This window comes from Variovorax sp. GW821-FHT10C12, assembly GCF_059415405.1.
In genome coordinates this window covers 1-54,638 of record NZ_JBWKNE010000002.1, presented here as the reverse complement: position 1 = coordinate 54,638, position 54,638 = coordinate 1, and the positions used below count along the sequence as shown (strand labels likewise).

The 54,638-nt window shown below is 68.9% G+C and carries 57 protein-coding genes (1 of these 57 running past the window's edge); 35 read left to right on the top strand and 22 right to left on the bottom strand.

The window, feature by feature from the left end:
- A protein-coding gene (locus AC07OH_RS13455) for an amidohydrolase (RefSeq protein ID WP_495301019.1) crosses the window boundary here: on the top strand, window positions 1-219 show its end. Its footprint begins 1,119 nt before the window's first position; 219 of the gene's 1,338 nt are visible here — the last part of the coding sequence; its start codon lies beyond the left edge, outside the window; its stop codon occupies window positions 217-219.
- 71 nt (window positions 220-290) lie between these two features.
- Here AC07OH_RS13455 and AC07OH_RS13450 read toward each other — a convergent pair whose 3' ends face one another.
- The 8 genes from AC07OH_RS13450 to AC07OH_RS13415 form a co-directional block, all read right to left on the bottom strand.
- Window positions 291-1,802, bottom strand: coding sequence for a tripartite tricarboxylate transporter permease (locus AC07OH_RS13450; protein ID WP_390346221.1), 1,512 nt, complete (start codon window positions 1,800-1,802; stop codon window positions 291-293).
- Window positions 1,803-1,821: 19 nt separating this feature from the next.
- On the bottom strand, window positions 1,822-2,310 hold the full coding sequence (locus tag AC07OH_RS13445; RefSeq protein WP_495301018.1) for a tripartite tricarboxylate transporter TctB family protein: 489 nt from the start codon (window positions 2,308-2,310) through the stop codon (window positions 1,822-1,824).
- A 217-nt stretch (window positions 2,311-2,527) separates the two neighbouring features.
- Window positions 2,528-4,315 carry a type IV pilus assembly ATPase TfpB gene (gene tfpB, locus AC07OH_RS13440; protein ID WP_495301017.1) on the bottom strand — a complete coding sequence of 596 codons (1,788 nt, stop codon included), beginning with the start codon at window positions 4,313-4,315 and terminating at the stop codon, window positions 2,528-2,530.
- A 10-nt stretch (window positions 4,316-4,325) separates the two neighbouring features.
- Window positions 4,326-5,105, bottom strand: coding sequence for a class I SAM-dependent methyltransferase (locus tag AC07OH_RS13435; RefSeq protein ID WP_495301016.1), 780 nt, complete (start codon window positions 5,103-5,105; stop codon window positions 4,326-4,328).
- A complete protein-coding gene (locus AC07OH_RS13430; protein WP_492677233.1) occupies window positions 5,105-5,638 on the bottom strand; it encodes a DNA-deoxyinosine glycosylase in 534 nt (177 codons plus the stop codon). The genes AC07OH_RS13435 and AC07OH_RS13430 overlap by 1 nt, the downstream gene beginning before the upstream one ends.
- A 39-nt stretch (window positions 5,639-5,677) precedes the next feature.
- A complete protein-coding gene (locus AC07OH_RS13425) occupies window positions 5,678-6,499 on the bottom strand; it encodes a methyltransferase, TIGR04325 family (RefSeq protein WP_495301015.1) in 822 nt (273 codons plus the stop codon).
- A gap of 162 nt (window positions 6,500-6,661) precedes the next feature.
- A complete protein-coding gene (locus AC07OH_RS13420; protein ID WP_495301014.1) occupies window positions 6,662-7,171 on the bottom strand; it encodes a hypothetical protein in 510 nt (169 codons plus the stop codon).
- 130 nt (window positions 7,172-7,301) lie between these two features.
- Window positions 7,302-8,162: a TatD family hydrolase gene (locus tag AC07OH_RS13415; RefSeq protein ID WP_495301013.1), complete on the bottom strand. Its 861-nt coding sequence runs from the start codon at window positions 8,160-8,162 to the stop codon at window positions 7,302-7,304.
- A gap of 88 nt (window positions 8,163-8,250) precedes the next feature.
- Here AC07OH_RS13415 and AC07OH_RS13410 point away from each other — a divergent pair, with 88 nt between their 5' ends.
- The 4 genes from AC07OH_RS13410 to AC07OH_RS13395 are packed head-to-tail and all read left to right on the top strand — an operon-like array spanning window position 8,251 to window position 12,309.
- Window positions 8,251-9,249 (top strand): S1C family serine protease, encoded by a 999-nt coding sequence (locus tag AC07OH_RS13410; RefSeq protein ID WP_495301012.1) that lies wholly within the window; start codon window positions 8,251-8,253, stop codon window positions 9,247-9,249.
- A 24-nt stretch (window positions 9,250-9,273) separates the two neighbouring features.
- The gene (locus AC07OH_RS13405) at window positions 9,274-10,299 is read left to right on the top strand and encodes an AAA family ATPase (protein WP_095949404.1); all 1,026 of its coding nucleotides are present in this window, start codon (window positions 9,274-9,276) and stop codon (window positions 10,297-10,299) included.
- A complete protein-coding gene (locus AC07OH_RS13400) occupies window positions 10,280-11,275 on the top strand; it encodes a DUF58 domain-containing protein (RefSeq protein ID WP_062478616.1) in 996 nt (331 codons plus the stop codon). Before AC07OH_RS13405 ends, AC07OH_RS13400 begins: the two co-directional genes overlap by 20 nt.
- Complete coding sequence (locus AC07OH_RS13395; protein WP_492677228.1) at window positions 11,272-12,309, top strand: VWA domain-containing protein; 1,038 nt, start codon at window positions 11,272-11,274, stop codon at window positions 12,307-12,309. The genes AC07OH_RS13400 and AC07OH_RS13395 overlap by 4 nt, the downstream gene beginning before the upstream one ends.
- Here the strand turns inward: AC07OH_RS13395 and AC07OH_RS13390 are convergent.
- Complete coding sequence (locus AC07OH_RS13390; RefSeq protein ID WP_495301011.1) at window positions 12,293-12,886, bottom strand: TetR/AcrR family transcriptional regulator; 594 nt, start codon at window positions 12,884-12,886, stop codon at window positions 12,293-12,295. The genes AC07OH_RS13395 and AC07OH_RS13390 overlap by 17 nt on opposite strands.
- A 151-nt stretch (window positions 12,887-13,037) precedes the next feature.
- Here AC07OH_RS13390 and AC07OH_RS13385 point away from each other — a divergent pair, with 151 nt between their 5' ends.
- The gene (locus AC07OH_RS13385) at window positions 13,038-13,841 is read left to right on the top strand and encodes an SDR family NAD(P)-dependent oxidoreductase (protein ID WP_495301010.1); all 804 of its coding nucleotides are present in this window, start codon (window positions 13,038-13,040) and stop codon (window positions 13,839-13,841) included.
- Here the strand turns inward: AC07OH_RS13385 and AC07OH_RS13380 are convergent.
- Together AC07OH_RS13380 and AC07OH_RS13375 are read right to left on the bottom strand one after the other, a co-directional pair.
- Window positions 13,823-14,467, bottom strand: coding sequence for a TetR/AcrR family transcriptional regulator (locus AC07OH_RS13380; RefSeq protein WP_495301009.1), 645 nt, complete (start codon window positions 14,465-14,467; stop codon window positions 13,823-13,825). The two genes, AC07OH_RS13385 and AC07OH_RS13380, sit on opposite strands and share 19 nt — an antisense overlap.
- A 71-nt stretch (window positions 14,468-14,538) precedes the next feature.
- Complete coding sequence (locus tag AC07OH_RS13375) at window positions 14,539-15,141, bottom strand: phenylacetic acid degradation protein PaaY (protein ID WP_159278218.1); 603 nt, start codon at window positions 15,139-15,141, stop codon at window positions 14,539-14,541.
- A gap of 149 nt (window positions 15,142-15,290) precedes the next feature.
- Between AC07OH_RS13375 and AC07OH_RS13370 the strand changes: the two genes are divergently transcribed.
- The 20 genes from AC07OH_RS13370 (at window position 15,291) to AC07OH_RS13275 (ending at window position 34,869) form a co-directional block, all read left to right on the top strand.
- On the top strand, window positions 15,291-16,094 hold the full coding sequence (locus tag AC07OH_RS13370; RefSeq protein ID WP_495301008.1) for an enoyl-CoA hydratase-related protein: 804 nt from the start codon (window positions 15,291-15,293) through the stop codon (window positions 16,092-16,094).
- 1 nt (window position 16,095) lies between these two features.
- A complete protein-coding gene (gene paaI / locus AC07OH_RS13365) occupies window positions 16,096-16,542 on the top strand; it encodes a hydroxyphenylacetyl-CoA thioesterase PaaI (protein WP_056578139.1) in 447 nt (148 codons plus the stop codon).
- 14 nt (window positions 16,543-16,556) lie between these two features.
- Window positions 16,557-17,867 (top strand): phenylacetate--CoA ligase PaaK, encoded by a 1,311-nt coding sequence (gene paaK / locus AC07OH_RS13360; protein ID WP_495301007.1) that lies wholly within the window; start codon window positions 16,557-16,559, stop codon window positions 17,865-17,867.
- A 40-nt stretch (window positions 17,868-17,907) separates the two neighbouring features.
- A complete protein-coding gene (paaA, locus tag AC07OH_RS13355; protein WP_495301006.1) occupies window positions 17,908-18,918 on the top strand; it encodes a 1,2-phenylacetyl-CoA epoxidase subunit PaaA in 1,011 nt (336 codons plus the stop codon).
- Window positions 18,915-19,211, top strand: a complete 297-nt coding sequence (gene paaB / locus AC07OH_RS13350) for a 1,2-phenylacetyl-CoA epoxidase subunit PaaB (RefSeq protein ID WP_159275003.1) — start codon at window positions 18,915-18,917, stop codon at window positions 19,209-19,211. The genes paaA and paaB overlap by 4 nt, the downstream gene beginning before the upstream one ends.
- 17 nt (window positions 19,212-19,228) lie before the next feature.
- Window positions 19,229-20,008, top strand: coding sequence for a 1,2-phenylacetyl-CoA epoxidase subunit PaaC (gene paaC, locus AC07OH_RS13345; protein ID WP_095949436.1), 780 nt, complete (start codon window positions 19,229-19,231; stop codon window positions 20,006-20,008).
- Window positions 20,008-20,532: a 1,2-phenylacetyl-CoA epoxidase subunit PaaD gene (gene paaD / locus AC07OH_RS13340; protein ID WP_495301005.1), complete on the top strand. Its 525-nt coding sequence runs from the start codon at window positions 20,008-20,010 to the stop codon at window positions 20,530-20,532. Before paaC ends, paaD begins: the two co-directional genes overlap by 1 nt.
- A 12-nt stretch (window positions 20,533-20,544) precedes the next feature.
- Window positions 20,545-21,639: a 1,2-phenylacetyl-CoA epoxidase subunit PaaE gene (gene paaE, locus AC07OH_RS13335; protein WP_495301004.1), complete on the top strand. Its 1,095-nt coding sequence runs from the start codon at window positions 20,545-20,547 to the stop codon at window positions 21,637-21,639.
- A gap of 53 nt (window positions 21,640-21,692) precedes the next feature.
- Window positions 21,693-22,838, top strand: a complete 1,146-nt coding sequence (locus AC07OH_RS13330) for an ABC transporter substrate-binding protein (protein WP_095743877.1) — start codon at window positions 21,693-21,695, stop codon at window positions 22,836-22,838.
- Between the two features lie 128 nt (window positions 22,839-22,966).
- Entirely contained in the window at window positions 22,967-23,995 is a 1,029-nt protein-coding gene (locus AC07OH_RS13325; RefSeq protein WP_062478648.1) for a branched-chain amino acid ABC transporter permease, read from the top strand.
- On the top strand, window positions 23,992-25,893 hold the full coding sequence (locus AC07OH_RS13320) for a branched-chain amino acid ABC transporter ATP-binding protein/permease (protein WP_495301003.1): 1,902 nt from the start codon (window positions 23,992-23,994) through the stop codon (window positions 25,891-25,893). The genes AC07OH_RS13325 and AC07OH_RS13320 overlap by 4 nt, the downstream gene beginning before the upstream one ends.
- Entirely contained in the window at window positions 25,890-26,621 is a 732-nt protein-coding gene (locus AC07OH_RS13315) for an ABC transporter ATP-binding protein (protein ID WP_495301002.1), read from the top strand. The genes AC07OH_RS13320 and AC07OH_RS13315 overlap by 4 nt, the downstream gene beginning before the upstream one ends.
- 58 nt (window positions 26,622-26,679) lie before the next feature.
- Window positions 26,680-28,740: a phenylacetic acid degradation bifunctional protein PaaZ gene (gene paaZ, locus AC07OH_RS13310; protein WP_495301001.1), complete on the top strand. Its 2,061-nt coding sequence runs from the start codon at window positions 26,680-26,682 to the stop codon at window positions 28,738-28,740.
- Window positions 28,740-29,498: an SDR family NAD(P)-dependent oxidoreductase gene (locus tag AC07OH_RS13305; RefSeq protein WP_495301000.1), complete on the top strand. Its 759-nt coding sequence runs from the start codon at window positions 28,740-28,742 to the stop codon at window positions 29,496-29,498. Before paaZ ends, AC07OH_RS13305 begins: the two co-directional genes overlap by 1 nt.
- Window positions 29,499-29,527: 29 nt before the next feature.
- Entirely contained in the window at window positions 29,528-30,088 is a 561-nt protein-coding gene (locus tag AC07OH_RS13300; RefSeq protein WP_495300999.1) for a methyltransferase family protein, read from the top strand.
- A 118-nt stretch (window positions 30,089-30,206) separates the two neighbouring features.
- Window positions 30,207-30,656, top strand: coding sequence for a hypothetical protein (locus tag AC07OH_RS13295; protein WP_495300998.1), 450 nt, complete (start codon window positions 30,207-30,209; stop codon window positions 30,654-30,656).
- A gap of 152 nt (window positions 30,657-30,808) precedes the next feature.
- On the top strand, window positions 30,809-31,378 hold the full coding sequence (locus AC07OH_RS13290; protein WP_495300997.1) for a phosphatase PAP2 family protein: 570 nt from the start codon (window positions 30,809-30,811) through the stop codon (window positions 31,376-31,378).
- A complete protein-coding gene (locus AC07OH_RS13285) occupies window positions 31,375-32,409 on the top strand; it encodes a glycosyltransferase family 2 protein (protein WP_495300996.1) in 1,035 nt (344 codons plus the stop codon). The genes AC07OH_RS13290 and AC07OH_RS13285 overlap by 4 nt, the downstream gene beginning before the upstream one ends.
- A complete protein-coding gene (locus AC07OH_RS13280) occupies window positions 32,406-33,995 on the top strand; it encodes an ArnT family glycosyltransferase (protein WP_495300995.1) in 1,590 nt (529 codons plus the stop codon). Before AC07OH_RS13285 ends, AC07OH_RS13280 begins: the two co-directional genes overlap by 4 nt.
- A 1-nt stretch (window position 33,996) precedes the next feature.
- Window positions 33,997-34,869, top strand: a complete 873-nt coding sequence (locus tag AC07OH_RS13275; protein WP_495300994.1) for a ChbG/HpnK family deacetylase — start codon at window positions 33,997-33,999, stop codon at window positions 34,867-34,869.
- A 4-nt stretch (window positions 34,870-34,873) separates the two neighbouring features.
- On the opposite strand, the gene AC07OH_RS13270 is transcribed toward AC07OH_RS13275, so the two are convergent.
- The 6 genes from AC07OH_RS13270 to AC07OH_RS13245 all read right to left on the bottom strand — a co-directional run bounded on the left by AC07OH_RS13270 (window position 34,874) and on the right by AC07OH_RS13245 (window position 40,206).
- Window positions 34,874-35,278 (bottom strand): hypothetical protein, encoded by a 405-nt coding sequence (locus AC07OH_RS13270; protein ID WP_495300993.1) that lies wholly within the window; start codon window positions 35,276-35,278, stop codon window positions 34,874-34,876.
- A 5-nt stretch (window positions 35,279-35,283) separates the two neighbouring features.
- The gene (locus tag AC07OH_RS13265; RefSeq protein ID WP_495300992.1) at window positions 35,284-35,892 is read right to left on the bottom strand and encodes a flavin reductase family protein; all 609 of its coding nucleotides are present in this window, start codon (window positions 35,890-35,892) and stop codon (window positions 35,284-35,286) included.
- Between the two features lie 78 nt (window positions 35,893-35,970).
- Entirely contained in the window at window positions 35,971-37,530 is a 1,560-nt protein-coding gene (locus tag AC07OH_RS13260) for a TerC family protein (RefSeq protein WP_495301411.1), read from the bottom strand.
- 235 nt (window positions 37,531-37,765) lie between these two features.
- Window positions 37,766-38,239, bottom strand: coding sequence for a hypothetical protein (locus AC07OH_RS13255; protein ID WP_495300991.1), 474 nt, complete (start codon window positions 38,237-38,239; stop codon window positions 37,766-37,768).
- 47 nt (window positions 38,240-38,286) lie between these two features.
- The gene (locus tag AC07OH_RS13250) at window positions 38,287-39,012 is read right to left on the bottom strand and encodes a hypothetical protein (RefSeq protein WP_495300990.1); all 726 of its coding nucleotides are present in this window, start codon (window positions 39,010-39,012) and stop codon (window positions 38,287-38,289) included.
- 207 nt (window positions 39,013-39,219) lie between these two features.
- Complete coding sequence (locus tag AC07OH_RS13245) at window positions 39,220-40,206, bottom strand: LysR family transcriptional regulator (RefSeq protein WP_495300989.1); 987 nt, start codon at window positions 40,204-40,206, stop codon at window positions 39,220-39,222.
- Between the two features lie 99 nt (window positions 40,207-40,305).
- On the opposite strand from AC07OH_RS13245, the gene AC07OH_RS13240 reads away from it, so the two are divergent.
- The 3 genes from AC07OH_RS13240 to AC07OH_RS13230 all read left to right on the top strand — a co-directional run bounded on the left by AC07OH_RS13240 (window position 40,306) and on the right by AC07OH_RS13230 (window position 43,630).
- A complete protein-coding gene (locus AC07OH_RS13240; protein WP_495300988.1) occupies window positions 40,306-41,220 on the top strand; it encodes a class I SAM-dependent methyltransferase in 915 nt (304 codons plus the stop codon).
- A 101-nt stretch (window positions 41,221-41,321) separates the two neighbouring features.
- Window positions 41,322-41,963 (top strand): ParB-like protein, encoded by a 642-nt coding sequence (locus AC07OH_RS13235; protein ID WP_489059901.1) that lies wholly within the window; start codon window positions 41,322-41,324, stop codon window positions 41,961-41,963.
- A complete protein-coding gene (locus AC07OH_RS13230; RefSeq protein ID WP_495300987.1) occupies window positions 41,960-43,630 on the top strand; it encodes a SulP family inorganic anion transporter in 1,671 nt (556 codons plus the stop codon). The genes AC07OH_RS13235 and AC07OH_RS13230 overlap by 4 nt, the downstream gene beginning before the upstream one ends.
- Here AC07OH_RS13230 and AC07OH_RS13225 read toward each other — a convergent pair.
- On the bottom strand, window positions 43,602-44,561 hold the full coding sequence (locus tag AC07OH_RS13225; protein ID WP_139700034.1) for an AraC-like ligand-binding domain-containing protein: 960 nt from the start codon (window positions 44,559-44,561) through the stop codon (window positions 43,602-43,604). The genes AC07OH_RS13230 and AC07OH_RS13225 overlap by 29 nt on opposite strands.
- Before the next feature lie 212 nt (window positions 44,562-44,773).
- Between AC07OH_RS13225 and AC07OH_RS13220 the strand changes: the two genes are divergently transcribed.
- The 6 genes from AC07OH_RS13220 to AC07OH_RS13195 are packed head-to-tail and all read left to right on the top strand — an operon-like array spanning window position 44,774 to window position 50,720.
- Window positions 44,774-45,964, top strand: a complete 1,191-nt coding sequence (locus AC07OH_RS13220; protein ID WP_495300986.1) for an amino acid ABC transporter substrate-binding protein — start codon at window positions 44,774-44,776, stop codon at window positions 45,962-45,964.
- A gap of 4 nt (window positions 45,965-45,968) precedes the next feature.
- Window positions 45,969-46,847 (top strand): branched-chain amino acid ABC transporter permease, encoded by an 879-nt coding sequence (locus AC07OH_RS13215; RefSeq protein WP_369644538.1) that lies wholly within the window; start codon window positions 45,969-45,971, stop codon window positions 46,845-46,847.
- On the top strand, window positions 46,844-47,776 hold the full coding sequence (locus tag AC07OH_RS13210) for a branched-chain amino acid ABC transporter permease (RefSeq protein WP_062478684.1): 933 nt from the start codon (window positions 46,844-46,846) through the stop codon (window positions 47,774-47,776). Before AC07OH_RS13215 ends, AC07OH_RS13210 begins: the two co-directional genes overlap by 4 nt.
- Complete coding sequence (locus AC07OH_RS13205) at window positions 47,773-48,522, top strand: ABC transporter ATP-binding protein (protein WP_062478687.1); 750 nt, start codon at window positions 47,773-47,775, stop codon at window positions 48,520-48,522. The genes AC07OH_RS13210 and AC07OH_RS13205 overlap by 4 nt, the downstream gene beginning before the upstream one ends.
- Window positions 48,519-49,229, top strand: a complete 711-nt coding sequence (locus tag AC07OH_RS13200; RefSeq protein WP_495300985.1) for an ABC transporter ATP-binding protein — start codon at window positions 48,519-48,521, stop codon at window positions 49,227-49,229. Before AC07OH_RS13205 ends, AC07OH_RS13200 begins: the two co-directional genes overlap by 4 nt.
- A 39-nt stretch (window positions 49,230-49,268) precedes the next feature.
- Window positions 49,269-50,720 carry an aldehyde dehydrogenase gene (locus AC07OH_RS13195; RefSeq protein ID WP_495300984.1) on the top strand — a complete coding sequence of 484 codons (1,452 nt, stop codon included), beginning with the start codon at window positions 49,269-49,271 and terminating at the stop codon, window positions 50,718-50,720.
- A gap of 36 nt (window positions 50,721-50,756) precedes the next feature.
- On the opposite strand, the gene AC07OH_RS13190 is transcribed toward AC07OH_RS13195, so the two are convergent.
- The 4 genes from AC07OH_RS13190 to AC07OH_RS13175 form a co-directional block, all read right to left on the bottom strand.
- Complete coding sequence (locus tag AC07OH_RS13190) at window positions 50,757-52,808, bottom strand: T6SS phospholipase effector Tle1-like catalytic domain-containing protein (RefSeq protein WP_495300983.1); 2,052 nt, start codon at window positions 52,806-52,808, stop codon at window positions 50,757-50,759.
- Entirely contained in the window at window positions 52,805-53,557 is a 753-nt protein-coding gene (locus tag AC07OH_RS13185) for a DUF3304 domain-containing protein (protein ID WP_495300982.1), read from the bottom strand. Before AC07OH_RS13185 ends, AC07OH_RS13190 begins: the two co-directional genes overlap by 4 nt.
- A gap of 22 nt (window positions 53,558-53,579) precedes the next feature.
- Window positions 53,580-54,419, bottom strand: coding sequence for a DUF4123 domain-containing protein (locus tag AC07OH_RS13180; protein ID WP_495300981.1), 840 nt, complete (start codon window positions 54,417-54,419; stop codon window positions 53,580-53,582).
- 6 nt (window positions 54,420-54,425) lie between these two features.
- Window positions 54,426-54,638 (bottom strand): hypothetical protein (locus AC07OH_RS13175; RefSeq protein ID WP_495300980.1); only part of this gene is annotated, 213 nt, incomplete at its 5' end.

Genomic DNA, 54,638 nt, shown 5'->3' with positions numbered 1-54,638 from the left:
GGCAGCGAAGACTTCTCTGCCTTCATCAACGCCGGCGTGCCGTCGATGTACTTCACGGTCGGCGTGCTCGATGCGCGGGACATCGCGGCCTCCGCCCAGCCCGGCGGCAAGCCGCTGGCCCGCAACCATTCGCCCTTCTTCGCGCCGGTGCCCGAGCCGTCGATCAAGACCGGCGTGCACGCGATGACCGTGGCGGTGCTCAGCGCGCTGGGCAGATAGGGACGACGGCATCCCCCAAAGAAAAACGGCGCCCGAGGGCGCCGTTTGTGCGTTCAGAGAAAGCCCGTCGATCAGTCTTCGACGAAGGCCTCTTCGCGCTTCGATTTCACTGCGGGCAGCAGCACGATGATGAGCAGCAGGGCCGCGGCCGCCAGCAGGCTGGCCGAGATCGGACGCGTCACGAACACGCTCCAGTCGCCACGCGACAGCAGCAGCGAACGGCGCAGGTTCTCTTCCATCATCGGGCCCAGGATGAAGCCCAGCAGCAGCGGCGCAGGTTCGCAACCCAGCTTGAAGAAGGTGTAGCCCACCAGACCGAAGATGCCCACCATCCAGATGTCGAAGGTGTTGTTGTTGGTCGAGTACACGCCGATCGCGCAGAACAGCACGATCGCCGGGAACAGGAACTTGTACGGCACCGACAGCAGCTTGATCCACATGCCGATCAGCGGCAGGTTCAGGATGATCAGCATCGCGTTGCCCAGCCACATCGAGGCAATGAGGCCCCAGAACAGCTCGGGGTTGCTGGTCATCACCTGCGGGCCCGGCTGGATATTGTGGATGGTCATCGCGCCCACCATCAGCGCCATCACGGCGTTAGGCGGAATGCCCAGCGTCAAGAGCGGAATGAAGGAGGTCTGCGCGCCGGCGTTGTTGGCCGACTCGGGAGCCGCCACGCCGCGGATGTTGCCCTTGCCGAAGGGCACTTCGCCCGGCTTCAGCTTGGTCTTCTTCTCGATCGTGTAGGCCGCGAAAGCCGCCAGCAGCGCACCGCCGCCGGGCAGGATGCCCAGGGCCGAACCCAGCGCCGTGCCGCGCAGCACGGCAGGCACCATGCGCTTGAAGTCTTCCTTGGTCGGGAACAGGCCCGAGACCTTGGCGGTGAACACTTCGCGCTCGTCATCCGGACGCGAGAGGTTGGCAATGATTTCGCCGTAGCCGAACACGCCCATGGCGATGGCCACGAAGCCGATGCCGTCGGTGAGTTCAGGGATGTCGAAGCTGTAGCGTGCGACACCCGAGTTCACGTCGGTACCGACCAGGCCCATCAGCAGGCCCAGCACGATCATCGCGATCGCCTTGAGCAGCGAACCCGAGGCCAGCACCACGGCGCCGATCAGGCCCAGGATCATCAGCGAGAAGTATTCGGCCGGGCCGAACTTGAAGGCCAGCTCGGTCAGCGGCGGTGCGAAGGCGGCAAGAATCAGCGTGCCGACGCAGCCTGCGAAGAACGAGCCCAGGCCGGCCGCGGCGAGCGCCGGACCTGCACGGCCCTTGCGCGCCATCTGGTAGCCGTCGATCACGGTCACCACCGACGACGATTCGCCCGGCAGGTTCACCAGAATCGCGGTGGTCGAGCCACCGTATTGCGCGCCGTAATAAATACCGGCCAGCATGATCAGCGCCGACACAGGCGGCAGCGCGTACGTGGCGGGCAGCAGCATCGCGATGGTAGCGACCGGGCCGATGCCCGGGAGCACGCCGATCAGCGTGCCCAGAATGCAGCCGACCAGGCAGTACAGCAGGTTCGTGAAGGTAAAGGCAACGCCAAAACCCATCGAGAGGTGTTCAAACAGTTCCATGGTGTGAGCAGCTTTCTTCTCAACCGGTGATGAAGGTCGGCCAGACCTGGATCTGCAGCTTGAGCGCCCAGATGAATGCGACGTAGCTGCCGATGGCCAGGATGGTGGCCAGGATCAGCACGGTCGGCAGCTTGAACTCATGGCCCGCAAGGCTGGCGATGATCACGAGCGCGTAGATCGCGATGATCATGCCCATGGCCGGCACGCCGATGCTCGGCAGGCCGCCGAGCAGCACGCCGAAGGCGAGGTTGGCGCCCAGGATGAACACCACTTGCTTCCAGGCCCACTTGCCGATCTTTTCGCCGTCGGTCGTTTCAACGGTGAGCCCGCTGAACATGATGCCCAGGCCGATCAGCGACATCAGGATGCCCAGCATCAGCGGGAAGTAACCCGGCCCCATGCGGGCGCCGCTGCCCACGCTGTAGGTGGTGGCGCCCCATGCGAACGCCACGCCCACGACGGTGAACATCAGTCCCGAGAAAAAGTCTTTCTGACTTTTGATTTTCACGAACAGTCTCCTCGAACAATTTCGATGCGGGATTGTCGAGTCAGCCTCCGGTCAGGCTGATGTGGATTCCACTAACCGAAGGACTAGGGATAACCCGAAATGACTCATGGGATCCCTTCAAGAAACACCGCGGAACCGGCTTTGCCGGGCCGCTGGTGTTGCCCCCGGCGAGGGGGTTGGCGTAGCGACACGAAGTGCGCGAAGCCTGGGGGAGGACCTATTCCAGCGGAGGCGTTGCGCTGAGCACTTCCTCGATGGTCGTCACACCCTCGGCCACGCGCAGCGCGCCCGCGAGGCGCAGTGGCCGCATGCCGTCGATCACGGCCTGGCGCCGCAGGCCCGTGAGGTTGGGTTCCTTGGTGACCTGGTCCTTGAACGGCTCGGTCACGCTCAGCAGTTCGTACAAACCCATGCGACCCATGTAGCCGGTCATGCGGCAGTCGACGCACCCCACCGGCTTGTAGGCGCGCACCGGGCCGGTGATCTGCCACGGCTTGACGATGGCCTCGAGGCTCTCGCGCGTGACCGCGTCGTCGGGCTGCTTGCAATGCGGACACAGCGTGCGCACCAAACGCTGCGCGAGCACGCCCAGCATCACGGCGGTGATGAGGTACGAGGGCACGCCCAACTCCATCATCCGCGTGATGGCGCTGGGTGCGTCGTTGGTGTGCAGCGTGCTGAACACGAGGTGGCCGGTGAGCGCGGCCTGCACCGCCATCTCGGCGGTGGCGAGGTCGCGGATTTCGCCGACCATGATGATGTCCGGGTCCTGCCGCATCAGCGCGCGCAGGCCTTCGGTGAAACCGAAGTCGAGCTGCGGCTGCACCTGCGTCTGGTTGAACGAGGGCTCGATCATTTCGATCGGGTCTTCGACCGTGCTCACGTTGACCTCCTCGGTCGCCACGCGCTTGAGCGTGGAGTACAGCGTGGTGGTCTTGCCCGAGCCCGTGGGCCCGGTCACCAGGATGATGCCGTTGGGGCGCGTGACCAGCTGTTCCCAGCGCTGCGCGTCGTGCTGCGCGAAGCCGAGCGCGTCGAGGTCTTTCACCGCGGTGTCGGGGTCGAAGATCCGCATCACCATCTTCTCGCCGAAGGCGGTCGGCAAGGTCGACAAACGCATTTCGACTTCGTCGCCGCGCATGTTGCGGGTCTTGATGCGGCCGTCGAGCGGGCGGCGTTTTTCGACCACGTCCATGCGGCCGAGCAGCTTGATGCGCGCGACCATCGCATTCATCACGCCCATGGGCATCTGGTAGGCCGGGTGCAGGATGCCGTCGATGCGGAAACGGATCACGCCCTGCTCGCGGCGCGGCTCCAGGTGGATGTCGCTGGCGCGCTGGTCGAAGGCGTACTGCCACAGCCAGTCGACCACCTGCACCACGCTCTGGTCATTCGCGTCGAGCTGCTTGGTGCTCTTGCCCAGTTCGACCAGCTGCTCGAAGCTCGCGCCGCCGGTGTTGCCGCCGGCCTTCTGCGCGGCGCGCACCGACTTGGCGAGCGCAAAGAACTCGGCCGTGTAGCGCTGGATGTCCGACGGGTTGGCCACCACGCGACGCACGGTGCGCTTGGACTGGCGCTCGACCTCGGCGATCCAGTCGGTGAGAAACGGTTCGGCCGTGGCCACCACCACCTCGTTCGGCAGCACCTGCACCGGCAGCACCTTGTGGCGCTCGGCGTAGCCGGCACTCATGGTGTCGGCCACCTTGCCCACATCGACCTTGAGCGGATCGATGCGCAGATAAGCCAGGCCGGCGCGGCCGGCGAGCCACTGCGTGAGCGCTTCAAGGTCGAGCGGCTTGCCGTCGGCCTCGCGCGTCATGGCGACATTGGCCAGGCGCACCAGCGGCGCCTGCCGGCTCTCGGCCTGGGCGCAGCGCGCGATGGTGCGCTTGGCCTCCATCGGCGAGATCACGCCGTCGGTGGCGAGCCATTCGATCAGGCGACGCAGGTCGAGCGGACCTTCGTGGCGGACAGCAGCAGCGGAGGCGGCGGGTACAGCGCTCATGAACCGGGAATCAGGTGGTGAGGGAAAGCGTCATCGGCTTGAAGACCCGCAGCCATTTCGGCGCGGGCAGGCCCCAGCGAGTCTGGATGGTTTGGGCGCGCTCGGCAAGCACCTCGCGCTTCGGGCGCGACGGCGTGCGCTGGGCCAGCACCACCGTGTTGCCTTCGCGCGTCGGCTTGAAGGCCCAGACCGCGTCGGCACCGAAGGCGGCGGCGATTTTCTCGAGGCTGCGCTCGTAGCTCGACGAGCGGCCGAACAGGTTGACCGTCATGCAGCCGTCTTCGGTGAGCAGCGCGCGGCAGTCGGCATAGAAGTCTTCGCTGTCGAGCACCGGTGCGGCCGCCTCGTGGTCGTACAGGTCGACCTGCAACGCGTCGACCGTGCCCTGCCATTCGGGCTTTCGGATTTCCTCGGCCGCATCAGCGATCACCACGCGCAGCTTCAGGTCGTCGGCCGGCAGCTTGAACCAGCCGCGGCAGGCCGACACCACCTGCGGGTTCAGCTCGATCGCGGTGGTGCGCATGCGCAGCGTCTTGCGGCTGAACTTGGTGAGCGTGGCCGCGCCCAGGCCCAGCTGCATCGCGTGGCGGTTGCCCACGCCCTTGCTGTCGACGAACAGCAGCCAGGCCATCATGCGCTGCACGTACTCGAGCTCGATCTCGAAGGGCGCGTCCAGCTTCATCGAGCCCTGGACCCATTCGGTGCCCAGGTGCAGGTAGCGGATGTCGCCCCAGTCGGAGAAATTGACTTCGGGGAGGACGAGGGTTTTCTTGTTTGCGGAGGAAGCCATCAGAGAAGGTGGTGGGCAACGAAGACCTCGCGCCAGGCCGCGAGCTTGCGCTCGAAGGACCACGACGCGTTGGCGGGACTGGTGGATGGCAGCGAATACACCGGCACGCCGAGGGTGCGCGTGTGGCGTGCGTGCTTGAAGCTCTCGCCGCCGTTGTGCGCAATGGCGGCGAGCTTCGGCAATTGCAGGCCGGCGATGTCGTTCGCCACCGGCGCGCGGATGGCCGAGTCGAGGCTGCCCTCGCGCTCGCAGGATGCGTACACGTCCCACACGCCCAGGCCGCGGTCGAGCAGCCAGCGGCAGCGCTGCGCGTAGCTGTCTACGCCCGACGGCAAGGGGACTTCGGGCCAGACGGCTTGCAAGATCTTCCAGAACTGGTTTTGGGGGTGTGCATAGTACTGCTGCCGCTCGAGCGACCTGACTCCGGGGAAGCTGCCGAGGACGAGCACGACGGTCTGTGGCGAGACGATGGGCGGCAGGCCGGTGAGCAGGGCGGCGGCGGTGGCGGCATCGGGTGCGGCGGAAGGCTTCATGGGCGGTATCGTGCCACCGCCGCCGCCTGCCGGCGCCGCTCAGCGCACGAAGTACAGGCCGCTGAACTGCGGCACACAGCGCTCGGGAAAGCCCGGCAGGTACAGCGAGCGCTCGAGCACCGGCCATTGGTCGCGCAGGACGTAGCCACGCGCCTCGATTTCTTCGACGTACTGCGTGCGGTTGTAGACGTGCACCGGCGAGAAGCAACCGGCTCCGATGTTCTGCGCCGTGACGTAGTCCTGCCCGTCATGCAGCGGAAGCTTGTTCAGCAGGAGATGGCGTGGCCGCACCGCGCAGTGCCGAAGCAATTCGCCGGGACGCGCATTCTCGAAATACTGCAGGGAACCGGCGGCGATCCAGATGTCGTCGCCACCGCCCATGGCATGTTCCAGGTCGCCTGTGAAGCTCAGGCCATCGGCCTCGGCCCCGGGACGCTCGGCCATGTCCCGACCGATCGATGCGATGGCCGGCACTTCGACGACGCGCCACGACAAGCCGCGCGGCATCTCGAGATAGCGGCGGTAGGCGTAGAAGTGCACGCCCACCGAGCCGCCGATGTCGAGCACCCGGGTGGCGCCGTCCCTGAACGCGCGGTCGAGCCACCACATCACGGGATAGTCGTAAGGAAACACCTTCTTCGTGCGCACGTCCACGTACTCGGACGCGAGCGCCGCGTGGTCGAACGCCGGGCTGGCCGGCAGCCAGTCGCGCGCCTGCGCGAAGGAATCGAACACGCCGAAGTAGCTGCCGAAACCGGCTTCGGAAAGAAACTGCTGGCGACGCCAGCGCAGCAGCGCCGGGCGGGTGACCGGCCCCTCGAGGATTTGCCGTACGACTTGCGAGGCGCTGGAGTGAGTCACGTCCTTCTCCATCATTCCGCCGGAAAGCGAAGCCTGTCCAGCGTAGTGTCGTCACCTGACTACGAGCACACCATCCCCCTGCCTGCGGGCAGCCATGAAAAAACCCGCCGAAGCGGGTTCTTTCGCGAAGGCCGGAACAGGTCCGGCATCGGGATGGGTGACTTACTTCTTGGCCGCTTCGTTCTCGGCCGTGCCCGGCACCTTCTCGCCGATCGCCTTGCCGGCACTGCGCATGCCGTCGGCCGTCTTGTGACCGGCGTTCTCGACCGCGTCACCGGTTTTCACGGCGGCGTTCTTGGTGGCGGCGGTCGCCTTCTTGGTGGTGTGCTTGGTGGCCTTCCAGGCCTTCTTGGTGCCGCGCTCGGTGGCGTTGGCTGCCTTCTTGGTGCCGCTCTTGGTGGCATCCCAGGCCTTCTCGGCGCCGCTTTCGGTGGCGTTCACGGCCTTCTTGGTCGTGCTCTTGGTGGCGTCCCAGGCCTTTTCCGTGCCGCGTGCGGTGGCGTCGACGGCGTCCTTGCCGGCTTCCTTCACCTTCTCGACCGTGGAAGGCTGGGCCGTAGCGGGCTGCGCCGTGGCGGGCGCCGCGGCGGTTTGCGCGACGGCCGAGACACCGATGGAGGCCAGCGCCAGTGCGAGCGCGACGGGCAGGGTGCGAACAAAAGATGTGGTCATGAAAGACTCCTTTTTTGAGTGAAGTGCGGAGTGACGACAGTGCCACTGGACAACCAACGTCACTTCGAACTTCAAGGATGACAGCAAAACCGGCCCGATGACCTGCGCTGGCGCAACTCGGGAACTTGGCCTACGCGGCAGGCGGACGCCCCTCCGACACGGCCAGCAGACTTTGGAGCTTCGGCAGGGCGGCCACCGCATTGCGCGTGGTGTTTTCAGCCAGCGACGCGATGTCGATGCCCCGCAGCTGCGCGACCACTTCGGCGATGCGCGGCAGCTCGCCCGGCTCGTTGCGGCCCTGCGCCTGGCCCGCCTCGCGCTGCGCCTGCGTGCGGTAGAGCCAGTGCGGCTGGATGTCGGGCGCGTCGGTTTCCATCACCAGCGCGTCCATCGGCAAGGTGGCCGCGAGGCGGCGCAACTGCAGCGCGCGCTCGAAGGTCACGGCGCCGCCGAAACCCAGCTTGAGCCCGATCTCGATGCAGGCCTGCGCCTGTTGCTCGCTGCCGTTGAACGCATGCGCGATGCCCTGCCACGGCCGCCCGCCCGCCGTCTGGCGCAGGTGCTTGAGCACCTTGTCGACCGAGCGCCGCACATGGATGAGCACGGGCAGTCCGTGCTTGCGCGCCAGTTGCAACTGAGTGTGAAAGAAGCGTTCCTGTTTGTCGGCGTCCAGGCCTTCGACGAAGTAGTCGAGCCCGATCTCGCCGACCGCCACCAGGCGCGGGTCGTCGCGCCGCGCATGCAGTTCGGCATCGAGCGTCTGCAGGTCGGCGTCGCTCGCCTGCCCCGTGCACAGCGGGTGGATGCCCAACGCGTAGGCGTCGCCCTGCGCGTGCGCCAGTTCGCGCACGGTGGCGAAGTTGAAGGCCGCCACCGCCGGAATGACGCACAGCACCACGCCCTGCGCCGCCGCGCGGGCGCGGATGACGGGCATCTCCGCCCCGAATTCGGGCGCATCGAGGTGACAGTGGGTATCGACAAACGCAGCCATCGCGCGATGATGCCCGAAGGGATGCACAGGCGCGGAAAGCGTGCTACTGTGAACTCCTTCTCGCGTCTTATTAGCCGGAGGTTCTCCGATGCGCAGGCCCGCTTTCTACAGCCGCTCGCCCCGCACGCTGCCGCCGGCCGCAGAACCGGCGGCCGGGTCGCCGGCGGATGCCGCGGCTGTGGCCGGGGCCGACGCCGTGCCAGCCCCACCACCGCGCGCACGCTGGCAGCCCGGACGCCGCGCCTTCGCACTGCTCACCGTCGCCTGCATCGCCATCGCCGCCGGCGGCGCCTTCTGGGCACCGCGCCACGGCGCCAAGGCGCTCACGCAGAAAGACATCGACGCCGCCGTGCTGCGCACGTTGCAGACCAACACCCTGCCCTCACCAGCTGCCAAGGCCGCCGACATCGTGCGGCCCTCGGTCGTGCGCGTGGTCGGCTACGGCCCCGAGAAGGCCACGCCCGAAGCCAAGACCCAGAAGCGCGGTCGCAACATGGCCAAGGGCAAGCCCCCCGAAGCGCCCGCCGACGGCGGCACGCCGGGCGAGGTCGAACGCGGCGTGGGCACGGGCGTGGTGATCGTCGACAAGGGCGTGATCCTCACCAACCTGCACGTGGTCGCCGGCGCCGAGAAGATCAAGGTCACCTTCGCCGACGGCCTGGAGGCCATCGCCGTCATCACCGGCGTGCAGCCCGAGAACGACCTCGCGGTGCTGCAGGCGCAGAAGATTCCCGACGACCTGATCCCCGCCGTGATGCGCTCCACCGCCGACCTGCGCCCCGGCGACCAGGTGGCCGCGGTGGGCTTTCCGTTCGGCATCGGGCCCTCGGTGTCGGCCGGCGTGGTGTCGGGCCTGAAGCGCTCCTTTCGCTCGCCCGAGGGCAAGCAGGAACTGGGTAACCTGATCCAGTTCGACGCCGCCGCCAACCCCGGCAACTCGGGCGGACCGCTCATCAACATGGACGGCGAGGTGCTGGGCATCGTCACCGCCATCCTCAACCCGACGCAGCAGCGCACCTTCATCGGCATCGCCTTCGCGGTGCCGATCGAGAACGCCGCCTCGGCAGCAGGCTCGCCGCCTTTCTGATTTCTTCGAAAGAAAGCCCTTCGCATGAGCACAGAAAACCCGACCTCGTCGACCTTTGCAACCGCCCCCGCCACCGCCGAGCTGATGGAGCAGATCCTCTACGAGGTGAAGCGCGTGGTCGTGGGGCAGGACCGTTTTCTCGAGCGCGTGATGGTCGCGATGCTCGCGGGCGGCCACCTGCTGGTCGAGGGCGTGCCGGGTCTGGCCAAGACGCTCACCATCAAGACGCTGGCCGACACCGTGCGCGGCCAGTTCAAGCGCATCCAGTTCACGCCCGACCTAGTGCCGGCCGACCTCGTGGGCACGCGCATCTACAACCAGAAGACGGGCGAGTTCAGCACCTCGCTGGGCCCGGTGTTCGCCAACCTGCTGCTGGCCGACGAAATCAACCGCGCGCCGGCCAAGGTGCAGAGCGCACTGCTCGAGGTGATGCAGGAGCGCCAGGTCACCATCGCCGGCGAGACGCACAAGGTGCCACGCCCCTTTCTCGTGATGGCCACGCAGAACCCGATCGAGACCGAGGGCACCTACCCGCTGCCCGAGGCGCAGGTCGACCGCTTCATGATGAAGGTGATGGTCGACTACCCGAGCGACGAGGAAGAGTTCGTGATCGTGCAGCGCGTGATCGGCCCGGTGGTCACGGCCACGCCGGTCGCCACCACCGAACAGCTGGCCGAGCTGCAGGCCGAGGCGCGGCGCGTGTACGTCGACCCCTCGCTGATCCAGTACGCCGTGAAGCTCGTGTCGGCCACGCGCACGCCCGAGAAGCACGGCCTGAAGGACTTGCGCCGCTTCATCACCTTCGGCGCCAGCCCGCGCGCCAGCATCAGCCTCACCGAAGGCGCGCGCGCCCTGGCGCTGCTGCGCGGTCGCAGCTACGCGCTGCCCGAAGACATGAGCGCGCTGGTGCCCGACGTGCTGCGCCACCGCGTGACGCTCTCCTACGAAGGCCTGTCCGAAGGGCTCACGCCCGACGGGCTGATCGAGAAGATCATGAAGGCCGTCCCTGCTCCTCCGAAGCCCTTGGAACATGAAAAGCTGGTGGCGTAAGGCCCCCGAGGCCGCGAACGACGACCGGCTCGCGATCGAAGCCGGCGGGGCCGAACGCGCGCTGCGCCGGCTCGAATGGACCGTGATCCGCCGCCTCGACGGCCTGCTGCAGGGCGACTACCGCACGCTGATGCGCGGCACCGGCCTGGACCTGGCCGACCTGCGCGAGTACCAGCACCACGACGACGTGCGCCACATCGACTGGAACGTCACCGCGCGGCTGCAGACGCCGCACGTGCGCGTGTTCACCGAAGACCGCGAGATGGCCGCATGGTTCGTGCTCGACCTGAGCCGCTCGGTCGATTTCGGCTCGGGCCTGAAGGCCAAGCGCGAGATCTCGGCCGGCTTCGTGGGCGTGCTCGCCCGGCTGCTCACGCGGCACGGCAACCGCGTCGGCGCGCTGGTCTACGGCCGCGACCTCGAGGCCGTGATCCCGCCGCGCACCGGCCGCCGCCATGTGCTGCACCTGCTGCACGCGATGGAAAAGCGCGCCCACCAGGCCGAGGCCGCGCCTGCGCAGAAAGGCATGACGCGCTTGGCCGACCTGCTGACCTCCGCCGCCGCACTCATGCCGCGCCGCTCCACCGTGTTCGTGGTGTCCGACTTTCTCAGCGAGCCCGGCTGGGAGCGCCCGCTGGGCCAGCTGGTGCAGCGGCACGAAGTGATTGCCGTGCGCCTGTTCGATCCGCTCGAGCTCGAGCTGCCCGACCTCGGCCTGGTGCCGCTGCGCGACGCCGAGACCGGCGAGCAGCTGTGGGTCGACACCCATGACGCGGGGTTCCGCAAACGCTTCGCGCGGCTGGCCGCCGAGCGCGAGACCACCCTGCGCGAGTCGCTGGCCCGGGCCGGCGTCGACGCCCTCGAACTCTCGACCAACGACGATCTGGTCGAAGCCATCGTGCGATTCGCGGACCTGCGCAAGCGCCGGGTCCGCGGCGTCGCAGCGGGTGGCGGGAAGGCGGTGGTGGCGGCATGACATTCCTCTGGCCTCAATTCCTCTGGCTGCTGGCGGCCTTGCCGCTGCTGGTGCTCCTGTATGTCTGGCTGATCCGCCGCAAGAAGAAGATGGCGGTGCGCTACGCCAGCCTGTCGATCGTGCGCGAGGCCATGGGCCCGGGCCAGAGCCTGCGGCGCCACATTCCGCCGCTGCTGTTCCTGGTGGCCATGGCCGCGATGCTCGTGGCGGCGGCGCGGCCGATGGCGGTGGTGGTGCTGCCCTCGAACCAGCAGACCATCATCCTGGCGATGGACGTGTCGGGCAGCATGCGTGCGGCCGACGTGCTGCCCAACCGGCTGGTGGCGGCGCAGGAGGCGGCCAAGAGCTTCATCAAGGACCTGCCGCGCCACGTGAAGGTCGGCATCGTCGCCTTCGCGGGCAGCGCGCAGGTGGCGCAGTTGCCCACCACCAGCCACGACGACCTCGTGACGGCCATCGACAGCTTCCAGCTGCAGCGCGCCACGGCCACGGGCAACGCCATCGTGGTGTCGCTGGCCACGCTGTTCCCCGACGCGGGCATCGACATCTCGCAGTTCAGCGCGCCCAGCCGCCAGCGCGGCATTCCGATCGACCAGAACGAGAAGCAGCTCAAGGAGTTCACGCCCGTGGCGCCCGGCTCGTTCACCTCGGCCGCGATCATCATGCTGACCGACGGCCAGCGCACCACCGGCGTCGACCCGCTCGACGCCGCCAAGGCCGCGGCCGACCGCGGCGTGCGCATCTACACGGTGGGTGTGGGCACGGTCGACGGCGAGACCATCGGCTTCGAAGGCTGGTCGATGCGCGTGCGGCTCGACGAAGAAACCCTCAAGGCCATCGCCAACAAGACCAGCGCCGAGTACTTTTACGCCGGCACCGCGAGCGACCTGAAGAAGGTCTACGAAACGCTGAGCTCCAGGCTCACGGTCGAGAAGAAGGAAACCGAGATCTCCGCGCTGTTCGCGCTGGGCGCGGCGGTGCTCACGCTGCTGTCGGCGGGGCTGTCGCTGCTCTGGTTCAACCGGATTCTTTAGCGCGCGAAGCGCGAGGCTGGGGCGCGGCCTCGAGGCCGGCGAGCACCTCGCGCAGGATTTCTTCCGACAGCGCTTCGTCGTCCACCGCGCGGGCCATCACCACGCCGCCGTACATCGATGCCAGCGTGCGGATCGCATCGCCCCGCGCATTCTTTTTCGCGCGCCATGGAAAGCGGCAGGTGAAGCGGTCGATGACGAGTTTCAGGTACGCCGTCAACGACGCATTCACGCCTTCGCCGTTGCCCGCCTGGCCGGCGAACGCCGCCACCAGGCAGCCCTCGGCACGCGCGTCGCGGTGCTCGTGGCTCAGGTAGGCCTGCACGTAGGCGCGCATGCCTTCGGGCGTTTCTCCGGCCGCGTCGAGGTCGGCGAGCGCGGACACCGCGGAGTGCGTGATGCACTCGGCCATCAGCGCCTCCTTCGAATCGAAGTGGTTGTAGAAGGGCCCGTGCGTGAGGCCGGTGGCTTTCATGACCTCGCTCACGCTCACGCCGAAGCCGCGCTCCTTGAACAGGCGCGACGCTTCCTCGAGGATCTTCTGGTGCTTTTCGGCTGTTTCTGCTGCGGGGTAGCGCATGTGACCTCTTTCTGCTGCGGGGTACTTCGATCCCCCGTTTGACGCTATTCATGATAGCCGTCATGCTTCGATACCTCAAACATGATGGTCATCATGCTTGCAGTGAAAACGGCTTTTCCGACCCACCCCCTACCCTTTGAACGGATTCGAAATGAGCGATCAAGCAACCCCCGGCACCGCCGTCGTCACCGGCGCCTCGGCCGGCCTCGGCAAGATCTATGCGGACCGCCTGGCCCGCCGCGGCCACGACCTGCTGCTGGTGGCGCGGCGCGCCGAGCTGCTCGAAGCAGTCGCGGCCGAGCTGCGCGCCCGGTACGGCGTGAAGGTGCAGACGCTGGCCGCCGACCTGGCCAGCGGCGGCGACCTCGAACGCGTGGCCCAGGCCGTGGCGGCCGACCCGTCGGTCACGCTGCTGGTCAACAACGCCGGGATTTCCACGCTCGCGCCCGTGGCGCAGACCACGCCCGCGCAGCTGCAAAGCATGCTCGACGTGAATATCAACGCGCTCGCGCACCTGAGCCGCGCCGCGCTGACCGCCTTCACCTCGCGCAACCGCGGCACGCTGGTGAACGTCGGCTCGGTGCTGGGCTTCCACACGCTGCCGATCAGCAGCATCTACAGCGGCACCAAGGCCTTCGTGGTCGCGTTCACGCGCGGACTGCAGGACGAAGTGGCGGGCACCGGCGTGAAGGTGCAGCTGGTGCTGCCGGCGGCCACGGCCACCGACATCTGGGAGCTGTCGGGCGTGCCGATGTCGACGCTGGCCGAAGGCACGATCATGGCCGCCGAAGACTGCGTGGATGCCGCACTGGCCGGGCTCGACCTGGGAGAGCCGATCACCCTGCCCTCGGTGAACGAGGCGAAGCTGCTCGCGGCCTTCACCGAGGCAGGCGCCACGCTGTTCAGCGCGTCGCAGACCGGCCAGCCGGCCACGCGCTACCTGGCAGCAGCCTGATCGGCCCCGGCGGGAGTCGCTGCGGGGTCCGGCAGCTTCACCGCCCCCACCCCGCCCAGAAACAGGTCGGCCACGATCGGCGCGATGGCCGCGTGGTCGAGCCGGCCGCCGGGCTTCATCCAGGTGAACATCCAGTTGATCATGCCGAACAGCAGCATGGTCAGCGGCTTGGCGAGCTCGTCGCTCGGCGCACCGGGGTGCAGCGCCGACACGGCGCGCGCAAAGCCGGCGACCACGGCGCGCTCCTGGTCGAGCACGCGCTCGCGGTCTTCGTCCTCGAGAAAGCGCACGTCGTCGGTCAGCACGCGGTGCGCGTCCTGCGCGCCGGCGTACTCCTCGACGATGCGGTAGATGAAGCGGCGCAGGCGCTCCTCGTCGGTGGAGGGCTGGGCCTCTTCCTCGGCCACCAGCGCCGCCAGCTTCGAGACGTGCGTCTCGGCGATGCTGATGAGCAGGCTGCTCTTGTCCTTGTAGTAGTGGTAGAGCGTGGCCTTCGACAGGTTGCAGGCCTCGGCGACCTGGTTCATCGAGGTCGCGGGGTAGCCGCGGCGGGCGAACAGCTGGGCGGCCTGCGCGAGGATCAGTTCGCGCTGGTCGTCGTAGGTGGCGGATCTTCCACGCGGCATCGGGTCTTCTTCCTGGGTTGTCTGTCGGTTGCTGGCGTACAGCAGGCTCGATCTTGCATGAAGCCGCAGGGCTATCCGCGGCGGGTGGCGATCAGGGATTTCACGTCGGTGGCGGGCAGGCGCGGCCGGTCTTTTTCAACCTCGGCGAGCGGCGCCACCTCGTGCAGGCTGGCCAGGCTGCGCACCGTCAGCGCCTGGTAGGTCTGCGTGCCTTCGAGCTTCCAGGCGATCTCTTCGTCGCTGAGTTCGCGCCGCACCTTGGCCGGGATGCCCGCCGCGAGCGAACGCGCGGGCACCTTCATGCCGGCGGGCACGAAGGCGCAGGCCGCGACGATGGCTTTCTCGCCCACCTCGGCCTCGTCCATCACCACCGCGTTCATGCCCACCAGCGCGTCGCGCCGCACGATGCAGCTGTGCAGGATCGCGCCGTGGCCGATGTGGCCGTTGACCTCCACCACCGTGTCGTTGTCGGGAAAGCCGTGGATGCAGCAGTGGTCCTGCACGTTGGAACCCTCCTGCAAGACGATGCGGCCGAAGTCGCCGCGCAGGCTGGCGCAGGGGCCGACGTAGCAGTGGGGGCCGACGATCACGTCGCCGATTAGCACGGCCGTGGGATGCACGTAGGCGCTCGGGTCGACGACAGGAATCACGCCGTCGATGGAATAGCTGGGCATTCGGTCTCCTTGTTTTTTGCGAGTCTCAGGGTTTGCCCTGAATGCACCCCGCTTGTGCCGGAATCGAGGTCGATCCTAAAATCAACCGAACGGTCGGTCAATAGTGTTTGCCTGCCGATACGGCCCCACAAAGGATGAAAGAGACACGCATGACTGAGCCTTTGGTACTCATCAGCGACAGCGGCGCCGTCCGCACGCTGAGCCTGAACCGCCCCGCGGCGCTCAACAGCTTCACGACCGGGCTGCACGCCGAGCTGCTGGCCGCGCTCGAAGCCGCGGCCGCCGACAGCAGCGTGCGCTGCATGGTGCTCACCGGCGCCGGCCGCGCCTTCTGCGCGGGGCAGGACCTGGCCGACCCGTCGGTCGCGCCCGACCCCACGCCGGGCGCCGCGCCCAAGGACCTGGGCCACGTCATCTCTGCTTATTACGGCCCGCTGGTCGCACGCCTGCGTTCGATGCCGGTGCCCGTGGTTGCCGCCGTCAACGGCGTGGCGGCCGGCGCGGGCGCCAACCTCGCGCTGTGCTGCGACCTCGTCGTGGCCGGCCGCTCGGCCAGCTTCATCCAGGCCTTCACCAAGATCGGCCTCGTGCCCGACACCGGCGGCACCTGGCTGCTGCCGCGCCTCGTGGGCCCGGCGCGCGCGCTGGGCATCGCGATGCTGGGCGACAAGCTCCCGGCCGAGGAAGCCGCGCGCATCGGCCTGATCTGGCAGTGCGTGGACGACGCGGCCCTGGCCGACACCGCCGCCGCGCTGGCGGCGCGCCTGGCCGGCATGCCCACGCGCGCGCTGGTCGCCACCCGCGAGGCCATGGCCGCCGCGCAGAACCTCGACCTGGGCGCGGCACTTGCCGAAGAAGCGCGCATCCAACGCGAGATGGGCAATGCCGACGACTACCGCGAAGGTGTCGAGGCTTTCCGCGCCAAGCGCGCCCCGGTGTTCAAGGACCGCTGAGATGACCGACGCTTCCCGCACCCCGCAACAGACCGCCGAGTTCGTGCGCGACGGCATGTTCGCGAACGACAACGCCAGCAAGGGCCTGGGCATGCGTATCGTGGAGGTCGGCCCCGGCCAGGCCACGCTCGAGATGCGCGTGCGCCCCGACATGCTCAACGGCCACGCCATCTGCCACGGCGGCTTCATGGCCACTCTGGCCGATTCCACCTTCGCCTTCGCCTGCAACTCGTACAACGAGCTGACCGTGGCCTCGGGCTTCGCCATCGACTTCCTCGCGCCGGCGCGCGAGGGCGACGTGCTCACCGCGCGCTGCTTCGAAGTCTCCAAGGCCGGGCGCACCGGCGTGTACGACACCGAAATCACCAACCAGCGCGGCGAGCGCATCGCGATGTTCCGCGGTCGCTCGTACACCGCCAAGGGCCGGCCGGCCGTCCCGGCCGCTTGAGGAGACACCCCACCATGACCGTGAAACGCCCCGCCCCCGGCGACCTCGAGCCGATCGAAACCGCCAGCCGCGACGAGATCGCCGCCCTGCAGCTCACGCGCCTGCGCACCACGCTGCGCAACGCCTACGACAACGTGCCGCACTACCGCCAGGCCTTCGATGCCAAGGGCGTGCACCCCGACGACCTGAAGTCACTGGCCGACCTGTCGAAATTCCCGTTCACGGTGAAGACCGACCTGCGCGACAACTACCCCTTCGGCATGTTCGCCGTGCCGCGCACGCAGGTGGCGCGCATCCACGCGTCGTCGGGCACCACCGGCAAGCCGACCGTGGTGGGCTACACCAAGAAAGACATCGACACCTGGGCCGACCTCGTCGCGCGCTCCATCCGCGCGGCGGGCGGACGGCCCGGCGACATGATCCACGTCGCCTACGGCTACGGCCTCTTCACCGGCGGCCTGGGCGCGCACTACGGCGCCGAGCGCGCCGGCTGCACCGTCATCCCGATGTCGGGCGGCCAGACCGAGAAGCAGGTCCAGCTGATCCAGGACTTCAAGCCCGACATCATCATGGTCACGCCCAGCTACATGCAGGTGATCATCGAGCAGTTCGAACGCCAGGGCCTCGACGCGAAAGACAGCTCGCTCAAGGTCGGCATCTTCGGCGCCGAGCCGTGGACCGAAGCCATGCGCCGCGACATCGAGACGCGCGCCGGCATCGACGCCGTCGACATCTACGGCCTCTCCGAAGTGATGGGCCCGGGCGTGGCCAGCGAATGCGTCGAGAGCAAGGACGGCCCGGTGATCTGGGAAGACCACTTCTACCCCGAGATCATCGACCCCGAAACCGGCGAGCTGAAGGCCGACGGCGAAGAAGGCGAACTGGTCTTCACCTCGCTGAGCAAGGAGGCCATGCCCATCGTGCGCTACCGCACGCGCGACCTCACGCGCCTGTTGCCGCCCACCTCGCGGTCGTTCCGCCGCATGGGCAAGATCGTCGGGCGCAGCGACGACATGATGATCATCCGCGGCGTGAACGTCTTCCCCACGCAGGTGGAAGAGATCGTGCTCGCGCACAGCGCCCTCACCGGCCTGTACCAGGTGCGCGTGAGCCGCGAAGGCCTGCTCGACCAGGTCGAGGTGCACTGCGAACTCACGCCGCACGAAGCCGCCGCGGCCGACCGCAACGCGATTTCCGAATGGGTGCAGCACCGCGTGAAGACGCTCATCGGCATCTCCACCCGCGTGGTCGTGCACGGCCCCGACGAAATGGAACGCACGCAGACCGGCAAGGCCCGGCGCGTCGTCGACACGCGCCCGCGCTGAGCGCCCGCGCACCCACACACCGCACCGAAAGGACACGCACATGTACACCCAGGCCATGGACACGATGGGCAAGGACGCAGGCGACGGCAAGCAGAAGGCCGTGCGCTCCGCCGACGAGCTGCGTCTCGAGGAACGCTTCGACGCGCGCATCGACGCCGGCGACTTCATCGAGGCGAAAGACTGGATGCCCGAGCACTACCGCAAGACGCTGGTGCGCCAGATCAGCCAGCACGCGCATTCGGAAATCGTCGGCATGCTGCCCGAAGGCAACTGGATCAGCCGCGCGCCCACGCTCAAGCGCAAGGCCATCCTCTTGGCCAAGGTGCAGGACGAAGGCGGCCACGGCCTGTACCTGTACGCCGCCGCCGAAACGCTGGGCACCTCGCGCGACCAGATGTTCGACGCGCTGCACACGGGCAAGGCCAAGTACAGCTCGATCTTCAACTACCCCACGCTCAGCTGGGCCGACATGGGCACCATCGGCTGGCTGGTCGACGGCGCGGCCATCATGAACCAGGTGCCGATCTGCCGCTGCTCGTACGCACCGTATGCGCGCGCCATGATCCGCATCTGCCGCGAAGAGAGCTTTCACCAGCGCCAGGGCTACGAGTCGCTGCTGACCATGATGACCCACGGCACCGACGCGCAAAAGGCCATGGTGCAGGACGCGGTCAACCGCTGGTGGTGGCCCTCGATCATGATGTTCGGCCCGCCCGACGACCAGTCGCCCAACTCGGCGCAGTCGATGCGCTGGGGCATCAAGCGCTTCAGCAACGACGAGCTGCGCCAGAAGTTCATCGACGCCACCGTCGAACAGGCCGCGATCCTCGGCGTGACGCTGCCCGATCCCGACCTCAAGTGGAACGAAGAACGCCAGGCGCACGACTTCGGCGTCATCGACTGGAGCGAATTCTGGCGCGTGATCGCCGGCGACGGCCCCTGCAACCGCGAACGCCTGCAGGCCCGCGTCGATGCCTGGGACGACGGCGCCTGGGTGCGCGAAGCCGCCCTCGCCCACGCCAACAAACAACCTCTGAAGGAAGCAGCATGAGCACCGAAATGAAGCAAGAGTGGCCCCTGTGGGAAGTGTTCGTGCGCAGCAAGGCCGGCCTCGATCACAAGCACTGCGGCAGCCTGCACGCGGCCGACCCGAAGATGGCGATCCAGATGGCGCGCGACGTCTACACGCGCCGCCAGGAAGGCAGCAGCATCTGGGTGGTGCGCTCCGACCAGATCGTGGCCAGCGACCCGGGCGACAAGGACATGTTCTTCGACCCGGCCGAAGACAAGGTCTACCGCCACCCCACCTTCTACGCGCTGCCCAAGTCCGTGGACCACATGTGAGCGAGGAACGGCACGCCATGCAAGCCTCGATCGAACTGAACCGCACGCCCGCCGTGCACTACCTGCTGCGCATCGGTGACACCTGCCTGGTGCTCGCGCAGCGCCTGGGCGAATGGTGCGGCCACGCACCGGTGCTCGAAGAAGACATCGCGATGGCCAACATCGCGCTCGACCTCGTCGGCCAGGCCCGCGCGGTGCTCACGCACGCCGGCCAGCTCGAAGGCGCCGGCCGCGCGCACGACGAAGACCAGCTCGCCTACCTGCGCGACGAGCGCGACTACTTCAACCTCACGCTGGTCGAGCTGCCACGCGGCGACTTCGCCTTTGCCGTGCTGCGCAACACCATGGTCGCCACGCTGCTCAAGCTGCTGTGGCAACGCCTGGCCGCGTCGAGCGACGCCGAGGTGGCCGCCATCGCCGGCAAGGCGCTGAAGGAAGCGCGCTACCACCAGCAGCACTCGGCCGACTGGGTCGTGCGCCTGGGCGACGGCACCGACGAATCGCGCCGCCGCACCGAGAAGGCGCTCAAGCAGCTGTGGCTCTACGTGCCCGAGCTGTTCGACAGCGACGACGTCGATGCGCAGGCCAGCGCCAGCGGCCTCGGCCCGGCCTGGAGCGAACTGCGCGAGCCGTGGCTGGCCGAAATGCAGCAGGTGCTCGACGCCGCCGGCCTCGCCATGCCGAAGGAAGCCGCCTTCCGCAGCACCGGCAAGCACGGCGTGCACAGCGAGCACATGGGCTACATCCTGGCCGAGATGCAGCACCTGCAGCGCAGCTTCCCCGGAGGCGTGTGGTGATGAACGCCGTGGCGTCGCGCATTGATGCGGCGTGGGCCGTGCTGCACACCGTGCCCGACCCCGAGGTGCCGGCCGTGTCGGTCTGCGACCTGGGCATCGTGCGCGAGGTGATCGAACACGACGACGGCCTGGAGATCGTGCTCACGCCGACCTACTCCGGCTGCCCCGCGACCGAAGCCATCGAGCACGACGTGCTGGCCGCCATCGAGCACGCAGGCCTCGGCCGCGCGCGCGCCACGTTGCGCCGCGCACCCGCCTGGACCAGCGACTGGATCAGCGACGCAGGCCGCGACAAGCTCAAGGCCTACGGCATCGCGCCGCCCGCGCACCTCACGCCCGAGCAGGCCTCCAACACCGCCATGCCGATCAAGCTCTTCGGCCGCATGGCCGGCGAGCGCATCGCCTGCCCCCGCTGCGCCAGCGAGCGCACCGAGCGGCTGTCTGCTTTCGGCTCCACGGCGTGCAAGGCCCTGTACCGCTGCATGGCCTGCCGCGAACCCTTCGAACATTTCAAGCCTATCTGAGGCACGCCCACGATGAGCACCCTCTTCCACCCCCTGCGCGTGAAGGCCATCGAGCCCGACACGCACGAGGCCGTCATCGTCTCGTTCGAGGTGCCGCCCGCGCTGCGCGAAGTCTTCGGCTTCACGCAGGGCCAGTACCTCACGCTGCGCCATGACATCGACGGCCAGGACCTGCGCCGTTCCTATTCGATCTGCGCCGGCCTCGACGACGGCGAGCTGCGCGTCGGCGTGCGCAAGGTGCGCGGCGGCGTGTTCTCCAACTGGATCAACGCCCACCTGCAGCCCGGCGACAGCCTGCAGGTGATGGCGCCGCAAGGCCGCTTCTTCGTGCCCATCGAGCCCGAGGCCGCGCGCCACCACGTCGGCATCGCCGGCGGCAGCGGCATCACGCCGATCCTGTCGATCATGAAGACCGTGCTGGCGCGCGAGCCCAAGAGCCGCTTCACGCTGATCTACGGCAACCGCCAGCTGCAGTCCACGATGTTCAAGGAAGAGATCGAGGACCTGAAGAACCGCCACATGACGCGCCTCGTGCTGCAGCACGTGTTCTCCGACGAGCACACCGATTCGCCGCTGGGCTTCGGCGTGATGAACCGCGAGAAGATCGGCGAGTTCCTGGCTTCGGTGGTGCCCGCCGCGCAGATCGACCACGTGTACGTGTGCGGCCCGTTCCAGATGAACGACGAGGCCGAGGCCGCGCTGCTCGCCGCGGGCGTGCCCGAAGACCGCATCCACATCGAGCGCTTCGGTGTCGCGCTGCCCTCGGCCACCTCGGCCAACCAGGTCGGCGCGGTGGTGCACGAGGCGCAGCCGGGCGACGCCAAGCAGGCGCGCGTGACCATCGTGCGCGACGGCCTGCAGCGCGAGATCACCTACACCGAGGGCCAGCCCAGCATCCTCGATGCGGCGTCGGCGGCCGGGCTCGAGGTGCCGTTCTCGTGCACCTCGGGCGTGTGCGGCACCTGCCGCGCGAAGTGCGTGGACGGGGAAGTCCGCATGGAAAGAAACTTCGCGCTCGACAAGAATGAGGTGGCCGCGGGATTCGTGCTGACCTGCCAGGCCCACCCCCTGACCGAACGCGTCACGCTGTCCTTCGACGAGCGTTGAACGCACGGCTTTTCCCTCGGCCTTTCCCCTTTCAACCCGGAGACAAACCAACCATGAAATTCTTCAAGCCCCTGCTGATCGCCGCCCTGTGCGCCACGGCCCTCTCGGCCTGGGCCGACGTCAACGTCGGCGTGACCATCTCGGCCACCGGGCCGGCGGCGTCGCTCGGCATTCCCGAGAAGAACACCATCGCGCTGATGCCCAAGACGATCGGCGGGCAGAAGATCAACTACATCGTGCTGGACGATGCCTCCGACACCACGGCCGCCGTGAACAACACGCGCAAGCTGATCGCCGAGAACAAGGTCGACGTGATCCTGGGCTCGACCACCACGCCGGCCTCGCTCGCGATGATCGACGTGGCCAGCGAGGCGCAGACGCCGATGATCTCGGTGGCCGCCTCGGCCCGCATCATCGAGCCGATGGACGCCAAGAAGAAGTGGGTGTTCAAGACGCCGCAGAACGACATCATGATGTCGCTGGCCATCGCCGAGCACATGGCCGCCAACGGCGTGAAGACGGTCGGCTTCATCGGCTTCTCCGACGCGTACGGCGAAGGCTGGTCGCAGGAGTTCGCCAAAGCCGCCGACCTGAAGAAGATCAAGATCGTGGCCAACGAGCGCTATGCGCGCTCCGACACCTCGGTCACCGGCCAGGCGCTGAAGCTCATGTCGGCCAAGCCCGACGCGGTGCTGGTCGCCGGCTCCGGCACGCCGGCCGCGCTGCCGCAGAAGACGCTCAAGGAGCGTGGCTACACCGGCAAGATGTACCAGACGCACGGCGTGGCCAACGCCGACTTCCTGCGCGTGGGCGGCAAGGACGTGGACGGCACCTTCCTGCCGGCCGGCCCGGTGCTCGTGGCCGACCAGCTGCCCGCCAGCAACCCGGTGAAGAAGTCTGCGCTCGCCTACGTCGCCGCCTATGAAGCCGCCTACGGCAAGGGCACGGTCTCGACCTTCGGCGCGCACGCCTGGGACGCGGGCCTCTTGATGAGCTCGGCCGTGCCGGTCGCGCTGAAGAAGGCCCAGCCGGGCACGCCCGAGTTCCGCGCCGCGCTGCGCGATGCGCTCGAGCAGACCAAGGACGTGTCGGGCGCGCACGGCGTGTTCAACATGACGGCAGCGGACCACCTGGGTCTGGACCAGCGCGCGCGCGTGATGGTGAAGATCGAAAACGGCGCCTGGAAGTACCAGCCTTAAGCCACCCAGGCTTCGCGCCCTGCGTGTCGCCTCTCCCACCCCCGACCGGGGGCAACACCTGAGGTCCGGCACAGCCGGTGCCTCGGTGTTCTTGATCTGAATCACGGGCTCCGCCCGAAGGTTTTCATATGGACTTGCAGATTGCCCTGTTGCTGGGGCAGGACGGCATCGTGAACGGCGCGGTCTACGGACTGATGGCGCTTGCGCTGGTGCTGGTGTTTTCGGTCACGCGCGTGATCTTCATCCCGCAGGGCGAGTTCGTCGCCTTCGGTGCGCTCTCGATGGCGGCGCTGCAGGGCGGGCGCACGCCGGCCACGCTGTGGCTGCTGGTGGCGCTGGGCGTCATGGCGCTGGCCGTGGAGGTGTGGCGCTGGAAGCGCGGCGCGACCATCGACTGGCGCTCGGCCTTCACCTGGTGCGTCGCCTTCCCGGCGATCGCCGCGGTGCTGGTGCTGGGCCTCAAGCCCACGTCGATGACGATGCAGGCGGTCACCACGCTGGTGCTGATCGCGCCGCTGGGCCCGCTGCTGTACCGCCTGGCGTACCGCCCGCTGGCCGATGCCACGGTGCTGATGCTGCTGATCGTCTCGGTCGCGCTGCACGGCGTGCTGGTCGGCCTGGGCCTGTTCTTCTTCGGTGCCGAAGGTTCGCGCACCACGCCGTTCTCCGACGTGCGCTTCGACATCGGCGGCATCCCCGTGAGCGGGCAGTCGCTCGTGGTGGTGGGCGTCACGCTGCTCTTGGTGATTGCGATGTTCTGGTTCTTCGGCCGCTCCATGGTCGGCAAGGCGCTGCGCGCCACGGCCATCAACCGCGTGGGCGCGCGGCTCTCGGGCATTCCCACCGAGCTGTCGGGCGACCTGAGCTTCGCGCTCGCGGCGCTCATCGGCGCGGTGTCGGGCCTGCTGATCGCACCGATCACCACGGTCTACTACGACACCGGTTTTCTCATCGGCCTGAAGGGCTTCGTGGCCGCCATCGTGGGCGGGCTCGCGAGCTACCCGCTGGCGCTCGCGGGCGCGTTGCTGGTCGGCCTGCTGGAGGCTTTCTCTTCGTTCTGGGCCAGCGCGTACAAGGAAGTGCTGGTGTTCACTTTGATCATTCCGGTGCTGTGGTGGCGTTCGCTGCGCAGCCACCACGTGGAGGACGAGGAATGAGCGCGCCGTCGACTTCATCTTCGCCCGCCACCGCCGTGCACGCGGGCCGTCCGCTGGTCACGCCGCGCACCCTCACGCTGGTGTGCATCGTGGCGCTCGCGCTGGCCTGGGGCTGGCTGCCCGACTTCACGGTCGCGGTGCTCAGCAACATCGGCCTGTACGCCTTGGTGGCCGCCGGGCTGGTCATGCTGACCGGCGTGGGCGGCATGACCTCCTTCGGCCAGGCCGCATTCGTCGGCATGGGCGCCTATGCCACCGCGTGGATCTGCACCTCGCCCACGGCCGCGGGCTGGCTGGGCGGCATCGCCGGTTCGGCGCTGGTGCCGTGGCTGGGCCTGCTGCTCGGGCTGGTGCTGACCTTCGCACTGGCCTGGGCGCTCGGTGCGGTCACGCTCAAGCTGTCGGGCCACTACCTGCCGCTGTGCACCATCGCCTGGGGCCTGAGCCTGTACTTCCTGCTCGGCAACATGGAGTTCCTGGGCGGCCAGACCGGCATCACGGGCGTGCCGCCGCTGGTGGTCGCAGGCATCTCGCTGGCCTCGCCGCGCGCGCTCGGCGTGGTGATCTGGGCCGTGCTGCTGCTGGCGCTGTGGGCGCTGCACAACCTGCTCGACTCGCGCGAAGGCCGCGCCATCCGCGCGCTCAAGGGCGGCCGGCTCATGGCCGAGTCGATGGGCGTCGACACGGCGCGCCACCGCATCAAGCTGTTCGTGCTGGCCGCGCTGCTGGCGGCCGTGTCGGGCTGGCTCTACGCGCACATGCAGCGCTTCGTGAACCCGACGCCCTTCAACCTGAACATCGGCATCGAGATGCTGTTCATGGCGGTGGTCGGCGGCGCGGGCCACCTGTGGGGCGCGGTGCTCGGCGCCACGCTGATCACGCTGCTGAAAGAGAAGCTGCAGGACATCCTGCCCGCGCTGCTGGGCACCAGCGGCAACTTCGAGGTGGTGGTGTTCGGCCTGCTGATGCTGTTCGTGCTGCAGCGCTTTGCCGACGGCCTGTGGCCCACGCTGGCGCGGCTCGTGAGCCGCTGGGTGCGGCCGGTGGCCAAGGCACCTGCAGCCAACGCAGCCGCACCGGCGGCGCAGCTCGCGCAGCGCGTGCTGCCAGCGGCGGGCACGATGCTGTTGCAGGCCGACGCGGTCAGCAAGCGCTTCGGCGGCCTCATCGCCAACAACGACATCTCGATGACGCTGAAGGCCGGCGAGATCCACGCGCTGATCGGCCCGAACGGCGCGGGCAAGAGCACCTTCTTCAACATGATCTCGGGCGTGGACGACCCCAGCTCGGGCCAAGTGCGGCTCGAAGGCGATGCCATGTCGGGCCGCCCCTCGCGCGCCTTCGCGGCGCGCGGCCTGGGCCGTACCTTCCAGCACGTGCGCCTGCTGGGCCAGCGCAGCGTGGTCGAGAACGTGGCGCTTGGCGCCCACCTGCGCGCCAAGCGCGGCTGGCTCGCGGCGATGCTGCGGCTGGACCGCGCCGAGGAAGCCGCATTGATGGCCGAAGCCCGCAAGCAGATCGAGCGCTGCGGCCTCGGTGCGCATGCCGACACGCCGGCCGCGTCGCTGTCGCTGGGGCAGCAGCGCGTGGTCGAGATCGCCCGCGCGCTCGCCGGCCAGCCCTCGGTGCTGCTGCTGGACGAACCCGCCGCCGGCCTGCGCCACCTTGAAAAGCGCGCGCTCTCGGAGCTGCTGGGCCAGCTGCGCGCCGAAGGCCTGGGCATCCTCGTGGTGGAGCACGACATGGAGTTCGTGATGAACCTCGCCGACCGCATCACCGTGCTCGAGTTCGGCACCGTGATCGCCACCGGCACGCCAGCCGAAGTGCAGGCCAACCCGCGCGTGCTCGAGGCCTACCTGGGCGGCGCCGACGACGAACTGCTGGAAGACGCCCGATGAGCCATCCCATTCTTCAACTGGAAGACTTCTGCGTCGCCTACCGCACCGTCGAGGCGGTGCACAGCGTGCGCCTGCACGTGAACGAGGGCGAGATCGTCACCGTGATCGGCCCCAACGGCGCCGGCAAGACGACGCTGCTGTGCGCGGCCATGGGCCTGCTCCAGTCGAGCGGCAAGCTGTCGCTCGACGGCGAGCGCATCGCGCGCCCTGGCGTCGAGACCATGGTGGCGCGCGGCGTGGCGCTGGTGCCCGAGCGGCGCGAGCTGTTCGGCGAAATGTCGGTCGAAGACAACCTGCTGCTCGGCGGCTTCTACCAGTGGCGCAAGGGCCAGCGCGACCAGCGTGCGCGCATGGACGAGATCTTCGAGATCTTTCCGCGCCTGAAGGAGCGCCGTCCGCAGATGGCCTCCACGCTCTCGGGCGGCGAGCGCCAGATGCTGGCCATCGGCCGTGCGCTCATGGCACGCCCGCGCCTGCTGATGCTCGACGAGCCCTCGCTGGGCCTGGCCCCGCTGGTGGTGCGCGAGGTGCTGCGCGTGGTGTCGCAGCTGCGCAGGCACGGCGTCTCGGTGCTGCTGGTGGAACAGAACGCCCGCGCCGCGCTGCAGGTGGCCGACCGTGCGTATGTGCTCGAGATGGGCGCGGTGGCGCTCGAAGGCAATGCCGGCGATCTGCTGCACGACCAGCGAATCATCGATACCTACCTGGGCATCGGCAACAAGAAATGAACCCCGCGCAGCGCGCGCACCACGCCGCTGCGCCTTCCCTCTTCAAAGGACACGCGCCATGACCACCCTTCAAAGCTACATCGCCGGCCGCTGGATCGGCCAGCAAGCCGCCCAATCGCTGCGCAGCGCCGTCAACGGCCAGGCCGTCGCGAGCACGCACGCCGAGGCCATCGACTTCGCCGAGGCGCTGGCGCACGCGCGCCGCGTCGGCATTCCCGCGCTCATGAAGCTCGACTTCCAGCAGCGCGCCGAACGCCTGAAGGCGCTGGCCAAGTACCTGGCCGCGAACAAGGAAGCGCTGTATGCCGTGTCGGCCCACACCGGCGCCACGCGCGCCGACGGCTGGATCGACATCGAAGGCGGCGCCGGCACGCTCAGCGCCTACGCCAGCATCGGCACCAACGAGCTGCCCTCGGGCAACCTCGTGCACGAAGGCCCGGCCTTCCCGCTCGGCAAGAAGGGCGGCTTCGCGGGCACGCACATCCTGGTGCCGCGCGGCGGCGTGGCGGTGCACATCAACGCCTTCAACTTCCCGGTGTGGGGCCTGCTCGAGAAGTTCGCGCCCAGCTTCCTGGCGGGCATGCCCTGCATCGGCAAGCCGGCCACGGCCACCAGCTACCTCACCGAAGCGCTCATGAAGCTCATCGTGCAGTCGGGCATCCTGCCCGAAGGCAGCCTGCAACTCGTGATCGGCAGCACGGGCGACCTGCTCGACCGCCTCGAAGGCCCCGACGTGGTCACCTTCACCGGCTCGGCCGACACCGCCGCCAAGCTGCGCGTGAACGCGAACCTGGTGCGCCAGTCGATCCCGTTCAATGCCGAGGCCGACTCGCTGAACTGCGCGATCCTCGCGCCCGACGTGACGCCCGACGACGAGGAGTTCGATCTCTTCGTGAAGGAAGTGGCGCGCGAGATGACCACCAAGGCCGGCCAGAAGTGCACCGCCATCCGCCGCGCGATCGTGCCGCGCCAGCACCTCGATGCGGTGGCTGAGAAGCTGCGCGCCCGTCTGGCCAAGACCGTCATCGGCGACCCGTCGCGCGAAGACGTGCGCATGGGCGCCCTCGCCTCGCGCGACCAGCAGGCCGACGTGGCCGAGCGCGTCGCCACGCTGCTGCAGGGCGCGGAGCTGGTGTACGGCGAGCGCGACGGCTTCTCGCCCGTGGGCGACGGCGTGGGCGAAGGCGCGTTCTTCGCGCCCACGCTGCTCCTGAGCCGCAAGCCGCTCGAACACGATGCGGCGCACGACGTCGAGGCCTTCGGCCCCGTCAGCACGCTCATGCCCTACGACGGCATCGACGAAGCGCTGGCGCTGGCCGCGCGCGGCAAGGGCAGCCTCGTGGGCACGCTGGTCACGCGCGACCCGGCCATCGCCGCCAAGGCCATTCCGGTCGCCGCCGCCTGGCACGGCCGCCTGCTGGTGCTCGACCGCGAGGCCGCCGCCGAATCGACCGGCCACGGCTCGCCGCTGCCGGTGCTCAAGCACGGCGGCCCGGGCCGCGCGGGCGGCGGTGAAGAGCTCGGCGGCCTGCGCGCCGTGAAGCACTACCTGCAGCGCGCCGCACTGCAGGGCTCGCCCACCATGCTCGCGGCCGTGACCGGCGAGCACGTGCGCGGCGCCGCGCTGCGCGAGAGCGAGGTGCATCCCTTCCGCCGCTACTTCGAAGAACTGCGCATCGGCGACTCGCTGCTCACGCACCGCCGCACCGTGAGCGAAGCCGACATCGTCGCCTTCGGCGGCATCTCGGGTGACTACTTCTACATGCACTTCGACGAAGAGGCGGCCAAGGCCTCGCCCTTCGGCAAGCGCATCGCGCACGGCTACTTCGTGCTGTCGGCGGCCGCGGGCTTGTTCGTGTCGCCCTCGCCCGGCCCGGTGCTCGCCAACTACGGCCTGGACACGCTGCGCTTCGTCAAGCCCGTGGGCATCGGCGACACCATCCAGGCGCGCCTGACCTGCAAGCGCAAGATCGACCGCAACAAGAAGGACGCGAGCGGCCAGGGCCAGGGCGTGGTGGCCTGGGACGTGGAGGTGACCAACCAGCTCGGCGAGCTGGTCGCGAGCTACGATATCCTGACGCTCGTCTCCAAGAAACCCACCACCCCAAGCTCCACCTGATGTTCGATCTCACAGGCAAAGTCGCGCTCGTCACCGGCGGCAACGGCGGCATCGGCCTCGGCATGGCACAGGGCCTCGCCAAGGCCGGCGCCCGCGTCGTCATTGCGGCGCGCAATGCACAGAAGTCGGCCGCCGCGGTCGAATCGCTGAAGGCATTGGGCAGCGACAGCTTCGCGCTCGCGCTCGACGTGACCGACGAAGTCTCGGTGCAGCAGGCCTTCGACGAGGTCGCCGCGCGCTGCGGCCGGCTCGACATCCTCGTGAACAACGCCGGCACCACGGTGCGCAAGCCGGTCGACCAGCTCGCGCTGGCCGAGTGGCACCAGGTGATGGACACCAACCTCACCAGCGCCTTCCTGTGCAGCCGCGCCGCGCACCCGCACCTGAAGGCCGCGGGCGGCGGCAAGATCATCAACATCGGCTCGATGATGTCGATCTTCGGCGCGCCCTACGCGCCGGCCTACGCCGCGAGCAAGGCCGGCATCGTGCAGCTCACCAAGTCGACCGCGCTCTCGTGGGCGGTCGACCAGATCCAGGTCAACGCCATCCTGCCGGGCTGGTTCGAGACCGAGCTGACCGACGGTGCGCGCACCCAGATCCCGGGCCTGTACGAGCGCGTGAAGGCGCGCGCCGCGGCCGGCCGCTGGGGCCAGCCCTCGGACATCGCAGGCACCGCCGTGTTCCTGGCCAGCGCCGCCTCCGACTACGTGACCGGCACCGCCATCCCGGTCGACGGCGGGTTTTCGATCTCCGGCTGAGTCTTGCGGGCCGTGTAAATTCGGCCGCCATGCTCCTCTGGTTCCAGCTCTTTCTTTTCGTCGCCGGCACGGCCGCGCTGCTGTACGTGTCGCGCGGCCCGCTGAGCCAGCCCGGCTCGCACGGCTTCTACCGCTTCTTCGCGTGGGAATGCATGCTGGTGCTGATCGTGCTGAACCTGCCGGTGTGGCATGTCGATCCGTTCTCGGCCACGCAATTGATTTCCTGCGTGCTGCTGGCGCTGTCGATCTGGCTGCCCATCCACGCGGTGCGATTGCTCAAGGCACACGGCAAGCCGAGCGAAGCGCGCAGCGACGACCCGGCCCTGTACGGTTTTGAAAAGACCTCGGCGCTGGTGACCACCGGCGCCTTCCGCTACATCCGCCACCCGATGTACACGGCGCTGATGCTGCTGGCCTGGGGCGCCTTCCTCAAGCAGTTCACCTGGCTCACGCTGGCGCTGGTGCTCGCGGCCACGCTGTTCCTGTTCCTCACGGCGCTGCGCGACGAAAAAGAATGCCTCGCGCATTTCGGCGACGCCTACCGCGACTACATGCGCGGCACGCGGCGCTTCATTCCCTTCCTGCTGTGAGCGCGGCGCCGGCCCGGTAGCGCCGGCCTGCCCTGCCCTTTCCGCGCCCCCCGCTACCTTGCGGGACGCTGACCTGCACGATCAGGTTCTGTTCATGCGAGGCTCCTAGCATTCGCGCATGTTGCTCGCACGCATCCGCCGTCTCGCCCATGCCCATCGCCGGGCGTGGTGGTTCGCGGCCCTGCTACTGAGCCTGCTGCAGCCCTTCATCGCGGTGCATTTCAACTGCGACGGGCTCGAGGACGAGCCGATGCTGCGGCTGCGCGGCGTCGGCGAGACGACGCAGTTCGAAGCGGACGACCGCGCGGACCACCCGTTCGACCGCGAGACCACGGTGTTCGCCCAGGGCCCCGCTGGGATTCATCTTCCCGACACATTGAACCTGGGGCTGGACACGCTGCTGGCCCTGTTGCTGGCGCTGCTGCCGCTGGCCGTGGTGCTGATGCGGCGTGCCGCCCCTGCCGGGCGCACGGTGCCCGAGCCCGTGCCGCGGCATGCCGGCGCGCCACCACCGTCCGCCCCCTGGCGGCGCCTGCCTCCCCCCGCCGCCCCGCCTTTCGCGACCTGAGAAGCGGCGCCTCGCGCGCCGAGCGGCTGTGCTGCGCCCTGCGCGGCCGGCTCCCCCTCGTCTTTGTCGAAAGGTCCGACCATGTCCGCTTTCTCTTCGTGCGCGCATTGCCCTGCGTCCACCGTTGGCCGTGTGCCAAGCGAGGTGCCGCCATGCACGCGCTGAACCTCGCCCTGCTGCAATGGCTCGCCGCCGGCGCGCAGCCCACGCCGTGGGTGCTGATGTGCGCCCGCACGCTGGCGCTCGGCGGCAGCTGGCTGTGCGCCGCCGTCGCGCTCGCGATGCTGTGGCGCCGGCCCGATGAGCGCGCCTACCTGGTCGCGGTCGGGCTGCTGGCCGGGCTGGCCTCGATGCTGTCGCACGCCATCGCGCTGCGGCTGAACGTGCCGCGCCCCTTCGCACAGGGGTTGGTGCCGGCCTACATCACGCACGCGGTCAACGGTTCGCTGCCGAGCACGCACGCCAGCGTGATGTTCACGGTCGCGCTGGCCTTCCTGGCGCGCACCGGCCTGCGCGCCATCGGCGTGCCGCTGTTCCTGCTGGCCGCCGCCACCGGCTGGGGCCGCGTCTACACCGGGGTTCATTTCCCGTTCGACATCGCGGCCGGCCTGCTGCTGGCCGCCGCGCTCGTCGGCGCGCTGGGCACCGCGCAGTGGCTGGCCCACCGCGCGGCCGTGCGCGCCGCCACCCGTGCCACGGCTTCCGCCTGGAGACCCTCATGACCACCACCTCGACCCTGCGCCCGGACACCGATGCCACGGCCGCCCCCTCGCCGCGGACCGTCGACCCCGACACCCCGCCGCCCGGCGCGCGCAGCCTCTCGTGCGTGATCCCCTGCTTCAACGAAGGCGCCAACCTGCGCCACCTGCTGCCGCTGCTCGAAGACGTGCTGTGGGCCACGCGGATGCACTGGGAAATCATCGTGGTCGACGACGGCAGCACCGACGACACCGCTGCCGTGGCCGAGGCCTGGTGCGACCTGTCGGGCTTTCGCTGCATCTCGCTGTCGCGCAACTTCGGCAAGGAGGCCGCGCTCACCGCGGGCCTGGTGGCCGCTGGCGGCGATGCGGTGGTGCTGCTCGACGGCGACCTGCAGCACGCGCCCGAACTCATCCACGACATGCTCGCACAGTGGCGCGCCGGCGCCGAGGTGGTCTACGCGGTGCGCGAGGCGCGCCACGACGAGAGCCGCTTCAAGCAGCTCGGCAGCCGCCTGTTCTACCGGCTCATGAACGACTCGGACCGCTTCTCGGTGCCCAAGGATGCAGGCGACTTCCGCCTGATGGACCGCAAGGTGGTCGACGCGCTGAAGAGCCTGCCCGAGCGCAGCCGCTTCATGAAGGGCCTGTACGCCTGGGTCGGCTTCCGCGCCGTGGCGCTGCCCTACACGCCGGCCCCGCGCGCGCAGGGCGCCAGCAGCTTCAACGCGCGTCGGCTCGTGAGCCTGGCGATCGACGGGCTCACCGCCTTCACCACCTGGCCGCTGCGCATGGTGAGCGTGGTCGGCCTGCTGTTCGCGGTGCCGGCGCTGTCGTACGGCATCTTCGTGACCATCGACCACCTCTTGTTCGGCAACGCCGTCTCCGGCTGGACCACCATCGTGGTGAGCCTGATGTTCTTCATCGGCATCCAGATGATCTCGACCGGCATCGTCGGCGAGTACATCGCGCGCATCTACGAGGAGGCCAAGGGCCGGCCGCTGTACGTGGTGCGCCAGGAGCGCGGAACCGGCCTCGGGGCCGGGCAGCCATGACATCGCGCACGACCACGACCGCGCCGGCCTGGTGGACCGCACCGCAGCCGCTGTGGCTCATCGCGGGGATCTTCGCCTGGCTGCTCATCACGGCCTGGGCCCGGCCGCTGATGGCGCCCGACGAAGGCCGCTACGTCGGCATCGCGCTGGGCATGCTGCACTCCGGCGACTGGCTGGTGCCGCGGCTGGACGGCCTGCCCTTCTTCCACAAGCCGCCGCTGTTCTACTGGATCGGCGCCGCCGCGATGGCGGTGGCCGGGCCGGTGGAATGGGCCGCGCGGCTGCCGTCCGTGCTGGGCGCGGGCATCGCGGCCTCGGCGCTGTTCCTGTTCCTGCGCCGCTGGTCGACGGTGCGGCTGGCGCTGCTGTCCACCGTGGTGCTCGTCACCACGCCCTTCTTCTTCCTGGGCGCGCAGTTCGCCAACCTGGACATGCTGGTGGCCGGCTGCATCTCGGGCACCGTGCTGTTCGGCGCCGGCGCCGTGCTGGCGCGCGAGCGCGAGGAACCGTGGCGCGGCCTGCTGGCGGGCGCCTACCTGCTCGCGGCGGCGGGGCTGCTGGCCAAGGGGCTCATCGGCCTGCTGCTGCCCGCGCTGGTGCTGCTGGCCTGGTGCGCGGTGACGCGCAAGGCGGTGGTGCTGCGCCTGGCCGTGTGGCTGCCGGGCTGGGCGATCCTGCTCGCGGTGGCCGGCCCGTGGTTCGTCGCGATGCAGATGAAGTACCCCGAGTTCTTCGACTACTTCGTGATCACCCAGCACTTCCGCCGCTTCGCGTCCTCGGGCTTCAACAACGAGCATGGCATGTGGTTCTACCTGCCGGTGCTGGCGGCCCTCACGCTGCCGTGGTTCGCCTGGGCCCTGGTGCCGCGCGGGCGCGACGCGGCGGCGCCGCGCACGCGCTTCTCCGACATCGACTGGCTCATGTGGATCTGGCTCGTGGTCATCGTCGGCTTCTTCTCGCTGCCGCGCTCCAAGCTGGTCGGCTACGTGCTGCCGGCGCTGCCGCCGCTGGCCTGCCTGATCGCACAGCGCGTGCTCGCGGGCCGCGTGCCCGACACGCTGCTGCCCAAGGTCCGCGCGACGGCCCTGGCGTCGGCCCTCGTGTGCATCGCCTGCGTGGCCGGCCTTGCGCTGTACGCACGGCCGCCGGGCACGATGCTGCGGCTGCCCGAGGGCCAGGCCGTGGCGGCCGGCGACCAGGTGCTGATGCTCGACAGCTACCTCTACGAGATCCCGTTCTACTGGAACCTGCGCACGCCCGTGCGGGTGGCGGACGACTGGCAGGCCGCCGCCACCGACACGCGCGACAACTGGCGCAAGGAGATCGCGGACGCGGCCCGCTTCGACCCCGCGCGCGCCGCCGACCTGCTGGTCGACCGCACGCAGCTGGCCGCCGCCCTGTGCACGCCGCGCACCACCTGGCTGGTGGGCCCGAGCAACGCGCAGCTCGCCCATCCGTGGCTCGCGCAGGCCCGGCTGGTCGCCTTCACGCCGGCTGTCGCAGCCTGGCGCTTCGCGGGCAGCGCCACGGGCGACGCGCAGTGCCTCGACCTCCCGCCGGCGGCCCCGGCCAGCGCCAATGACTGACATGCGCACCCCCACCGCCCCGTCCCGCAGCCTGTGCATCTGCGCCGACGACTTCGGCCTGAGCGCCGGCGTGAACGCGGCCGTCATCGACCTGGCGGAGCGAGGCATCGTCTCGGCCACCAGCTGCATGGTGCGCCGCCGCGCCTGGCTGGCCGGCGCACGGGCACTGCTGCGCATCGACGCCGGCGGCTTCGACGCCGGCCTGCACCTGGACCTCACGCGGCCCGAGGTCTCCGGCGGCCCCGAGCCGGCCCTGACCGGGCTGGTGGCACGCACCTGGACGCGCACGGCCTTCGCCCCGGGGCTGCGCGCCGACATCCGCGACCAGTTCACCCGCTTCGAGGACGCCATGCACCGCGCGCCCGCCTTCGTCGACGGGCACCGCCACGTGCACCAGCTGCCGATGGTGCGCGAGCTGCTGGTGGAAGAGATCGTGCGGCGCTACGGCGCGTCGCCGCCGTGGCTGCGCCACACGGCGCCGGGCCCGGGCCGGGGCGCCGAGCGGCTGAAGGCCGGCCTCATCCATGCGCTGGGCGCCGCGGGCCTGTCGGCGCTGGCCCGCCGCCACGGCATTCCCACGAGCCGCCGCCTGCTCGGCGTGTACGACTTCGAGGGCGACATGGAAGACCACCAGCAGCGCCTCACCGCATGGATCGCGGCGAGCGAGACGGGCGATGTGCTCATGTGCCACCCCTCCGCCGGCCTGACGCCGGGCGACCCGATCGGCCCCGCGCGGCTGCGCGAGTACGCGGTGCTGCGCGACCTGGTGTTTCCGGTGCGGGACGCCGACGGGGCCGGCGAGGTGGTGCTGGCGCCGCTGTCGCATTGGCTCGGCGCGCTCCCGGTCGAGGTGCCGCACCCGGCCGCGGCCTGAACAGCTACGGCTTGTCGGGCGTCGTCCCGGTGCCTTCGCCTCGCGCGCCCCACCAGGCGGCAAGGACCAGCCCGCCCTTGCGCACCAGCAGCACCGCCATGACCACGAGCACGGCCCGCGAGGCCACGTAGCCCGCAATGCCTAGCAGTGTCGACGGCAGCGGCTTGGACGCCCAGAAGATCACCCAGGCCGCCAGCCCGGCCATCGCCAGCCCGCCGACGACCAGCATCACGCCACCCACCATCCACGTGAGGATCGCGAGCCGCGCGGCCAGGCCGGTCAGGCGGTCGGCGCCGGGCCAGTCGCGCCAGGTCCACAGCGCCGCCAGGCCCAGCGACCCCATCATGGCCGCCAGCAGCCCCATGAGGCTGTAGCCGACGACGGTGATGACGGGGTTCAGGTCCGGCATGCAGGCTACGGTGTCACGCGCGGCAGCGCCTTCGCATCGACCGCCTCGCCATCGACGATGAAGTGCCCGCCCGCCACGTGGTGCAGCGTGCGCAGTTCGTCGTGTCCTTCGAAATGCCAGCGCCCTTCGGAGAACACGCGCGCGTCGGCCTGCGCCGCGATCACCTCGCCCAGGAACAGGTCGTAGCGCTGCTGGATCGGCGGCTCGGGCAGCAGCCGGCATTCGAGCCAGGCCGCGCAGCCTTCGAGCATCGGCACGCCGGTGGCCTCGCCCGCGAAGGTCGAGAGGCCGTAGGCGGCGAACTTGTCGCTGCCGTCGCGCTCGGCGATCTCGCGGCCCGAGCTGTTGCCCAGCGCCTCGGTCAGGTCGAGCTGCGCGCGCGTGGGCACCTGCAGTGCGAAGGTGCCCGCACCTTCGAGCAGCACGCGCGTCCAGGTGCTCTTGTCGAGCACGACCGCCACCTTGGGCGGATCGAAGTCCAGCGGCATGGCCCAGGCCGCGGCCATGATGTTGCGCCGGCCGTCGTGCGCAGCGCTCACGAGCACGGTCGGGCCGTGGTTCAGCAGGCGGTAGGCCTTGGCCAGCGGAACCGGCCGGCGGTGAGAGGCGTTCATGCGCGTGGAATGAAGGTGACGACGACGGGGCGCCAGCCTAACAAATCGGCCGGCCCGCGTCGCGGTCGGTCGCTGCGTTCAAGCCTCGGCTTCCGGCGGCGGCAGCCGGCGCACCGCCACGGTCCGGATGCGCTGTGCATCGACCTCGGTCACCACGAACTCGTACCCGTCGTGCACCCACGTCGCCTTCGCGGGCGGCAGACCGCCGAAGCGCACCAGCAGGAAGCCCGCCACCGAGGTGTAGCTGTCGTCGTCGCTCACGAGGCCATGGGTCTGCAGCGCCTGTTCGAGCAGGTGCAGGTCCGCGCTGCCCGACACGGTCCACGCGTCGGATGCGGTCTGCAGGATCTCCAGGGTCTCGTCCTCGTCGGGGAACTCGCCGGCGATCGCCTCCAGCACGTCGATGGGCGTGACCACGCCGGTCAGCGTGCCGTGCTCGTCGTTGACCAGCGCGAGCTGCCCGCGCGCGCCGCGCAGCGTGTCGATAAGCTTGATCACGGTGGTCGACTCGGGCACGTAGATCGGCGTGCGCAGGCCGCCGCGCTCGTCGATCTTTCCGTCGCGCAGCAGGTGGCCCAGCAGGTCCTTCGCGCGCGCCACGCCCACCACGTCGTCCAGCGAGCCGCGGCACACGGGAAAGATGCCGTGCGGCGTGTCGAGCAGCTGCTCGCGCACCGCGTCGGGTTCGTCGTTCAGGTCGACCCACGAGATGTCGGTGCGCGGCGTCATCACCGAGCGCACATTGCGCTCGGCCAGCGACAGCACGCCGCTGACCATGTTGCGCTCCGCCACGGCGAAGGCGGGCTGCGCCGCCAGCGCCGCGTCGGGCATGCCGCCCGCCGGCACCGGCTCGCCGGGCGCCCGGCCGCCGAGCAGCCGGAGGATGGATTCGGCCGTGCGGTCGCGCAGCGGCCGGCGGGCCTCGTGCCGCAGCGCATTGCGCTTGGCCCACTGGTTCAGCGCCTCGATCATCACGGAGAAGCCGATGGCGCCGTACAGGTAGCCCTTCGGAATGTGGAAGCCCAGGCCTTCGGCCACCAGGCTCAGGCCGATCATCAGCAGGAAGCTCAGGCACAGCACCACCACCGTCGGGTGCGCGTTGACGAAACGCGTGAGCGGCTTCGACGCCCACAGCATGATGCCGATGGAAATGACGACGGCCGCCATCATCACCGGCAGGTGCTCCACCATGCCCACGGCGGTGATCACCGCGTCGAGCGAGAACACGGCGTCGAGCACCACGATCTGCGTGACCACCAGCGCGAAGCCCGCATACACGGTCGAGCCGCCGGCCGTGTGCGTCACGCCTTCCAGCCGCTCGTGCAGTTCGGAAGTGGCCTTGAACAGCAGGAACAGGCCGCCCAGCAGCAGGATCAGGTCGCGGCCCGAGAAGCCCTGGCCGAACACGCTGAACAGCGGCGTGGTCAGCGTGACCAGCCACGAGACGATCGACAGCAGCGCCAGCCGCATGAAGAGCGCCAGGCCCAGGCCGATCCGCCGCGCCCGGTCGCGCTGGTGCGGCGGCAGCTTCTCCGCGAGGATCGCGATGAAGATCAGGTTGTCGATGCCCAGCACGATCTCCAGGACGACCAGCGTCAGGAGGCCGATCCAGGCGGTCGGGTCGGTGAGGAGTTCAATCATGGAAAGCGCGCGGGCAACGGGTGCGGCCCGGCATGGCGCGGGCCATGTCGGGCGACAGTGAAAAGACGGGGAGGACGTGCGCTGCGAGTACGTTGATCGCAACGCAGCGGTGCAGGCGAAAGCTGGCGCAGGCCAGCGACCTACTGGGAGGCTCTGAAGAGGATGTCACCCCTGCAGTCTATCGAACCCTTTTTTGACGCCCCGCTGCCAAGGGGCTTTCAGCCCCTGCGGCTCAGCGGTAGGCGTCGCACAGCGCGAGGTACTCGTCGCCCGAAATCTCCAGCGCGGTGGCACGGCGCAGCACGCGCGCCTTCGGCTTGGGCAGGTCGGTCCTGATCTGGATCTGCTTGCCGATGGGAATGCCCATGTAGTCCTGGTTGACCCAGGTGTTCTCGACGATGTTGGGCCACGGCAGCAGCAGGCCGTTCTCGAAGGTCAGGCCCTGGTGGCCGATGACGAAGGCGGGCGTGCCGATGTTGGCCAGCGTGCGGATGCACTTGACCGCCAGCCACGCGGCCAACAGGCCGAAGCCCGCCGCGATGAGGATGCCGATGTTCTTGTCCTGCGCGCGGATGCACAGCACGGCCAGCACGACCGCCACCACCACCCAGAGCGTGGCCCCGGCGATCAGCCGCGTGCGGGAATAGAAGACGGGGCGGTCCTGGCGGGTTTTTTCCTGTTGGCGGGCGGAGCTGTAGATTTCCATTTTTTGAGTCGCTGTACTTTGGAGATTGAAAAGAAAAGGAAGAAGGCTCAGGCCGACGGCAGGCGTTGCATGAGGCACACCATCAGCACCGGTTCGTTGTCGATCTTCGAGCGATCGATCTTGCGGGTCTTGCCGTTGGCGACGATGAGCAGGTGCTCGTCGACGTCCATCGCTTCGGCGTCCGACTGCGTGCGGATCGTGTCGATGCTCGACCACGCGATGAGCTGGCCCTTGTGCACCAGCCCTTCGGCATTCAGCGCCAGCGCACCGAAGGGCACGGTGTCGCCCGCATGCAGGCGCCGCTCCACGTCGTGCCGCAGCACCTCGCCCACGGCCTCTTCCACTTCAGCAACGAGCGCGTACGGGTCGTCCCACAGGTCGAGCCGCAGGCGCAGCGTGCGGCCGTCGCGGGTGGTGAGCAGCAGGTGGTTGCGGTTGTGGCGATGGCGCAGCCGCGTCACGTCGGCGAAGGCGACGGTCTGCGTGCCCAGCTGCAGGCCGTGCGCGGTCAGCGTCAGCACCGGTGGGGTGCGCAGCCACGCGAAGAAGTCGCTGCCCTTCCAGCCAATCAGGTAGATCGCGGCCGGTATCGCCAGCACCAGCACGAAGAACGCGCCCTTGTAGCGCACGAAGTCCGGCGTGATGAGGTACGGAAGGATGTATATCCTGGCCGGCACCAGCACCATGGCGCAGAAGACATAGATCGCGGCCAGGCCGGCCAGCACACAGTAGAACGCGTAGCGCGGAAAGATGCGGTCGTGACGAAGGGGCATGTGAAGCAAGTACCCAATGCGTCGACAACGGGCGGGGTGGCTTGGAGCTGGATTGCGCCCACGACCATACCAGCGGGAAGCGTCGCTCTCGAGGCCAAGCAGGCCTTAAGGCATCTTTTTTTTGAACAAGCAACGCCTGTCGCGAAGCCCGTTAACCGAGAAGATGTAAGTTTGATGACCGCTTCGACACAACCGCTGCTTAAGCATTCATGGCAACTTTGCAATCAGCGCACGGTGCGCCGCCAGTGCGCGCCCGCGCATCGGGGCCTGCGCGTCGCGGCCCGTGAGCGGACCGAAGCGCGTGTCTTTCGACACGGCCGCCACCGCATCGCGCAGGCAGCGGTGCGCCGGGTCCACCTCGTCGCGCGGATGCCAGGCCTGCAGCACCTGCTCGGGCGGCACGGCCACCGGCAACTTGAACATCGCCAGGCCGAGGCTCGCGGCCACGGTGCGCGCGAGCGGCTCGGGCACGCAGGCCACCAGCGACGAACGCGCGGCGGCCATCAGCGCACCATAGGCGCTGGGCACGGTCAATGCGATCTGCCGCGCACAACCTTGTGCCGCGAGCAGGCTGTCGAGGGGCTCGACCGACCTGGCGCGCCGCGTGACCGCCACATGCTGCTGGGCCGCCAGGCGCTTGGGCGTGACGCGCGCCTTGAGCAGTTCATGCCCCGCCCCGACCACGCCGACGATGCGTTGCGCGTACAGCAACTCGCTGCGCACCTCCGGCCCCTTGTCAAGCAGCGTGCCCACGTCGAGGTCGATGCGCCCTTCGCGCAAGGCCATCGCATCGCTGTCGCTTTCCGGCACGAAGCGCAGGCGTGCCAACGGCATGTCGCGCCGCAGCGCGGCCAGCAAGGTCGCGCCGTAGACGATGCCCATGCCTTCGGGCGCGCGCACCGTGAACTCACGCGTCACACGCGCCAGCGGCACACCGCCGTCGGGCTGCATCAGCAGGCGCGCGTCGGCGATCAGGCGGTGCACCGGATCGCGCAACGCCACCGCGCGCGGCGTCGGCACCAGCTTGCGGCCGGCCCGCACGAGGATCGGATCGCCCAGCGCCTCGCGGATGCGCGCGAGCGTGTGGCTCATGGCCGGCGCGCTCAGGTGCATGCGCTCGGCCGCCGCGCTCACGCTGCCGGTGCTCAACAGCGCGTCCAGTGCGGCCAGCAGGTTCAGGTCCATGGAATTCATTTCGTGCAGGTCATTGCTTTGAACAATGCACTGTACAGACGCCTCGCACGGGTTGAAACTTCGCGCCCTTGCCCCCCTTGCACCACCGGAGCCCCCGCCTTGAATCCTTCTTCGCAAGCCAGCCGCACCGCCCTCGCCACCGCGCTCATGCGCGCCGTCCATGCGCGCAGCGCGCCCGCGCCGCTGCTGGACGACCCGTGGGGCGAGCGCCTGGTGCCCGACAGCGTGCGCGCCGCCTTCCGCGAACGCGCGCTGGCACGGCGCGACGCCACCTCGACGGGCTCCCCCGACACAGCGCTCGACGACGCGATGCGCGCCAACGCCGCCTACCCCGACGTGATCCTGCGTTCGCGCTACACGGAAGACGCGCTGAAGGACGCGGTCGCGCGTGGCGTCGACCAGTACGTGCTGATCGGCGCGGGCTTCGACAGCTTCGTGTGCCGCATCCCCGCCTGGGCGCAGGGCCTGGCCATCTACGAGGTCGACCACCCGGCCACGCAGCAGCTGAAACGCCAGCGCCTTCAAGCCTGTGGCGTGCCGCCTTCCCTATCGGTGCATTTCGTCGCGGCGGACCTGTCGGTCGAAGACCTCGCCGCGGCGCTCGCGCGCACGCCGTTCGATGCGACGCGGCCCGCCTTCTTCGCATGGCTGGGCGTCACCGTGTACCTCACGCGAGAGGCCAACCTGGCGGCGCTGCGCGCCATCGCCGGCTGCGCGCCGGAAGGCAGCGAGCTGGTCTTCACCTACATCGACGAGGCGGCACTGCGCCCCGATGCGGCGGGCAACGCCGCGTTCCAGCGGCTGCGCAGCGAGGTGTCGTCGGTCGGCGAAGACTTCCTGTCGGGCTTCGATCCAGCGACTCTGGGCGCGCTGCTGCGGGACACGGGCTTTGCGCTGCAGGAGGACCTCGACGGCCACCAGGCGCTGGCGCGCTACGACCCCGCGGGCCGCAACGGCCTGCAGCCCGCCGGCGCCGCACACGTCGCGCGCGCCGTCAGGTTCCGGTCCGCCTGACGCTGGTAGCGTGCGGCCGACTTGCGGTGCGGCGCGCGGGTGGCGATGATCGCCGGCGCCCGCCGCCGCAAGCCTCCCTCGTCACCACGGAGCGTCCCCGCATGACCGCCAAGCCGAACCTGATTCCCGTTTCCCTCGATGCACTGCGGCCGACCCAGATCACGGTCGGCGGCGCCGAAGTGGCCACCAAGCGCGCACAGTGGAAGCAGCTCAAGCGCAAGGAGCGCGAGCACACGCTGGCCGCGCACTGGTTTCCCGCCGTGCGCGGGCCGGGCGGGCACTACTACATCGTCGATCACCATCACCTGGGCCGCGCGCTGCACGAAGAGTCGGTGGGCACGGTGTGGGTGATGCAGCTGGACGACCTCAGCGAAGTCCGGGGCGAGCAGTTCTGGCGGCTCATGGAGTTCCACCGCTGGGCGCACCCCTTCGACGAGAAGGGCAAGCGGCGCGCGTTCAGCGCCATCCCCTCCAGCGTGGCGAAGCTGCGCGACGACCCGTACCGAGCACTGGCCGGCTTCGTGCGCAAGGCCGGCGGCTACGCGAAGGACGCGGCGCCCTATGCGGAGTTCCTGTGGGCCGACCATTTCCGCCCGCTGGTGCCCGCGAAGAAACTGCAGCCCTCGGCCACCGAGCCGCTGCCGCAGGCCACCATCGACAAGGCCGTGGCGCTGGCGCGCACCGCCGACGCACGCTACCTGCCGGGCTGGACCGGCGTGACCAACGCCACGCCCGCGAAGTGAACGACAGCGCCGCCCGCCGCCCCGGCCTCGCCGACGTTGTGGCGGGTGTGTCCATCGCGGGCCTGCTGCTGCCTGAGGCCGTGGCCTATGCGGGCATCGCGGGCCTGCCGCCGCAGGCCGGCGTGATCGCGCTGTTCGCCGGCCTTCTCGTCTACGGCCTCTTCGGCAGCAGCCGCTTCGCGATCGTCTCGGCCACCTCGTCGTCGGCGGCGGTGCTCTTCGCGGCCACCACGTCGATGCCGGGCATCGACACGGCCACGCGGCTGGCGCTGGGCGCGGGCATCGTGCTGCTGGCCGGGGTCTTCTTCGTCATCGCGGGCATCGCCAGGCTCGGCGCGGTGTCGAGCCTGATCGCCAAGCCGGTGCTGCGCGGCTTCGCGCTCGGGCTGGCGCTGACCATCGTGGTCAAGCAGTTGCCGAAGGTGCTGGCGGTGCAGCCGGCGCACAGCGATTTCTTCCGCCTCGTCGCGGGCCTGGCGGCCGAGTGGCGGCACTGGAACCTGGCCGGTGCGGCCATGGCGCTGGCGGCACTGGTGCTGCTGCGCGGCCTGGCGCGCTGGCGCGCGGTGCCGGCGGCCCTGCTGGTGATCGTGGGCGGCATCGCGCTGGACGTGAGCGGGCTGTGCCAGGCCTGGGGCGTGGCGGCGGTGGGGCCGATCTCGCTGGACTTCTCGCACCCGGGCGTGCCCTCGCTGGGGCGCACGCAATGGCTGGGGATGGGCGAGCTGGCCTTCGCGATGGCGCTGATCCTCTATGCCGAGTCCTACGGCTCGATCCGCACCTTCGCGATGCGCCACGGCGACAACGTGTCGGCCAACCGCGACCTGCTGGCGCTGGGCGGCGCCAACCTGCTGTCGGCGCTGTTCCAGGGCATGCCCGTGGGCGCGGGCTATTCGGCGACCTCGGCCAACGAATCGGCCGGCGCGCGCAGCCGTGCGGCGGGCCTGGTGGCGGGGCTGGTGGTGCTCGTGGCGGTGCTCACGCTGCTGCCGTGGATCGCGCACACGCCCGAGCCGTTGCTGGCGGCCATCGTGATCAATGCCGTGAGCCATTCGCTGAACCCCTCGTCGCTGCGGCCGTACTTCCACTGGCGGCGCGACCGGCTGGTGGCGCTGGTGGCGGTCGCGGCCGTGCTGCTGCTGGGCGTGCTCGACGGGCTGCTGGCCGCCATCGGCGTGAGCCTGCTGCTGTTGCTGCGCGGCTTCTCGCGCACCACCGTGAGCTGGCTCGGCCGGCTGGGCCAGAGCCACGACTACGTCGACACCGGCCGCCACCCCGAGGCCGTGGTGCCGCCGGGCGTGCTGATCGCGCGGCCCGAGGTGCCGCTGTTCTTCGGCAATGCGGACGCGGTGTTCGCCTCGATCCGCGCGCGCATCGACGCCACGCCGGGCCTGCAGCGCATGGTGCTGAGCCTGGAGGAATCGCCCGACCTCGACGCCACCAGCATCGAGGCGCTGTGCGACTTCGCGGCCTATGTGCGCGTGCGCGGCGCGCGCCTGTCGCTGGCGCGCGTGAAGGACGGCGTGCGCGACCTGCTGGCCAAGGTCGATTCGCCCGACCTGCACGCCGAGGTGTATGCGCCGTGGAGCGTGGACGATGCGGTGCAGGCCGGCGCGTTGCGACAGCCGCGCGAGCCGGCTAGCGCGGCAGCGTCGCCTGCCGCCTGAACTCGCTCGGGCTGCCGCCCGTGTGCGCGCGGAACACGCGGCTGAAGTGCGAGAGGTTGCCGAAGCCCGCGCCCAGCGCGATGTCGGTGATCGAGCGCGCGGCGTTCGCGGGGTCGATCAGGTCGCGGATGCTGGCCGCCAGCCGCTGGTGCTGGATGTAGCCGGTGAGCGTGTCGTCGTCGCCCGCGAAGGCCTGGTGCAACAGGCGCTTGCTGCAACGCAGCGCCAGCGCCATGCCGTCGATCGACAGCGCGGGGTCGCGCAGGTTCTGCGCCACGTGGCGGTGGATGCGGTCTTTGAGCGCCTCGCGCTGGGTCTGGGCGGTGCTGCGGCCCGCGAGCTCCATGAGCGACAGGCGCACCAGCTGGATCAGCAGCTCGCCCGCGCCGCGCGCGGCGGCCTCGCTCATGTGGGGCAGCTCCAGGTAGGTGTTGCGCATGGTCTCCAGCGCCACGCGTGAGATGCCGCTGTCGCCGCCGATGCGCCGCGCCACGAGGTCGCCCAGCGGCAATGCGGGCGAGGCGATCTGGTCTTTGGGCAGCATCACGATGAGGTGATCGCTGCGCTCGGGATTGGCCACGGTGTAGTCGAGCGTGGTGTCGTACAGCGTCCAGCCGCCCGCGCGCACCGCCGCCGCGCGCCCGCGCTGCGTGACCTCGGCCGAGCCCTGCCAGGGCGCGACGATCTTCAGGTAGGGCGCATCGCTCAGGCGCGCCATCTGCGGGGTTCGCAGCACGCGATGGCGGTTGGCTTCGAGCCGCGTGAGGATCACGTCGCCCGCATGCGAGGACGCGAGGTGGCCGTCGAAATCGCTGTCGCCGTACAGGTCGGAGCCGAGGCCGCCGAAGTGGCGCCACACCCACTCGCACCACAGCGGCCCGCGTTCCTTCGGCGGGATGGCGTCGGTGGACAGGAGCAGGGACGCGGTCATGGAGCGAAAGCAGTGAAGACGAAAGATTGCAACACGGCAGCGGGATGCCGCGCATTGTGGAGTGCCCGCAAAGCCCTCGCCTTTGCGGGTTAACCACTAGGCGCCTGCACGCTGCGTCAAGTGCTTTGTGCGCGGCGGGCACAGCGTCGAAGGGCGTGCGTTTCTACGATCCCGGTCAGCGGGCGCATACCGACGCCCGGAAGGAGACCTCCATGCTTCACCCCACCCGCCGCCACTGGATCCAGGGCACGGCCACCGCGCTGGGCGCGGCCGCCGTCGCGCCGCAGCTGTTCGCGCAAAGCGCCCCCGTTCGCATCGGCTACGCCATCGCCCGCACCGGCCCCTGGGCCGCGGGCGCGCAGGTGAGCCAGGAACCCAACTACCTGCTGTGGGCCGAGCAGGTCAACGCCGCGGGCGGCCTGTCGGTGAAGGGCACCAACCGGCCCATCGAGCTCATCGGCTACGACGACCGCAGCGAGACCGAGACCTGCGTGCGCACCTTCGAGAAGCTCATGGGCAGCGACAAGGTCGACCTCGTGCTGCCGCCCTGGGGGTCGGGCGCCAACTTCGCGGTCGCGCCGCTGGCCAACCGATTCGGCTATCCGCTGCTCGCGCCCACCGCTCTGTCGCGCAAGCTCATCGACATGCGCCTGCCCTTCTTCTTCTCGCTCTTGCAGCAGCCCGACAAGATGATGGGCGCGCTGGTCGACATGCTGGTGGCGCAGAACGTGAAGACCATCACCATCGTCTACATGGACGACCTGTTCGGGCTGGAGAACTTCGCGGCGCTGAACAACGCGCTGAAGAAGACGCAGATCCAGGTGCTCGACCGCAAGAGCTACCCGCTGGGCGTGAAAGACCTCGCGCCCGTGCTGCGCACCATGAAGGACCTGAACCCCGACGCCTTCATCGGCATCACCTACCCGCCGGACACCATCCTCGCGAGCCGGCAGGCGCGCGAGGTGGGCTTCAACCCGAAGTACTTCTACGCCTCGGTGGGCACGGCCTTCCAGCTCTACAAGAACGTGATGGCCGCCAACACCGAGGGCGTGATCGGCATGGGCTCGTGGAACGGCAAGACCAGCCCCGAGGCCAAGGCCTACTTCGACGCGCACACGAAGAAGTTCGGCAAGGAGCCCGACCGCTGGGCCAGCGGCCACGCGTGGGCCGGCCTGCAGATCCTGCAGCAGGCGGTGGAGAAGGTGGGCCTCGACCGCAAGGCGCTGCGCGAGCAGATCGCGAAGAACGAGTTCAAGACCATCCTCGGGCCGATCCGCTTCGAGGGCAGCGAGAACGCGTTGATCCCCGGCACCGTGTCGCAATGGCAGGGCGGCGACTTCGAAGTGGTGTGGCCCAAAGACCGCGCCACCTCGCAACTGATGCCGAAGCCGGCCTGGAAATAACAGCGTGTCGTTCTCTGGATGGGCCGAGCTCCTGGCCGGCGGATTGATCACGGGCGGCATCTATGCGCTGGTGGCCATCGGACTGAACCTGCAGTACGGGCTGATGCGCATCATGAACATCTCGCACGGCGAGTTCCTGATGCTCGGCGCTTTTCTCACCTGGTGGGCGCACACGGCGCTGGGCATCTCGCCGCTCCTTTTCATGCCGGTGGCCTTCGTGCTGCTGATGGCATTGGGCATGGCGGTGCACTGGCTGTGCTTTCGCCAGGTGGCGGCGCGCGCGCCGAACGTCGACGTGTTCGAGGCGCGCAGCCTGATGGTCGGCTTCGGCCTGATGTTCTTCGTGCAGAACACCGCCTTGCTCGTGTGGGGCGGCGACCTGCGCGGCTACGACTACCTGGCCGAGCCGGTGCAGCTGGGCGAGATGCGTTTCACCGCCAACAAGCTCGTGCTGTTCGGCGTGGCGCTGGCGCTGAGCCTCGTGCTCATCGCGCTGCTCAAGCTCACGCTGCTGGGCAAGGCGGTGCGCGCGCTGATGCAGTCGCCCACCGGCGCGCAGCTCGTGGGCATCAACACGAAGCGGCTGCACCCGCTGATGTTCGGCATCGGCCTGGGCCTGTCGGGCGTGGCGGGCGCGCTGCTGTCGATGACCTACGAGATCTCGCCCTCGATGGGCGAGCCCTACACCGTGACGGCGCTGATCGTCATCACCCTCGGCGGCTTCGGCAGCATCGCGGGCAGCCTCGTCGGCGGCCTGCTGCTGGGCGTGGTCGAAGCGCTGGGCATGTACTACACGAGCCCCTCGCTCAAGATGCTGCTGTCGTACGCCGTGTTCATCGGCGTGCTGATCTGGCGGCCCAACGGACTGTTCTCCAGAAGATGAATTCCCTCTTTCAAAACAAACCGTGGTGGGTGCTTGGCATCGGCCTCGCGCTGGCGGCTGCCGTGCCGTGGGTCGCGAGCGAGTTCATCGCCTCGGTCGCGCTCGGCTGCCTGATGTACATCGCGCTGGCCACCAGCTGGTCGCTGTTCTGCGGTGCCACGCGCTACCTGTCGCTCGCCACCTCGGCCTTCTTCGGCCTGGGCGCGTATGCGAGCGCCACGCTGCTCGAGGTGCTGCCCTGGCCGCTGGTGATCCTGAGTGGCGCGGCCATCGCGAGCGCGGTGGCGGTGCTGATGGGCGCGGCCGTGCTGCACCTGCGCGGCACCTACTTCGCCGTGCTGACCTTCGGCATGACCGAGCTGATCCGCCATGCGGTCACCTTCGTGGAGAAGCAGGTCTCGGGCACCGTGGGCCGCGTGCTCACGGTGGTGCCGTCGAACGAGACGGTGTACCTCACGGTGCTGGCGATTGCGGGCGCGGCCATTGCCACCGCGCTGCTCGTGAAGCGCAGCCGCTTCGGCCTGGCGCTGGCCGGCATCGGTGCCGACGAGCAACGCGCGCAGACGCTGGGCGTGGACACGCGCCGCGTGAAGATCGCCGGCTTTGCGCTCACCGCCGCCTTCGCCGGGGCGGTCGGCGCCGCGATGGCCGTGCGCTGGACCTACATCGAGCCTGCGGCCGTGTTCAGCCCCTTCATCGGTTTCCAGACCGTGCTGATCGCGATGATCGGCGGGGCCGCCAGCATCGGCGGTCCGGTGGCCGCGGCCATCGTGTTCAGCCTGCTGTCGGAGACGCTGCGGCTGCAGCTGCCCTATGGCTACATGATGGTGCTGGGGCTGCTGCTGATCCTGTGCGTGATGTACCTGCCCAACGGCCTCGCGTCGCTGTGGCAGCGCAAGGCGGCCGCATTGCGGAGGCACGCACCATGAAGGCCACGCCGCTTCTCGAAGCCCGCGACCTCACGGTACGCTTCGGCGGACTCACCGCCGTCGACGCCGTGAGCGCCACGCTGCACGCGGGCGAGCTGGTCGGCATCATCGGCCCCAACGGCGCGGGCAAGACGACCTTCTTCAACGCGATCTCGGGCGTGGTCATGCCCACGTCGGGCCGGCTGCTGGTGGAAGGCGACGTCGACCTCACGCGGCGCGGCCCGCACCTGTACGCCGCCCACGGCATCGCGCGCACCTTCCAGACACCGCGCGTGATGGCCGACATGACGCTCGAGGACAACGTGCGCTTCGGCATGCAGTTCGCCGGCCGGCGCCGCGCGCCCATCGCGGGCCTGGGCAGCACCGGAGAGATCCTCGACATGCTGGGCCTGGGCGGCCTCGCGACGCAGGTCGCGGCCGACGTCACGCCCTCGCAGCAGCGGCTGCTCGAGATCGGCATGGCGCTCGGCACACGGCCGCGCGTGCTGCTGCTCGACGAAGTGGCGGCCGGTCTCACCGAGGCGGAGGTCGATGCCATGGCGCGGCGCATCCGCCGCCTGCGCGACGACCACGGCCTCGCCGTCGTGTGGATCGAGCACGCCGTGACCACGCTGCTGAAGTACGTCGAGCGCGTGCTGGTGCTGCACCAGGGCCGCAAGATCGCCGACGGCACGCCGGCCGAAGTCGTGCGCAATGCCGAGGTGGTCGAGGCCTACCTGGGCGACGAGATGGAGGCCACGGCATGAGCGCCACCCAGATGACCGTGCGCGGTCTTGCGGCCGGCTACCACGGCTTCCAGGTCATCCAGGGCCTGGACCTCGACGTGACGCCCGGCGTCACCGTCGTGCTCGGGCCCAACGGCGCGGGCAAGACCACGCTGCTCAAGGCGCTGGCGGGGCTCCTGCCGCGCACGGGCGATGCGGTGCTCGACGGTGCGGCGCTACCGTCCGCCGATGCCACCGCCTGCGTGCGGCGCGGCCTCGCGCTGGTGGCCGAAGGCCGCCAGCTGTTCCCGCAGATGACCGTCACCGAGAACCTCGAACTCGGCGGCTGGCTCATTCCCGCGCGGCTGCGCGCCGAGCGCCTGGCGCGCGCCTTCGACGACTTTCCGCGTCTGAAGGAACGCGCCACGCAGCTCGCCGGCACCATGAGCGGCGGCGAGCAGCAGATGGTCGCCGTGGCGCGCGCCCTGATGAGCGGGCCGCGCCTGCTGATGCTCGACGAGCCCTCGCTCGGCCTGGCGCCGCGCATGGTCGACGAGCTGCTGGCCATCGTGCGCCGCATCGCCGACCAGGGCGTGACCGTGCTCATGGTCGAGCAGAACGTGCGCAAGGCCTTGCAGGCCGCCGACCGCGGCTACGTGCTCGAACGCGGGCGCGTCGTCGCCTCGGGCGAGGCGCAGGCGCTGCTGCATTCCGACGCCGTGCGCCAGGCCTACCTGGGCGTGGCCTGAACCACCCCTCTTCCTCTTTCTTTCTTGCAAAGGACACCCATGACCGACATCTCCATGCTCATCGACGGCGAACGCCGCGCGGCCACCGGCGGCGCCACCTTCGAGCGCCGCAACCCGCTGGACGGCGGCATCGCGACACGCGCGCCCGCCGCCACGCCCGCCGACGCGGTCGCCGCCGTCGACGCCGCGCAGCGCGCCTTCGCCACCTGGTCGCAGACCGGCCCCAACGAACGCCGCGCCCTGCTGCTCAAGGCCGCGCACGCGCTCGAAGCGCGCGCCGACGCCTTCGTGCAGGCCATGGCGCGCGAGACCGGCGCCTCGGCGCTGTGGGCGGGCTTCAACGTGCACCTGGCGGCGGGCATCCTCACCGAGGCCGCGTCGCTCACCACGCAGATCGCGGGCGAGGTCATCCCGTCCGACGTGCCCGGCAGCCTCGCCATGGGCGTGCGGCAGGCGGCCGGCGTGGTGCTGGGCATCGCGCCATGGAACGCCCCCGTGATCCTGGCCACACGCGCCATCGCCACGCCGCTGGCCTGCGGCAACGCCGTCGTGCTCAAGGGCTCCGAGCTGTGCCCCGAGACGCATGCGCTCATCATCGAAGCGCTGGCCGAGGCCGGCCTGCCCAAGGGCACCGTCAACTTCGTCACCAACGCGCCGGCCGACGCGGGCGCCGTGGTCGAAGCCATGGTCGCGCACCCGGCCGTGCGGCGCGTCAACTTCACCGGCTCCACGCGCGTGGGCCGCCTCATCGCGCAGACCTGCGCCACGTACCTGAAACCCGCCGTGCTCGAACTCGGCGGCAAGGCGCCCTTCGTGGTGCTCGACGACGCCGACATCGACGCGGCCGTGGACGGCGCGATCTTCGGCGCCTTCGCCAACTCGGGCCAGATCTGCATGTCGACCGAACGCCTCGTGGTCGACAACGCCATCGCCGACGAGTTCGTCTCGAAGTTCGCCGCCCGCGCGCAGGCCTTGCCGCTCGGCGACCCGCGCGAAGGCCCCGTCGTGCTGGGCTCGGTCGTCGACATGAGCACCGTGACCCGCTGCAACGCCCTGATCGACGACGCCCTCGCCAAGGGCGCCGTGCTCGTGTGCGGCGGCAAGGCGCAGAACACGCTGATGCCCGCCACCGTGCTCGACCACGTCACGCCCGCGATGGCCATCTACCACGAGGAATCGTTCGGGCCGGTGAAGGCGGTCGTGCGGGTGAACGGCGTGGAAGAAGCCGTGGCGGTGGCCAACGACAACGAGTTCGGTTTGTCATCCGCCGTGTTCGGCCGCGACGTGGCGCGTGCGTGGAACGTGGCGCAGCGCATCGAGGCGGGGATCTGCCATGTGAACGGGCCGACGGTGCATGACGAGGCGCAGATGCCGTTTGGCGGTGTCAAGTCGTCAGGGTACGGGCGGTTCGGTGGGCGAGCCGGCGTCGAAGCGTTCACGGAGCTGCGGTGGATTACGGTGCAGACGACGCCTCGGCACTATCCGTTCTGAACAAGGGAGCGGCAGGGCGCCGCCCTGCCGTTCCGATCAAGCCGTCATCGGCTCCGGCGATGCCCTTTCGGCGGGCCGACGGTTCTGGGTCAGCCGTGTCTCGTCCGCACCCGCATACACACGGCGGTAGCGCAGGTAGCCGGCCCCCCATGCATACCATTCGCGCCCTTCCGTGAACTCGGGCGCGTACTCGCCTTTCGTCAGGTACAGGTTCACCCACTGCTCCTGCCGGCGCGTCAGCCCGGCGGGCGCCCCGCCCCTGGGTGGATCGATCTGCCCGCGCGCCTCGTCCGCTCTTTTCTTCCGGGCCACCAGTTTTTCGAGCTGCTCCTTGAACTCGGCCGCTTCGGGCCCGGTGAGCTTGAACCATGCGTGCGAGTCGTGCACGCGGTCTTCGAACAGCTTGCTGGTGAGCACGGGCTCGTTCCAGTACGGCTCGATGCGGCCCCACTCGCCGACCCGCTCCGAATCGATGCCGGGCACGTTGTCAACTTCGTGCGGTGTGCCGTCGGGGCTGTTGCGGCCGCTGATCCGCTTCTTTTTCTTGAGCCAGGCTTCGAAGTCCTTCACTTCCTTGACGAACTGCTCGTCGGCCGACACCAGGTCCGCCCGGTCTTCGGCCGAAGCACGCTGGACGAAATTCATCTCGGCCGCGCGACCAGCCCATGATTTGCGCCACAGGATGAACAGCTTGCGCTGCTCCGCCATGATGTCGCGCAGCACCCCTTCCTTGACCTGGCATACGGCAAGGTAAGCGTTGAAGTCCCTGATCAGGTCCTTGGCGACCATGAACTGCTTCTGGATGACCGGGCGTGCCAGTTCCAGTTTCAGGGGCACGCCCAAGATTCGTGCTTCGCGGTACATCAGGGCCAAAGGAATGCGCGAAAGCATGTCCTCGCCCGCCTCATCGATCCCCTTGCCCTGCTCCTTCGGCATGTAGCCTCCGCCGACGTCCGAGTGCATGCCGGGGCACACCCACTCCCGAGAGTTCTCAGACAACGTATTGCCGACATGAACGGAATCCGACGGAAAGCTGCGACGGAACTCATGCGCGGCCACGATGTGCAGGCAGGGCACGTCGGCCGGGATGCGCATCGAAGTGTCAGCGTCAGCCCAGCCGCCATGGCCGTCAGCGAAAAGGGACGAGGCCGCCACACCGACCGACGCGACGGTATCGAACAGTCCCAGGAAGTCGAAGGTCACCGGAAACGAGGCCAGCGTCGGCCCGGTCTGCCCGCGGAGTTCGGCATCGATCTCGCACATCGCGAGGAACCAGTTGACGAAGACCCGAGCCTCCGCAGCGCCTCGCGAAAAGCCGAATGCGCTGACGAAGATGCGCTGCACACGCCCTGGATCAACCTTGCTGCACTGACCCGTTGTGGGATCGATCATGTGCGGCTTGACCGACTCGTGCAGCTTGTTGAGCATCGCTTCGAGCGTCCGGCGATTCTTGTTCTCGCGTTGGCGTTTGTCGGCGGGCCCTTTGCCCGCTTCCAGCAGTTCCTCCCGCCCGAGGTCGAAAGCCTTGCAAAACTTCAGCACTTCTTCGCTGGAGAAGAGACCCGGCCCGTTGCCGCTTCGGGTGAGGTAGCGGTAGACGCAGTTGAGCGCTTGCGCCAACGCCCACAGGATGCGGCGCTCGCCGTAGAGCGCCGTGGCGTTGCCCAGCAGCGCGTCCTTGCCGGTGCCGCTGTCGTCCACCTGCGTGAAGGGCGTCCCCACGCCCGGCACATACACCTTGAAGAACTGCTGGTAGTTGTCGGGGTTGGTGGTCCACTGCGCATCGGGGTCGGCCGGCACCCCGGGCACATGCTGGCCCGGATAGGCACCGTACAGGCGCGCGACGTTGGAATGCGTGTGATCCTTTTCCTTGGTACTGCGGTCGTAGTTGTTGCGCGTGCCGTCGAAGAAGAAGCCCATGAAGAGGTTCACGTCACAAGACTTGCCAGGCTGGCCCACAGGGCGCAGTTCGCGGCTCACCTCGTAGTCGACGCGAATCTTGTCGCTTGCTGGTCCAAAGAAAACTTCTCGATTTGAAGGATTGGAGAATATTTCCTCTTCGATGGGATTGACCAAATGCGCGGTCATGGCTTGACCTTCATCAACCTATCGACCTTTTCCTGGTCCCAAGCCACGAGTCGCTCCAGCATGGCCTTCTCCTTGGTGAAGAAGGCGGGATCGTCTGGCCCCGAGAACGCTGCGAGTTCCTTTCGATAGGCAAACTCTTTTGCGCGCCATTCCCATGTCTTGTGGAGGTATTTTTTTGGATCAGTACTCAGTTCTTCCAGCGACTTCTTGCTCGACTTCAATCCCTCCTGCGCCAGTCTCATATCTCGCTCCCACAACTCCTGCTGGAAAGCCAAGGAAGGCTTGGGCCACCCCTTGATCTTCCCGGGCCACTCATCACCGTTGGGTCGATAGGCAGTCGAGACGACCCCAACCGTGCCATCGGGATAGTTGATGAACCACACATCCCCGGCCTTGCCGCTCTTGTCGTAGGGCGGCAGATCGACGATGAAGGTCTGGCGCGGCCGGTAATCGCCCGCCTTGTTGTCGTAGCTCTGCAGAATCACGCCGACCTGGATGCCGGGCGCCCACATCTTCGGCACGTTGTAGCAACAGATCACGCCCCCCGCGGCGAACGGGCCGATTTCTTCGGAGGCAACCACGGTCTGCTTCGGGTCCTTGGGGTCGAACAGCCGGTAGCGGATGTCCTGGTCGGTGTAGTTGACGCCGCTGACCGAGGCTGGAACCGTGTCAGCACGACCGGTGGCACATCCTGCCGTAGCCAGGGATGCAAGAAGCGCGAGGGGAAGGAGCCAGTTTTTGAGAATCATCTGTTGTTCCTGCTGCGATGCGCTAAACCATCAAGGCGCGCAGCGCTTCATGGCCCGGGCCAGCGCTGTGGCTGAGTTCGGGATGCTGCCAAAAAACCTCACACAGCCTCATCCGTTGCGCCACCGTGTCGAACTGCATGGCATCGGCTGCGGCGAGCCCGCATACAGCCAGGGCGTGCAGCACCGAGGGCCGGTGCTGCGCTTCGTAGGCTGGCGAGAGTTGAAGCAGGTTCGCGATCACTTCATCCGCTTCGCTGCCGGCAATGAGTACCGCGCATTGATCACCATCGAGTACCGGTGCGCATGGCGCCAGCGACGTGGACGCCATTTTCCCCGGTGCAAGGAAAGTGCTCCAGCTGGCGTCGCGCCGACGGAAATGCCATGTGGCTCCGGGGCCGCAGAACGCCGTCTGCTGCAACGGAGACAGCGCAGCCAGCACATCCGGCAGGCGGCGCGTGTCGGGAAAGCGCAGCACGAAATACTGCCCGTCCGCATTCACGATGCACCAGGGACTCAGGCGTTCGAACAGCGACTCGAGCGGCTCGGCCGAGCGGATGAAGCTGAGCATCGGCAAGCCATTCGTCAGCTGCAGCACACGATCGAGCAAGGGCCTCTCGACGGCATCGATGTTCAGCAGCACGGGCGAATGCCGGATCGCTTCATCTGAAGCGCCGGGCATGTTCTCGTAGAGCGACCGCCAGGGGCCGGAGCTCAGGTGGCTCTCGAGCAGTTGATGGCATTGCGGAGCGAATGCGCAATCGACCAAGGCGTAGCGAAATCCCTCGGTGCCAGAGGCAAGAGGGCCGTCGTCCGCAAACAAGGCGTCGATCCATCCGGGTGCGTGCTTGTCGATCAGGTTCATCGTGCGTTACTCCACCTGGGTGAAGGCCGGCGCCGACTTGAGCGACTTCAGGAGGCACGCCACGCAGATGCTCTTGGGAAATGCCGGCAGCGGATAGCTCTTCTGCACCGGCCCGGCCAACTTCCGCTGCACCGAGTGATAAGTGATCTTCCCCGGGCACTCGAACGTGATGTCCCCATCCTGCAGCGTGATCGACGCGCCCTGCGCCGTCGCGATGCG

What these genes read in the sequence shown, in the direction of transcription:
- AC07OH_RS13450 (WP_390346221.1), bottom strand. Translation starts at nt 1,802, where the DNA reads ATGGAACTGTTTGAACACCTCTCGATGGGTTTTGGCGTTGCCTTTACC.
- tfpB (WP_495301017.1), bottom strand. Translation starts at nt 4,315, where the DNA reads ATGAGCGCTGTACCCGCCGCCTCCGCTGCTGCTGTCCGCCACGAAGGT.
- AC07OH_RS13435 (WP_495301016.1), bottom strand. Translation starts at nt 5,105, where the DNA reads ATGGCTTCCTCCGCAAACAAGAAAACCCTCGTCCTCCCCGAAGTCAAT.
- AC07OH_RS13430 (WP_492677233.1), bottom strand. Translation starts at nt 5,638, where the DNA reads ATGAAGCCTTCCGCCGCACCCGATGCCGCCACCGCCGCCGCCCTGCTC.
- AC07OH_RS13420 (WP_495301014.1), bottom strand. Translation starts at nt 7,171, where the DNA reads ATGACCACATCTTTTGTTCGCACCCTGCCCGTCGCGCTCGCACTGGCG.
- AC07OH_RS13415 (WP_495301013.1), bottom strand. Translation starts at nt 8,162, where the DNA reads ATGGCTGCGTTTGTCGATACCCACTGTCACCTCGATGCGCCCGAATTC.
- AC07OH_RS13410 (WP_495301012.1), top strand. Translation starts at nt 8,251, where the DNA reads ATGCGCAGGCCCGCTTTCTACAGCCGCTCGCCCCGCACGCTGCCGCCG.
- AC07OH_RS13405 (WP_095949404.1), top strand. Translation starts at nt 9,274, where the DNA reads ATGAGCACAGAAAACCCGACCTCGTCGACCTTTGCAACCGCCCCCGCC.
- AC07OH_RS13400 (WP_062478616.1), top strand. Translation starts at nt 10,280, where the DNA reads ATGAAAAGCTGGTGGCGTAAGGCCCCCGAGGCCGCGAACGACGACCGG.
- AC07OH_RS13395 (WP_492677228.1), top strand. Translation starts at nt 11,272, where the DNA reads ATGACATTCCTCTGGCCTCAATTCCTCTGGCTGCTGGCGGCCTTGCCG.
- AC07OH_RS13390 (WP_495301011.1), bottom strand. Translation starts at nt 12,886, where the DNA reads ATGCGCTACCCCGCAGCAGAAACAGCCGAAAAGCACCAGAAGATCCTC.
- AC07OH_RS13385 (WP_495301010.1), top strand. Translation starts at nt 13,038, where the DNA reads ATGAGCGATCAAGCAACCCCCGGCACCGCCGTCGTCACCGGCGCCTCG.
- AC07OH_RS13380 (WP_495301009.1), bottom strand. Translation starts at nt 14,467, where the DNA reads ATGCCGCGTGGAAGATCCGCCACCTACGACGACCAGCGCGAACTGATC.
- AC07OH_RS13375 (WP_159278218.1), bottom strand. Translation starts at nt 15,141, where the DNA reads ATGCCCAGCTATTCCATCGACGGCGTGATTCCTGTCGTCGACCCGAGC.
- AC07OH_RS13370 (WP_495301008.1), top strand. Translation starts at nt 15,291, where the DNA reads ATGACTGAGCCTTTGGTACTCATCAGCGACAGCGGCGCCGTCCGCACG.
- paaI (WP_056578139.1), top strand. Translation starts at nt 16,096, where the DNA reads ATGACCGACGCTTCCCGCACCCCGCAACAGACCGCCGAGTTCGTGCGC.
- paaK (WP_495301007.1), top strand. Translation starts at nt 16,557, where the DNA reads ATGACCGTGAAACGCCCCGCCCCCGGCGACCTCGAGCCGATCGAAACC.
- paaA (WP_495301006.1), top strand. Translation starts at nt 17,908, where the DNA reads ATGTACACCCAGGCCATGGACACGATGGGCAAGGACGCAGGCGACGGC.
- paaB (WP_159275003.1), top strand. Translation starts at nt 18,915, where the DNA reads ATGAGCACCGAAATGAAGCAAGAGTGGCCCCTGTGGGAAGTGTTCGTG.
- paaC (WP_095949436.1), top strand. Translation starts at nt 19,229, where the DNA reads ATGCAAGCCTCGATCGAACTGAACCGCACGCCCGCCGTGCACTACCTG.
- paaD (WP_495301005.1), top strand. Translation starts at nt 20,008, where the DNA reads ATGAACGCCGTGGCGTCGCGCATTGATGCGGCGTGGGCCGTGCTGCAC.
- paaE (WP_495301004.1), top strand. Translation starts at nt 20,545, where the DNA reads ATGAGCACCCTCTTCCACCCCCTGCGCGTGAAGGCCATCGAGCCCGAC.
- AC07OH_RS13330 (WP_095743877.1), top strand. Translation starts at nt 21,693, where the DNA reads ATGAAATTCTTCAAGCCCCTGCTGATCGCCGCCCTGTGCGCCACGGCC.
- AC07OH_RS13325 (WP_062478648.1), top strand. Translation starts at nt 22,967, where the DNA reads ATGGACTTGCAGATTGCCCTGTTGCTGGGGCAGGACGGCATCGTGAAC.
- AC07OH_RS13320 (WP_495301003.1), top strand. Translation starts at nt 23,992, where the DNA reads ATGAGCGCGCCGTCGACTTCATCTTCGCCCGCCACCGCCGTGCACGCG.
- AC07OH_RS13315 (WP_495301002.1), top strand. Translation starts at nt 25,890, where the DNA reads ATGAGCCATCCCATTCTTCAACTGGAAGACTTCTGCGTCGCCTACCGC.
- paaZ (WP_495301001.1), top strand. Translation starts at nt 26,680, where the DNA reads ATGACCACCCTTCAAAGCTACATCGCCGGCCGCTGGATCGGCCAGCAA.
- AC07OH_RS13305 (WP_495301000.1), top strand. Translation starts at nt 28,740, where the DNA reads ATGTTCGATCTCACAGGCAAAGTCGCGCTCGTCACCGGCGGCAACGGC.
- AC07OH_RS13300 (WP_495300999.1), top strand. Translation starts at nt 29,528, where the DNA reads ATGCTCCTCTGGTTCCAGCTCTTTCTTTTCGTCGCCGGCACGGCCGCG.
- AC07OH_RS13295 (WP_495300998.1), top strand. Translation starts at nt 30,207, where the DNA reads ATGTTGCTCGCACGCATCCGCCGTCTCGCCCATGCCCATCGCCGGGCG.
- AC07OH_RS13290 (WP_495300997.1), top strand. Translation starts at nt 30,809, where the DNA reads ATGCACGCGCTGAACCTCGCCCTGCTGCAATGGCTCGCCGCCGGCGCG.
- AC07OH_RS13285 (WP_495300996.1), top strand. Translation starts at nt 31,375, where the DNA reads ATGACCACCACCTCGACCCTGCGCCCGGACACCGATGCCACGGCCGCC.
- AC07OH_RS13280 (WP_495300995.1), top strand. Translation starts at nt 32,406, where the DNA reads ATGACATCGCGCACGACCACGACCGCGCCGGCCTGGTGGACCGCACCG.
- AC07OH_RS13275 (WP_495300994.1), top strand. Translation starts at nt 33,997, where the DNA reads ATGCGCACCCCCACCGCCCCGTCCCGCAGCCTGTGCATCTGCGCCGAC.
- AC07OH_RS13270 (WP_495300993.1), bottom strand. Translation starts at nt 35,278, where the DNA reads ATGCCGGACCTGAACCCCGTCATCACCGTCGTCGGCTACAGCCTCATG.
- AC07OH_RS13265 (WP_495300992.1), bottom strand. Translation starts at nt 35,892, where the DNA reads ATGAACGCCTCTCACCGCCGGCCGGTTCCGCTGGCCAAGGCCTACCGC.
- AC07OH_RS13255 (WP_495300991.1), bottom strand. Translation starts at nt 38,239, where the DNA reads ATGGAAATCTACAGCTCCGCCCGCCAACAGGAAAAAACCCGCCAGGAC.
- AC07OH_RS13250 (WP_495300990.1), bottom strand. Translation starts at nt 39,012, where the DNA reads ATGCCCCTTCGTCACGACCGCATCTTTCCGCGCTACGCGTTCTACTGT.
- AC07OH_RS13245 (WP_495300989.1), bottom strand. Translation starts at nt 40,206, where the DNA reads ATGAATTCCATGGACCTGAACCTGCTGGCCGCACTGGACGCGCTGTTG.
- AC07OH_RS13235 (WP_489059901.1), top strand. Translation starts at nt 41,322, where the DNA reads ATGACCGCCAAGCCGAACCTGATTCCCGTTTCCCTCGATGCACTGCGG.
- AC07OH_RS13225 (WP_139700034.1), bottom strand. Translation starts at nt 44,561, where the DNA reads ATGACCGCGTCCCTGCTCCTGTCCACCGACGCCATCCCGCCGAAGGAA.
- AC07OH_RS13220 (WP_495300986.1), top strand. Translation starts at nt 44,774, where the DNA reads ATGCTTCACCCCACCCGCCGCCACTGGATCCAGGGCACGGCCACCGCG.
- AC07OH_RS13210 (WP_062478684.1), top strand. Translation starts at nt 46,844, where the DNA reads ATGAATTCCCTCTTTCAAAACAAACCGTGGTGGGTGCTTGGCATCGGC.
- AC07OH_RS13205 (WP_062478687.1), top strand. Translation starts at nt 47,773, where the DNA reads ATGAAGGCCACGCCGCTTCTCGAAGCCCGCGACCTCACGGTACGCTTC.
- AC07OH_RS13200 (WP_495300985.1), top strand. Translation starts at nt 48,519, where the DNA reads ATGAGCGCCACCCAGATGACCGTGCGCGGTCTTGCGGCCGGCTACCAC.
- AC07OH_RS13195 (WP_495300984.1), top strand. Translation starts at nt 49,269, where the DNA reads ATGACCGACATCTCCATGCTCATCGACGGCGAACGCCGCGCGGCCACC.
- AC07OH_RS13190 (WP_495300983.1), bottom strand. Translation starts at nt 52,808, where the DNA reads ATGACCGCGCATTTGGTCAATCCCATCGAAGAGGAAATATTCTCCAAT.
- AC07OH_RS13185 (WP_495300982.1), bottom strand. Translation starts at nt 53,557, where the DNA reads ATGATTCTCAAAAACTGGCTCCTTCCCCTCGCGCTTCTTGCATCCCTG.
- AC07OH_RS13180 (WP_495300981.1), bottom strand. Translation starts at nt 54,419, where the DNA reads ATGAACCTGATCGACAAGCACGCACCCGGATGGATCGACGCCTTGTTT.